Origin of the sequence: Erwinia sp. STN24, assembly GCF_041320675.1 — a bacterium.
Lineage (GTDB): Bacteria > Pseudomonadota > Gammaproteobacteria > Enterobacterales > Enterobacteriaceae > Erwinia > Erwinia aeris.
In genome coordinates this window covers 171603-226807 of the sequence record NZ_JBGGPM010000004.1, presented here as the reverse complement: position 1 = coordinate 226807, position 55205 = coordinate 171603, and the positions used below count along the sequence as shown (strand labels likewise).

Sequence of the window (55205 nt, the reverse complement as noted above, 5' to 3'; positions counted from 1 at the left end):
CGGGCCGCGTAGATCTGCGCGATCTGCCGCTGGTCACCATTGACGGCGAAGACGCCCGCGACTTTGATGACGCCGTCTTCTGCGAAAGAAAACGCGGCGGCGGCTGGCGCTTATGGGTAGCTATCGCCGACGTCAGCTATTACGTTCGTCCGGGCACGCCGCTGGATGACGAAGCGGTTAACCGCGGCACCTCGGTCTATTTCCCGTCGCAGGTGGTACCAATGCTGCCGGAAGTGCTGTCCAACGGGCTTTGCTCGCTGAACCCGCAGGTGGATCGCCTCTGTATGGTCTGTGAAATGACCATCTCCGCCACCGGCAAGCTGACCGGCTACAAGCATTACGAAGCGGTCATGAACTCCTGGGCGCGCCTGACCTATAACAAGGTCTGGAGCATCCTGCAGGGCAATCAGGAGCTGCGCGAACAGTACCAGCCGCTGGTGAAGGATCTGGAAGAGCTGCACCGCATGTATCTGGTGCTGGAAAAAGCGCGCGAGCAGCGCGGCGGCATCTCCTTTGAAACCGACGAAGCCAAATTTATCTTCAACGCCGATCGCCGTATTGAGCGCGTGGAGCAGGTGGCGCGTAACGACGCCCACAAGCTGATCGAAGAGTGCATGATCCTGGCGAACATCGCTTCAGCGCGCTTTGTGGAGAAAAACCACGAGCCGGCGCTGTTCCGCGATCACGATCGTCCAAGTGAAGAAAACATCAAAAGCTTCCGTTCCGTGCTGAACGAGCTGGGCCTGACGCTGGGCGGCGGCAACAAGCCGCATCCGCTGGATTACGCCGAGCTGCTGACGCAGATCTCTTCGCGTCCCGATGCCGAAATGCTGCAAACCATGCTGCTGCGCTCGATGAAGCAGGCGGTATACGACCCGGAAAACCGCGGCCACTTCGGCCTGGCGCTGGCGTCCTATGCGCACTTTACGTCGCCGATCCGTCGTTATCCCGATCTGCTGCTGCATCGCGCTATCAAATATCTGCTGGCGAAAGAGAACAACACGCTACAGGGCAACACCACGCCAACCGGCGGCTACCACTACGAAATGCAGCAGATGCTGCAGTTTGGTCAGCACTGTTCAATGACCGAACGCCGTGCGGACGAGGCGACGCGTGACGTAGCCGACTGGCTGAAGTGCGACTTTATGCAGGATCAGGTGGGCGAAACCTTTACCGGCGTGATCTCCAGCGTTACCGGCTTCGGCTTCTTCGTTCGCTTAAACGATCTGTTTATCGACGGGCTGGTGCATGTTTCCACGCTGGACAACGACTACTACCGCTTTGACGCCATCGGGCAGCGCCTGGTTGGCGAGTCCGGCGGCAAATCCTATCGCCTGGGTGATACGGTTGAAGTGCGCGTGGACGCGGTACATATGGACGAGCGCAAAATTGACTTCGCGCTGATTTCAAGCGCGCGCAAACCGCGTGGCGAAGGCAAAACCGAGCGCGATCGGGCGAAGAAACCCGCCGCCCAGCACAGCGGCAAACGCCGTCGCGACCAGGGCAAAAAGGTGAACTTCGAGCCGGACAGCGCCTTCCGCAACGGCAAAAGCAAGGCCGGTGCGGCAGACGGCGCGAAAAGCGAGAAAAAACCGCGCAAACCGTCGGATAAAAGCCGTAAAATCGCCGCCGCGACGCGTTCCAAACGCGCCGCGAAAAAGACCGATACGCCCGCATCCTGAAGGCAGGCAGACGCATAACCTCGCCGCATCCCGGATGCGGCATGTAACGACCAGTTGAGTAACAGTGAATGAGTGAAATAGTTTTTGGACTCCATGCCGTGCAGGCGCTGCTTGACAGCGATCCGCAGCGCTTTCAGGAAGTGTTTATCCTTAAAGGCCGTGACGATCGCCGTCTGCAGCCGGTAGTGAAGGCGCTGGAAGCGCAGGGCATCGTGATCCAGGTCGCCAGCCGTCAGTGGCTGGACAGCCAGGTCGAGGGCGGCGTGCATCAGGGGATCGTGGCGCGCGTCAAAGCCGGCCGCCAGTATCAGGAAAACGATCTGCCGGATCTGCTGGAAAAGCTGGAGAAACCTTTCCTGCTGATCCTGGACGGCGTAACCGATCCGCATAACCTGGGCGCCTGCCTGCGCAGCGCCGATGCGGCTGGCGTTCATGCGGTGATCGTGCCGAAAGATCGCTCCGCTCAGCTGAACGCCACGGCGAAAAAAGTGGCCAGCGGCGCGGCGGAAAACGTCCCGCTGATCCGCGTCACCAACCTGGCGCGCACGATGCGTATGCTCCAGGAAGCCAACGTCTGGATCGTCGGCACGGCGGGTGAAGCCGATCATACGCTGTACCAGAGCAAAATGACCGGCCCGATGGCGCTGGTGATGGGCGCGGAAGGCGAAGGCATGCGTCGTCTGACCCGTGAACACTGCGACGAGCTAATCAGCATTCCTATGGCGGGCAGCGTTTCCTCGCTGAACGTATCGGTCGCTACCGGCATCTGCCTGTTTGAGGCCGTGCGTCAGCGCGCGAAATAATCACGCCGGGGCGTGATCCGCGCCCCGAAATCCCTCTCTGCTCCTCGCCTGCGCCGTCCTCTTTTGCATACTGAGTGTGTGCCTACAGAAGGAGGTCAGGATGAACCGTACCCACCACGTCTTTAATCAGCCCCGTCCGCTGACCAACAGCAATCTGTTTCTTTCCGATACGCCGCTGCGCGAGGCCGTGCTGCGCGAAGGCGCGGGCTGGGACAACGATCTGCTGGCGTCCGTCGGGCAGCAGCTGGGCAGCGCCGAGTCGTCAGAGCTGGGCAGGCTGGCCAACAGCTATCCGCCGGAGCTGCTGCGCTACGATGCTGTAGGCGAACGGCTGGACGATCTGCGCTTTCATCCCGCCTGGCATCTGCTGATGCAGGGGCTGTGCAGCAACCGCGTGCATAACCTGCCGTGGCAGGAGAATGCGCCGCCCGCAGCCTTCGTCGCGCGGGCCGCCCGCTTTATCCTGCATGCCCAGGTGGAGGCAGGCACGCTTTGCCCTGTCACCATGACTTTCGGCGCTATTCCGCTGCTGAAATCCCATCTACCTGCGCCTTTTCGCGGCTGGCTTACGCCGCTGCTTTCCGACCGTTACGATCCGCATTTGCAGCCGGGCGAGCACAAGCGCGGGCTGCTTATCGGCATGGGCATGACTGAAAAACAGGGCGGCACCGATGTGCTGAGCAACACCACACGCGCCGAACCCGTGGGCAACGGCGAATACCGGCTCACCGGCCATAAATGGTTTTTTTCAGTGCCGCAAAGCGATGCGCATCTGGTGCTGGCGCAGGCCAAAGGCGGGCTTTCCTGCTTTTTCCTGCCGCGCCTGCTGCCGGACGGCAGCCGTAATGCCGTGCATCTGGAGCGGCTGAAGGACAAGCTGGGCAATCGGTCCAATGCCAGCAGCGAAGCGGAGTTCTTTGCGGCCAGCGGCTGGCTGATTGGCGAAGAGGGTGAAGGCGTCCGGCAGATTTTAAAAATGGGCGGCTATACCCGTTTTGACTGCGCGCTGGCGAGCCATGCGATGATGCGCCGCGCGTTTTCCATTGCGCTTTATCATTGCCATCAGCGTCAGGTGCAGGGCAAAAGCCTGGTCGATCAGCCGCTGATGCGTCAGCAGCTCTGTTCGCAGGCCCTGCTACTGGAAGGGCAGACGGCGATGCTGCTGCGGCTGGCCGGCGCATGGTCGGCGGAAAGCGGTGAAGCGGGCAAACTCTTCAGCCGACTGTTTACGCCTGCGGCGAAATATGTGGTGTGCAGACGCGGCATCAGCTTTGTCGCGGAGGCGATGGAAATGCTGGGCGGTATCGGCTACTGCGAGGAGAGCGAGCTGCCGAGGCTCTATCGTGAAATGCCGGTTAACAGCATCTGGGAAGGTGCCGGTAACGTGATGTGCCTGGACGTATTGCGCGTGCTGAGTAAGCAGCCAGCCGCCATGGAGCTGCTGGCCAGAGAGTTTGAGGCGGTGAAAGGGCAAAGCCGCTACTTCGACGGTGCCTGGCGCCAGTTAAAGCTGCTGCTGCGCCATCCGCAGGAAGCCCAGGCGCGTGCAATCTGCGAAAGCCTGTTCAACCTGGCCTGCGGCGTGCAGGTCATGAGGCAGCTGGAACCCTGCATAGCCGACGCCTGGTGCCGACAGCTGCGCGGGCCGGCGCCGCTGTCGGAAAAAGTCTGTCAGCGTTTGCTACTGCGCGCCACCGGCATTAGCTGACGGCCCATAAAGCACCGCCGTTGAATACCAGCGGCCCGGCATGACCGTTTCGCTGACCATCTGGATGACGTAATACTTCGCGCCCGCCTCGTTGGCTTTAGCGGCAATAGCCCGCGCGGCATCGTCCGGCGAGCCGCGTACCGACACGCTGACGGTGCCGAGCCGCGTCAGCGTCATGCTCTGCGCGCGCGTGATCTCCTGCGCCTGCGCCTGTACCGGCGGGGGCGGCTGCGGCGTGGTTTGGGTCAGGCTACAGCCCGTAAGCAGCAGCACGAAAAACAGGGATAACCTGGACATAGGCACTCCTCTTGATGGACTGCCTGAAGTGTAAGCTATCCCGATGCTTTATGCCTTGACGCGGAAAACCTGCACCAGAGCGGTCAGGTGATGGCCTTTGCGGCTCAGCTCTTGCGCGGTCAGCTCTGAGGTGGCGACCAGCTCAGTGCTTTCGTGCGTCGCCTGGCCAATCTGGTTCATGGCAATATTGACCTGGCCAATGCCCGCCGACTGCTCTTTAGACGCAACGTTGATTTCGCTCATCAGCACTTTCACCTGCTCGATACGGCCAACGATATCCTCCATTGACTGGCGCGTCTGCTCGGACAGATTGTGGCCCTGTACCACTTTGCTGAGCGAGTTTTCAATCAGGCCGTCAATCTCTTTGGCCGCCGTGGCGCTGCGCTGCGCCAGCGCGCGGACTTCCGCCGCCACCACCGCAAAGCCTTTACCGTGCTCGCCCGCGCGCGCCGCTTCCACTGCGGCGTTCAGCGCCAGGATATTGGTCTGAAAAGCAATAGATTCAATCACCTGAGTAATATCGGCAATGCTCTGTGAAGCGCTCTTGATGTCGGTCATGGTCGTCACGGAACGCGTCACCGTTTCGCCGCCTTTACCGACCGCCGCCGCCGCTTCGCCTACCAGCGTCAATGCCTGGGAAACGTTAGCGGCGTTTTGCGCCACGGTAGCGCTCAGCTGCTCCATGCTGGCCGAGGTTTCTTCCACGCTGGCCGCCTGACGCGTGATCTGCTCGCTGATGTTTTCGCTGCTGGAGGCGATAGCATCCGTTCCGCTGCTGATCTCCTGAGCGGCTTCACGAACCTGAGACACGATGCGATCCAGGCCGTCGCCGATACCGTTGATCGCGACGATCAGCTTGCCCACTTCATCATGGCGCCGGGTTTCCAGCGTGGCCTGCAAATTACCGGCAGAGTAGTGCTCGGCCAGCTCGATGACCTGCTGTAGCGGCCTGCTTATCCAACGATGCGTGGTGGTGATAAAGCCCAGCGCGAACAGCGCAACCAGCGCGGCGCCCAGCGTCAGGAACAGATTGCGGGTATGTTGGATCGGCGCCAGCAGGCTGGCTTTATTGACTTCGCCCAGAATTATCCAGTGCCAGTCTGGCAGATGATGCCAGGCCATGATCTGCGTTTCGCCGTTGGCGTCTTTTACCTCTACCTTGCCGGAGGTCTGGCTCAGCAGCAGCTGGCGGGTGGCTTCCGGCCAGGCCGGCAGCTGGCCTTCGCGTTCAGGATGAAACACATACTGGCCACGGGTTTTGCCTGCGGCATCGCTCAGCACGGAGAAGTGGCCGCTTTCGCCCAGCTTTTTCACCAGCACTTTTTCTCTAATCAACGCGTACTGTTTGGTAATATCCACGCCGACAAACAGAATGCCGACCACCTGTCCGCTGGCGTCTTTTACCGGCTGATACTGTGTGATATAGCGTTTGCCAAACAGCATGGCGACGCCCTGGAAGATCTGGCCCTGCTGCGCCATTTTCCAGGCCGGGCTGGCGCGATCCAGCCGGGTGCCGATAGCACGCTCGCCATTCTCTTTGCGTAGCGAGGTCGACACGCGCAGGAAATCGTCGCCGGTACGCACGAAAACGGTCGAGATAGCGCCGGTGCGCGCCAGAAAATCATCCACCAGGCTTTCGTCCAGATTCAGCGTTTTTAGCCCCGCACGCAGGACTGGCGCCTGTTCGGCACCAATCGTTACGCGTTCGCCAGGATCGATGGAGAACTGCTTCGGCAAAAAGCTTTGAAAAAGCGCGGTATAGTTAGCAACTTCTTCCCTCAGCGTACTGTTGAACATGGTGGCCATATCGCCGATGCCGTCGACCTGGTTTTCCATATTTTCCAGCGTTAACGCCTGCATTTGATTCGACGCGTTATTGGTCAGCGCCAGCGTTAAAACTAAAAATAGTGCGGCTACGCTTAGCGAGGTTATTACCGACAGCTTAACGCCGAGGCTCCAGCGCCCAAATGCGAGAAATTTCATAAAAAAGCCTGTATTAAAAGAGGGGGGTCATAACGGTTAACGGCTGGAAAAAGAAAATATTTAGTGAGCGCTTCAGCATGCAGATCAATTAAATAAGCAATAAACTCAAATAACAGCATGATTAGCTGGCTATTTGTATTTGTAGCCTGTAGCGCAACGACTTAAGGGGAAAGTGATGATTGAAGTCAGTACGGAATTTTTTGCGGGGATTGAATGCCTGCACGCCGCGCCGACAGGCAAAAGAGACGAGCCGCTGCCTACTATCCTTTTTTATCACGGGTTTACCTCGTCGAAAGAAGTCTATAGCTATTTCGGCGTGGCGCTGGCGCTGGCGGGCTTTCGCGTGATCCTGCCCGACGCGGATATGCACGGCGCGCGCTATAACGGCGATAGCGAATATCGCCTGTCCCACTTCTGGGAAATCCTGAAAAGCAATATTGATGAAGTACCGCAGCTTATAGCCTCGCTGCGGCAGCAGAATTTGATTGAGGGTACGCGCCTTGCGGCGGCGGGTGCCTCAATGGGCGGCATGACCGCGCTGGGCGCGATGGCGCGCTACCCCTGTTTTACCAGCGTCGCCTGCCTGATGGGGTCGGGCTATTATATGTCGCTGTCCCACACGCTGTTTCCGCCGCTGGCCGTGCATACGCCCGAGCAGGCGCAGGCTTTTGCTCAGCGAATGGCGCCGCTGGCGGATTATGATATCAGTCGGCAGCTGGAGAAAATTGCCGATCGGCCGCTGCTGATTTGGCATGGTGAAGCGGATGAGATGGTACCGGTGGCAGAGAGCGTGCGGCTGGAAAAAGCGTTAAGAGAAGCGAAGCTCGATGCCGGGCTGACGTTTCTCACGGAGCAGGGCATCGGGCATCGCATCACGCCGTCGGCGCTGGAAGCCACGACAGCATTTTTCAAACGTCATTTGTAGACGGGATCACAGCTGCTGCGCCAGTCGTTGCGCAGCGGGGATCGTCACCAAAGGCTTGTCCGTCATCTGTCCCGTTGGCGAATCGATACGGTTTACATAGACGTAGCTGTTCGCCGCCTGGCTGGCTACGCTCTGCCCACAGTCGGTATCGGCAAGGGCGGGGGTGGAAAGGGCGAGTCCGAGTAAGGTGGCGATTGCGATGGTTTTCATGATTCAACTCCACAATCAGGTAACAAATCTGACGCCGGGCGTCAGGGTCTTGTCTTCACCCTGTAAGTTTAGCGCCGTTCGCGATAAAGTGTATTAGTAATTCTTGCTTTTTACCGTCGCGCTTTAGGGGCGAAAAAACAGGCTAATTGCCTGATCCCTTTCGCTTCCCACCGCAGCCTGGCTCAGGCTGACAAATAATTTACATCAGGCCGCGACTTTACCTTGAGTTTCCCCCCCGCCGCCAGTATGATTACGCGTCAATTTTTCAGCCGCATTCTCAGGTTGTGACCCGATAGTTGTCAGGTCACGGCTTATAACGTTCCTTGCTTCCATGGGCCGCGGTTGACCCCGACAGGAGGCTGAATAATCCGTAAGGAGCAAATTCGATGCGTCATTACGAAATCGTATTTATGGTTCACCCTGACCAGAGCGAACAGGTTCCTGGCATGATCGAGCGCTACTCTGCGACCATCACTGGTGCAGAAGGTACGATCCACCGCCTGGAAGACTGGGGCCGCCGTCAGCTGGCTTACCCGATCAACAAACTGCACAAAGCTCACTACGTTCTGCTGAACGTTGAAGCGCCGCAGGAAGCGATCGATGAGCTGGAAACTAACTTCCGCTTCAACGACGCCGTTATCCGCAGCATGGTTATGCGCGTTAAGCACGCGGTAACTGAAGCTTCTCCGATGGTTAAAGCGAAAGACGAGCGCCGTGAGCGTCGTGAAGATTTTGCTAACGAAACCTCTGATGAAGCAGATGCTGGGGATTCTGAAGAGTAATTGACCGTGGAGGCTAATCGGCTGACGCTGTCTGGCACCGTGTGCAAGACGCCGATGCGTAAAGTAAGCCCCTCAGGTATTCCACACTGCCAGTTCGTGCTTGAGCACAGATCGATGCAGGTGGAGGCCGGTTTTACCCGGCAAGCCTGGTGTCGCATGCCGGTGATTATCAGCGGCAAAGCCCATCAGGCCATTACTCAAAGTATAACGGTCGGCACGCCGGTCACCGTTTCAGGTTTCATTAGCAGCCATCAAGGGCGCAATGGGCTGAATAAGACGGTGCTGCATGCCGAGCAGATTGAATTGATAGATTCTGGAGACTAGCCAAATGGCACGTTATTTCCGTCGTCGCAAGTTCTGCCGTTTCACCGCGGAAGGCGTTCAAGAGATCGATTATAAAGATATCGCAACGCTGAAAAACTACATTACTGAAAGCGGTAAGATTGTACCAAGCCGTATCACTGGTACTCGCGCTAAATACCAGCGTCAGCTGGCTCGTGCTATCAAGCGCGCGCGTTACCTGTCTCTGCTGCCGTATACCGATCGTCATCAGTAACGGCTGTTGTCAATTAACGACTTTAAGAGGATAAGGTAATGCAAGTTATTCTGCTTGATAAAGTAGCAAACCTGGGCACCCTGGGCGACCAGGTAAACGTTAAAGCGGGCTACGCTCGTAACTTCCTGGTACCACAGGGCAAAGCTGTTCCTGCTACCAAGAAAAACGTTGAGTTCTTCGAAGCACGCCGTGCAGAGCTGGAAGCCAAACTGGCTGACGTTCTGTCCGCTGCTAACGCTCGCGCTGAGAAAATCAATGCACTGGGCACCGTTACCATCGCGTCTAAAGCAGGCGACGAAGGTAAACTGTTCGGTTCTATCGGTACTCGCGACATCGCTGACGCTGTAACTGCAGCCGGCGTTGAAGTAGCCAAGAGCGAAGTTCGCCTGCCGAACGGCGTTCTGCGCACTACCGGTGAGCACGAAGTGGACTTCCAGGTTCACAGCGAAGTCTTCGCTAAACTGACTGTAAACGTGGTTACTGAAGCTTAATCGCTTCTCTACCGCTTAAAAACGCCGGCCTTGTGCCGGCGTTTTTGTTTGTGAAAAGCGTTCTCTGAGCAGATTGATAATGTAAAAAGCCGACATCGCGTCGGCGTTTTTGTTTGGCTAATGAACCTGCAGAAACGCGCCGTCCGGCTGGCGGGTAAATAAAATTTCCCCCTGCTCCGTAGTTACGGCCAGTCCCGTCACCACGCCGTGCGAATTCTGGCGGATCCTGACCGCCTGACCGGCCTGCAAATTACTCAGCGGCTTGTCGTTGCCCTCCACGCGGGCCATTGCAAATACATCATTTACCGGCAGATTGTGGTCGCGGAACAGCTGCGCCAGCGTTTGCCCGTTGGCAATCTGGTAGTTTGTCCACTGTCCCTGAGCATCGCCTTTAGGCTGCTGACTGTTATCCACCCGACCGCTAAGCTCCGCCTGTAGCGGCACGTCTGTTGTGGTGCGCTCAACGTTAACGGGGCGTTCCGTCTGCTCCGGCTGTCGCGGCGAAGGCCACAAAAAAGCCAGCAAAACCAGCGCCCCGGCCAGGATAATGCCGCGACGGTGGAAAGACGGCAGCGGATCCATCCAGCGTGCGGAATCCGCCAGGTGCCAGAGCCAGTTGAACCACTTCGATGCTGGTGACGCTTTAGTGACGGGCATGGCGTCGTCCTCCTTGCGCGATCCTCGCGCGAATAAAATAAACCGCTTTAACAAAGCCGGCCGGCGTTTCCTTCGTCTGCGGGCAATATGGCCCATGTTAACCTCTACTGAAATATAGCTGATAGCGCACTCTCCGCGCGGCTTTTATAGCGTAAGCGGAGCAGCGTTATTGTTTCCTTTTACGCTGAAAATGTCACCTGAAGAAGATGGCGTTTTACCCCTGTTGCCTGCGCTGTTATGCTTCGTCCTCAGTTTTATTACCAGTAAAGGAAAATCCATGACTACCCCTTCTTTAGACAGCGTAGAAGCACAAGCAAGCTACGGTATCGGTTTACAGGTTGGCCAGCAGCTGCTGGAATCCGGGCTGCAGGGGCTGCAGCCAGAAGCGCTGCTGGCTGGCCTGCGCGACGCGCTGGAAGGGAACTCCCCGGCTGTGCCCGTTGACGTTGTTCACCGCGCGCTGCGTGAAGTGCACGAGCGTGCCGACGTGGTTCGTCGCGAGCGTCAGCAGGCGATGGCCGCCGAAGGCCAGAAATTCCTGGAAGAGTACGGTCAGCGTGACGGCGTGAGCAGCACCGAATCCGGCCTGCAGTTCAGCGTCATCAAGCAGGGCGACGGCGCTATTCCGTCTCGCCAGGATCGCGTTCGCGTTCACTATACCGGCAAACTGATCGACGGTAGCGTGTTTGACAGCTCCGTGGCGCGCGGCGAACCGGCTGAGTTCCCGGTCAGCGGCGTTATCCCAGGCTGGATCGAAGCGCTGACCCTGATGCCGGTCGGCTCAAAGTGGGAGCTGGTTATCCCACAGAACCTGGCCTACGGCGAGCGCGGCGCTGGCGCTTCCATTCCGCCATTCAGCACGCTGGTGTTTGAAGTTGAGCTGTTAGAAATTCTGTAACAGCCGATCCTGCCGGGATAACGATTGTTGTTGTTCCGGCAGGATACCTGTTATTCCTCAATATTGCCTGATATGAATTTTATTACGCGTTAAATAACGCGGATGCTTTAACTAATAGCCTTTTCTCACTCGTTGAAAATATATTCAGCCGATTCTGAAAATACCCTGCTGGATTATTTTGATCCTGAAGGAAGGTTTGACTACGCCGCTTTTTTGAAATAAGTTCTCGACGTGGCAATGAATGCCATAGTAATGCTGATGATATTATTATCAAGGAGAACTATAAATGCGCGAGTTGACCAACAATGAAATTGCCGCGGTTGCAGGCGCCGGGCTTTTTTCTGATATCGGCAAAGGTATTGGCTTTCTTATCGGTTCTGTGATCGACCAGGGCGCCTCTGCCGGTGGCTTAACAACTTCTTCCGTTGACGCTGTTTCCCAACTGGGCGGCGGAATTGGTAAAATACTGGAGTTAAACATTTCCGGTGCGATTAACGATATTGGTGCGGGCGTGGTTGGCCTGGTAAAATATGGTATTGACTCCATTAATAGCCTGAAATCCTCTACCGGCGCATAAGTTTATTACCTCTGGTAATAAATAAAGCCAGCCTTGTATGCCAGGCTGGCTTTTTTATGAAAGATTCGTCAGTTAAGGCCAATATGGTAAAGCGCAAAGCCGATATCGTCCTGGCCTGCTTGCTTCAGCGGATATTGGCCATGGTTTTTAATAAATTCAGCTGCTTTTGAAGATGGCGAGGTCTCAAAAAAGATATTCAGAGGGACCTTAGCGTTAATATTTTCCAGCCGCCAGTTATTATCCGCCTGCGGACTGACTTCGCCATGCGCCCGGGTCTGCGCCGTAATGTACGCCGCTACGACAGCGCGATTTTCATCCGGAGAAGCAAAAGCGACGTGATCCTCGCCGGTTCCGGCAAATTTGCCGCCGTAGGCGCGATAGTTATTGGTCGCCACCAGAAAAGTCGCCTCGGGATCGACTGGTTTTCCCTGGAAGGTTAAATCGCGGATACGGGAAGCCTTGTCATTAATCAACTGACATTCCGCATCGTAGCGGGCAGGCTGCGTGACGTCGATTCGGTAGCTCACACCGTCAATAACGTCGAAATTATAGGTACGAAAATCCCAGTTAATCAGCGGCTGCGGTTTAGTGCTGGCCGGATCGATCTGGTTAAACTGACCCGCCGAGCATTCCAGCCACTCTTTTACCTCTTTACCGCTGGCCTTTACGACCACCAGCGTATTGGGATAGAGGTAAAGATCCGCTGCGTTACGAAAGGTCAGCGGGCCTTTCTCCACTTCCACATAGCTGGCCGGATCGTTTTTACGGCCGCCGGCCTTGAACGGTGCGGCGGCGGAAAGCACGGGCAGGGCGGCCAGATCCGGATCGCCCTGAATAAAGCGCTCTGCATAATCGCGCTGCGCATTATTCACAATCTGCACGGTCGGATCGTCCTGAACCAGCGACAGATAGCTGTACATCACGTCTGCCGATTTTCCGATAGGCTGGCTGACAAATTCACGCGTGGCGTGATGATCGGGCGCCATCACCTTCAGCAGCGCCGGATCTTCCGCCGCCAGCGATTTTTTCGCCGCCGTATCGTAAATGGGCCGGGCCTGCGCGGTCGCTTCGCTTACCCGCCAGCGGCCTGCATCGTTATTAAGCACCAGATCGACCACGCCCAGATGATCGCCCCACATGCCCGGCATCACCGCCGGTATCCCGTTCAGCGTACCTTTAGCGATATCGGCACCTTTGATCGCGGCAAAATCTTTGCTGGGGAAAACGGCGTGCGCATGGCCAAACAGGATGGCGTCGATGCCGGGAACCTGGCTGAGGTAGTAAACGGAGTTTTCCGCCATCGCGTGCCACGGCTCGCTGGAGAGGCCGGAATGGGGGATAGCCACGATCAGATCCGCGCCCTGGCGGCGCATCTCCGGTACCCATTTACGGGTGGTTTCGGTAATATCCTCCACGGTAATTTTACCGCTGAGGTTTTTCTTGTCCCACACCATAATCTGCGGCGGCACAAAACCGATGTAGCCCACTTTGAGCTGATGCTTGTTGCCCTCGCGATCCGTCACTTCCGTCGCCTTAATCAAAAAAGGCGTGAACAGCGGCTTACCGCTGTGGATATCAATGATATTGGCATTGATGTAGGGGAATTTCGCGCCGCTGATGGCTTTTTGCAGGTAATCCAGGCCATAGTTGAATTCATGGTTGCCCAGGTTGCCTACCGTGTAATCCAGCGTGTTCAGCGCCTTGTAAACGGGATGGATTTCGCCCTGCTGTAAGCCCCTGGCCGCCACATAGTCACCGAGCGGGCTGCCCTGAATAATGTCGCCGTTATCCACCAGCACGCTGTTGGCGGCCTCTTTACGCGCCGCCTCAATTAACGTTGCGGTACGCACCAGCCCGAACTTTTCCGTTGGGGTATCCTTGTAGTAATCGAAATCCATCATATTGCTGTGCAGGTCGGTGGTTTCCAGCAGGCGGAAATCGACCGTGGCAGCGTGTAGCGCGCAGCTGACCAGCAGCGCAACGGGCGTCACAACGGACTTAATCATTGTTTCTCCTTAATAGCGTTTGTGTAATCCCTAACGTCGCAAAGTTTTATGAAACTAATACCTTCTTTCTCATAATTATGTGAGCAGCTACAAATATTTATCTCTTATGGCCCGGCCCGTCGGGAACGATTAAGGTCGTTGCGGGGTCAACCTGATGAAAAACAGCAGCCCCTGCGGCGTAAAATAATTTATGCTATTGATAATTAAGCGCTGGCGGATCGTTTGGCCTTCGATCTTTGCTATCGACTATGATCAACAGAGAGCGCTGGCGCTGGCAAAGTGATAGCCAGCGCCAGCCAGCAAATCAAGAGGTGGACAATGTTAGAGAATATATGCCAGCTGGCACGAGACGCGGGCGTTGCCATCATGCAGATATACGATGGTCAGGCGCCGCTTGATGTTGCCACAAAATCCGATGATTCGCCGGTCACCGCAGCGGATATCGCCGCACACAAGGTGATCCTGAAGGGGCTGACCACGCTGACGCCCGACGTGCCCGTTTTGTCTGAAGAAGATCCGCCGGGCTGGGAGATCCGCCAGCACTGGCAGCGCTACTGGCTGGTCGATCCGCTGGACGGCACCAAGGAGTTTATCAAGCGGAACGGCGAGTTCACCGTCAATATTGCGCTGATTGAAAACGGCAAGCCCGTGCTGGGCGTGGTCTACGCGCCGGTGATGGACGTGATGTATTCGGCCGCCGAGGGGAAAGCCTGGAAGGAAGAGGGCGGTGTAAAAACGCAGATCCACGTGCGCGAGGCGCGCCCGCCGCTGGTGGTGGTCAGCCGTTCGCATTCCGACAGCGAGCTGGAGGATTACCTTAGCCAGCTGGGCGAGCATCAGACCATTGCTATTGGCTCCTCGCTGAAGTTCTGTCTGGTCGCGGAAGGCAAGGCGCAGCTCTATCCCCGCTTTGGGCCAACGAATATCTGGGATACCGGTGCAGGCCACGCCGTAGCCATTGCCGCAGGCGCGCACGTGCATGACTGGCAGGGGAAAACGCTGGACTATGCGCCGCGCGAAGCCTTTTTGAATCCGGGCTTCCGCGTCTCGATCTTTTAATCGGCCAGGGGAGGCGGCACCGGCGCCTCCCTCTGTCCGTCAGCGTAACAGCTGACGCACCAGCATAATCACCTGCTGGACTTCCTGCTGCGTCAGCGCGCCATCCTTGACGAAACGCACCTTTCCTCCGCTATCCAGCACAATAATCGCCGACCCTTCATCCTGCAGCTGCCAGGCCCGTTTGGCCGTGCCGTCGCTGTCGACGATAAACTGCGACCAGGGATACTGTTTCTTATTGCTCTGAATGCTGCTGCGGACAAACATGCCGGTGCCGGGGATAGCATCGTCGGTATTCACCAGCGTGGTGGTCTGATAGCGATCGTGGGGAAACCGGGCCGATTTAATCGCCTCGATCAGCGCCGCATTTTTCTCTTTGGCCGAGGCGCGTCCGGCGATGTGCTGAAGAACGCGCACTTTGCCCGGCAGCGCGGCGCTGTTCCAGACTCGATAGCTGAACTGCTCCTGCTGATAACGCAGCTCGCCTTGATCGGTAATGCCGACAGGCGGCACGCGCTGGCCTGTAACCAGGTTATGGGCGCTGGCGGCGCACGACAGCAACGTTAACAGCAGCAGTAAAAGACGAAAAATCATGATTGAACTCATTAGTCATGTTTCTGCAATAATAAACGTGGATGATGCGTCTGTCGCAGCGATACAACATCTTTGCAACACAACGCACAATTCCGTAAAGGTCGAAGGTTTATACTGCGTTCATGCAGCCGGGTGAAAGAGCCTACTGTCATGATGTGTAAAAACAGTAAAAAAACTCGGTTTTAGGAATTTTAGAAGTGAAACCTGGTCTATAGTGTATCCACTTTGTGCTGCAAAGATTCGTACCGAACTTGGAAACGACGCAGCACGCATCATCTTTCAGGAGTTGTAACATGAAGATTTTCCAGCGCTATAATCCGCTGCAGGTGGCCAAATATGTCAAAACACTATTCCGTGGCCGGATCTACATCAAAGATGTAGGCGCATTTGAGTTCGATAAAGGTAAGATCCTGATCCCACGCATTAAAGATAAGCAGCACTATAGCGTGATGTCAGAAGTGAACCGTCAGGTGCTGCGTTTGCAGACCGAGTTCAACTAGCAACCGGCAGGCCGGTTCAAAAGAAAGAAGGCGCGAAATTCGCGCCTTTTCTGTTTTTATTCTTCGACCATTTTGTTCAGCACGGCGGCACCCTGTCGGGTTTCATCAATCCTCGTCACCAGAAGCTGATCGATACGGTAGCTGTCGATATCCACTACCTCGAACTTATAGCCGTGAAACTTCACGAAGTCGGTGCGTTTAGGGATTTTTCTCAGCATATACATCATAAAGCCGCCGATAGTCTCGTAGTTGCCGGACTGCGGGAACTCGTCGATATCCAGTACGCGCATCACGTCGTCGATTGGCGTGCCGCCTTCCACCAGCCAGGAATTCTCGTCGCGCGCCACGATCTGCTCTTCCATTCCCTGGCCAACCAGATCGCCCATCAGCGTGGTCATCACATCGTTCAGGGTAATGATCCCCACTACCAGCGCATATTCGTTCATGATCACCGCAAAATCTTCCCCTGCGGTTTTAAAGCTTTCCAGCGCCTCGGAGAGCGTCAGCGTATCCGGCACGATCAACGCCGAACGGATCTGCACGCCGCTGTTAAGCGCCATGCTCTGGTTGCCCAGCACGCGCAGCAGCAGCTCTTTGGAATCGACATAGCCGACGATATGGTCGATATCGTCATTACAGACCAGAAACTTGGAGTGCGGATGATTGGCAATCTTCTCCTTCAGGCTCGACTCATCCTCATGCAGATTGAACCACACCACGTTCTCGCGCGAGGTCATGGAGGAGGGCACGGTGCGCGACTCCAGCTCAAACACGTTTTCAATCAGCTCGTGCTCCTGCTTGCGCAGTACGCCAGCGAGCGCGCCCGCTTCTACCACCGCGTAGATATCGTCCGAGGTGATATCGTCCTTGCGCACCAGCGGGATCTTAAACAGGCGGAAAATAATATTGGCGCCGCCGTTAAAGAACCACACCAGCGGCCGAAAGATAAACAGGCACATCCGCATTGGATTGATGATTTTCAGCGCGACGGTTTCCGGCGCGATCATCCCCAGACGTTTTGGGAAAAGATCGGCGAACAGGATAAACAGGCTGGTCACCACGGTAAAAGAGGCGATAAAGCTCAGCTGCTCCGCCAGTACCGGGCCGGTGATGCGATCGAAAAGCGAGCGGAACACGGGCGAAAACGCGGAATCGCCCACGATACCGCCCAGAATAGCCACGGCGTTCAGGCCTATCTGCACCACGGTAAAAAACATCCCCGGCGTTTCCTGCATCTTCAGCACGCGCTGGGCGTTGATGTTGCCGTCGTCCGCCAGCAGCTTCAGCTTGATTTTGCGCGAGGCGGCCAGAGAGATTTCCGAAAGTGAAAAAAATGAGCTGATGGCGATCAGCATTAAGATGACAAGCAAGCTGTCTAACATAAAACATCCATTAAATGGCCGCTTCAGGCGCTTTCAGAGGAAAATGCGCTAAAGCAGGCCTTAAGTTGATTACCTGTCATTTTTGGCCTGGGCAGCAGATGAGGAGCAGCTGACCTTCTGTACCTGTGAGCGGCACCGGGCTATCCGTGCCAAAAATGTCTGCGCCATTTGGCTTGGGCAGAAAGACGTTAACTGGCCGCAGCGCGGCCTCTGCCAGAGATTATAGCTGTGGTGAGGATTGCTTACAATTACGGCGCTGCAGGCGAACCGGCGGTGAGATTTATCCGAGTCTGCATTGCAGGCTGATATAGCGTAACATTCCCTCACGATCCATGGTTGTAACCTGGCGATTCTTTGCACACAATAACGCAAATTTCGGCCTTTCAGTGAAAAAGAGCCTCTGAACCCGTAAAAAGTTGCCATGCTTAAGCGGGCTATTTTCAAGATTCAGCAGTTGCGCCCATCTGGAATCCGGGCCGGCAATAAATTCAGGAGTTAGCGTGCCACGAATCCATGTCTATTGCATGTTAGGTCTGATCGCAGCCGTGCCTGCCGCTCAGGCGGCTACGGTGCGTTTGCAGGTCACTGGCCTGTCTGGGGAATTACAAAAAAACGTGCGCGCAAGATTGTCGACCATCGCAAGCGAGGAAGTGACCTCCGATGGGCGTTTCCGCGCGCGCGTCAGCGAAGCGGTTAAGGAAGGACTTAAGGCGCTGGGCTACTACGAGCCGGAAATTGAATTTGAACTGCAGCCGCCGCCTGCGGGCGGCAGACGTCCGGTGCTGCTGACGAAAGTCACGCCCGGCCCGCCGGTGAAGCTGGCGGGCGAAACGGTGATTATTCGCGGTGGCGCGCGCACCGACGAGGATTACCAGACGCTGGTACGCACCGGCAAAGCCAAAATCGGCGGCGTGCTTAACCACAGCGACTACGACAGCTTTAAAAGCTCGCTCAGCAATCTGGCGCTGCGCAAAGGCTATTTTGACGGCGACTACCGCAAAAGCCAGCTGGGCGTTTCCGTCGAGCGGCACGAAGCTTTCTGGGATATCGATTACGACAGCGGTCAGCGCTACCGCTTTGGCGACGTCACCTTTGAAGGGTCGCAGATCCGCGAGGAATACCTGCAAAACCTGGTGCCGTTTAAAAAGGGCGACTACTACAGCTCGCGCGATTTGGCCGAGCTGAACCGCCGCCTTTCCTCTACCGGCTGGTTTAATTCCGTGGTGGTCGCGCCGCAGTTCGATCAATCCCGCAAAAATAAAATATTACCGCTGCACGGCGTGGTCAGTCCGCGTACGGAAAACACCATCGAAACGGGCGTGGGCTATTCCACCGACGTCGGCCCGCGCGTTAAAGCGACCTGGAAAAGGCCCTGGGTAAACTCCTACGGCCACAGCTTTACCACCAGCGCCAATATCTCTGCGCCGGAGCAGCAGCTCGACTTCAGCTATAAAATCCCGCTGCTGAAAAACCCGGTCGAGCAGTATTACCTGCTGCAGGGCGGCCTGAAAAGAACCGACCTGAACGACACCAAATCCGACTCCACCACGCTGGCCGCGTCCCGCTACTGGGAATCCTCTACGGGCTGGCAGCGCGCCATTAATCTGCACTGGAGCCTGGATCACTTTACCCAGGGTAACGTCACCAACACCACCATGCTGATCTATCCCGGCGTCAGCGTTAACCGCACCCGTTCGCGCGGCGGCCTGATGCCCGTGTGGGGCGACTCGCAGCGCTACTCGCTGGATGTCTCCGATACGACCTGGGCCTCGGATATCGATTTCGCCGTGGTGCAGGCGCAAAACGTCTGGATCCGCACGCTGGCGGATAAACATCGCTTCGTGCTGCGCGGCAATCTCGGCTGGATTGAAACCAACGATTTTGAACGCGTGCCGCCTGATTTGCGCTTTTTCGCCGGTGGCGACCGCAGCATTCGCGGCTACAAGTACAAAGGCATTTCGCCGCGCGACGACGATGGCAAGCTGACCGGCGCCTCGAAGCTGGCGACCGGATCGGTGGAATATCAGTACAACGTAACCGGTAAATGGTGGGGCGCGGTGTTTGTGGATTCCGGCGAAGCGGTCAACGACATCAAGCAGAGCAATGTCAAAACCGGCGCCGGTTTCGGCGTGCGCTGGCAGTCGCCGGTTGGGCCGATCAAGCTGGATATCGCCCGTCCGGTCGGCGACAGCGAAGATCGGGACATACAGTTTTATATCGGATTGGGGCCTGAATTATGAGTCGCTGGAAAAAGGTCCTTATTGGCATCCTGATTTTCCTGGTTGTGCTGCTCGGCAGCGTGGCATTTTTAATTGGCACCACCACCGGATTACATCTGGTGCTGAACGGCGCGGCGCGCTGGGTGCCGGGGCTGGACATCAAACAGGTCAGCGGCGGCTGGCGTAACCTGACGTTAAAAGGCGTGCAGTATGAGATGCCTGGCGTGACGGTTAATGCCGGCGAGTTTCATCTGGCCCTGCAGCTGGGCTGCCTGAAAAACAGCGCGTTCTGCGTCAATGACCTTGCACTGCGCGACGTCAGCGTGGTGGTGGACAGCAAAAAGCTGGGGCCGCCCGCGCCGGAAGCGAAAGAGGATGAAGCCTCTTCCGGCGATCTCAGCACGCCGTACCCGATTACGCTGCGCCAGCTGGCGCTGCATAACGTCACGGTAAAAGTAGACGACACGGCGATCTCGCTGGCGGACTTTACCTCTGGCCTCAGCTGGCAGCAGCGCGCGCTGACCTTAACGCCGACCCATATTCAGGGCCTGCTGATTGCGCTGCCGAAGGCGGCCAAAGTGGCCGACGAGCAGGTGGTGCAGCCAAAAGTGCAGCAGCCGCAGGCTAACGAGCCGCCGCTGGGCGAAACGCTGAAGGCGATGTTCGCCAAACCGCTGCTGCCGGATCTGCCTGATTTCAAAATGCCGCTGGATGTAAACGTCCAGCAGATCCTCGGCGAGCAGCTGCGCATTACCGGCGATACCGATATCGCCATCACGCGTCTGCTGGTGAAGGCGCAAACGCAGGATCGCCTGCTGCGTCTGGAAACGCTGGATGTAGATTCGCCGCAGGGTCAGCTCAACGCCAGCGGTCAGGCACAGCTGGCGGATGCCTGGCCAGTGAATTTCAACCTCACCAGCTCGCTTAACGTCGATCCGATCAAAGGCGAGAAGATCAAAATGACCGTCGGCGGCGGCCTGCGTGAGCAGCTGGATCTGGCACTGAACCTTTCCGGCCCCGTGCGGATGCAGCTGAACGCGCAAACGAAGCTGGCCGAAGCGGGCCTGCCGCTGGCGATGACGATGCAAAGCGCGCAGCTGCGCTGGCCGCTGACCGGCGAAACGCAGTATCAGGCCGATAACCTGAACTTCAGCATAAAAGGCAAAGCGACGGACTATGTTATGTCGCTGAAAGCCGCGCTGCGCGGCCAGGCCATTCCGCCCGCCACGCTTACGCTGGACGGCAAGGGTAACGCGGAGCAGTTCTCGCTGGATAAGCTGCGGCTGGCCGCGCTGGAGGGCACCACCGACCTGACGGCGCTGGTGGACTGGAGCAAGGCGATCAGCTGGCGCAGCGAGCTTCAGCTTAACGGCATCAACACCGCCCGGCAGTATCCCGACTGGCCAGCGAAGCTGGAAGGTAAAATCACCACGCGCGGCAGCCTGTACGGCGGCAGCTGGCAAATGCGCGTACCTGAACTGAAGCTGCGCGGCAACGTGAAACAGAATGCGGTTAGCGCTGACGGCTCGCTTTACGGCAACAGCTACAACCAGTGGGATATTCCCGGCATCAAACTGGTGTTGGGCCGTAATAATGTCGATGTTAAAGGCTCGCTCGGCGACAAGCTGTCGCTGGACGCCAATATTGACGCTGAGCATCTGTATAACGCGCTGCCTGGCCTGGGCGGCGTGGCGAAGGGCACCATCAAAGCGCGCGGCGATTTGAAAACGCCGCAGCTGCTGGCTGATTTAACCGCTACCGGCCTCCGCTGGCAGGCGATGAGCATCGCCCGCGTCGCGCTACAGGGCGACGTGAAATCAGGCGAGCAGATCCAGGGCAAGCTGGCGCTGCGCGTGGATCGGCTGAAGCAGGACACGCTGACGGTTAACCGGCTGGATCTGGACGCCAGCGGCGATGAAAAAGCGCACCAGCTGAAGCTGACGGTCAATGGCGATCCGGTTTCCGGCCAGCTCCAGCTGAACGGCAGCTTCGATCGCAGCCAGCAGCGCTGGCGCGGCACGCTGAACAATACCCGCTTCGACACCCCGGTAGGGGAATGGCGCTTAACGCGCGCCATTGCGCTGGACTATCTCAACAGTAGCCAGACGGTCTCGGTTGGCCCGCACTGCTGGCAAAACCCCAACGCTGAACTGTGCGTGCCGCAAACCATCGAAGCCGGCCCGTCCGGCCATGCGAAGGTGACGCTCAACCGTTTCGATCTGGCGATGGTGAAACCTTTCCTGACGGATGAAACCAAACTCAGCGGTGTCTTCAGCGGCGATGCCGACGTCAGCTGGACAGCAGACGGCGGTTTGCCGCAGGGCCGCGTCTCGCTGAAAGGCAACGGCGTGAAGGTCGCGCAGGATGTGGACGGCAATACGCTGCCCGTAGCCTTTGATACGCTGAACCTGAACGCGGCGCTGCGTAACGGTCGTGCCCAGCTCGACTGGCTGATCCGCATCGCTAAAAACGGCCAGCTGGACGGCAATGTGCAGATCGCCGATCCGCAGAACAAACGCGGGCTTTCCGGCAACGTTAATATCAAAAACATCGATCTGACGCTGCTCAATCCGGCGCTGATGCAGGGCGAAAAAGTGGCCGGCGTGCTTAACAGCGCGCTGCGCCTGGGCGGCAGCCTGCAAAAACCGCAGGTCTTTGGTCAACTGGGGCTGAAAAACGTCGATGTTCAGGGCAGCTTTATGCCGGTCGATCTGACCTCAGCCAATCTGAACATGGTCTTTAACGGCATGAGTTCTACCCTACAGGGTCTGATCGAGACGTCTCAGGGGCAGCTGGCGCTCAGCGGCGACGCGGACTGGGCGCAGCTGGACGCCTGGCGGGCGCGTATTGCGGCGAAGGGCAGCAAAATCCGCGTGACGGTGCCGCCGATGATCCGCATGGACGTTTCGCCGGATCTGGAGTTTGAAGCCACGCCGCAGGCGTTTAACCTGAACGGCCGCGTCGATATTCCCTGGGCGCGCGTGACCGTCCAGGAAGTGCCGGAAAGCGCCGTTGGCGTCTCGTCGGATGAAGTGCTGCTGGATGAAAACCTCAAGCCGATTGCGCCGAAAAGCACCTCGATTCCGATCAACAGCAACCTGGTTATTCACGTCGGTAACGACGTGCGTCTGAGCGCCTTTGGGCTGAAAGCGAAGCTGAACGGCGATCTGAAGCTGGCGCAGGATAAACGCGGGCTGGGGCTGAACGGCCAGATCAACATTCCTTCCGGGCGTTTCCATGCCTACGGTCAGGATCTGATCGTGCGTAAAGGCGAGCTGCAATTCTCTGGCCCGGCCAACCAGCCTTACCTCAACATCGAGGCTATCCGCAACCCGGAAGCCACGGAAAATGACGTCACAGCAGGCGTGCGCGTTACCGGTCTGGCCGACGAGCCGAAGGCGGAAGTCTTCTCCGATCCGGCTATGTCGCAGCAGGAAGCGCTCTCTTATCTGCTGCGTGGACAGGGTCTGGACGCGACCGGCAGCGACAGCAGCGCATTAACCTCGGCGCTGGTGGGATTAGGGCTTGCACAAAGTGGGCAGGTTGTGGGTAAAATCGGGGAGACTTTCGGCGTAAGTAATCTCGCGCTGGACACGGCGGGCGTCGGCGACAGCCAGCAGGTTCAGGTCAGCGGTTACGTGCTGCCGGGTCTACAGGTAAAATATGGTGTTGGCATATTTGATTCACTGGCGACCTTAACCTTACGTTATCGCCTGATGCCCAAACTTTATTTGGAAGCGGTGTCTGGTGTAGACCAGGCGCTTGATGTGCTCTATCAGTTTGAGTTCTAGCAATGCGAATAATTGTCTACGGCAGCCTGAGACGCAAGCAAGGCAACAGTCACTGGATGACCAACGGGCAGTGGCTGGGCGATCATCAGATCGACGGCTACGAGCTATATAATCTGGGTCTTTACCCCGGCGTCGTCGCGGGTAGCGGGCAGGTTTACTGCGAGGTCTACCGGGTGGACGCCTCCACGCTGGGCGAGCTGGACGCGCTCAGAACCAAAGGCGGAGAGTATAAGCGCGAGCTGATGCCGACGCCTTACGGCAGCGCATGGCTGTACGTTTATCAGCGTTCGGTAGAGGGCAAGCAGCGGATAGCCAGCGGAGACTGGCTGCTGCGGGATAACCAGGATCCTGCCTGACACGCGTGACATAAATAAAAACACCGCTCACTGAGCGGTGTTTTTTTATCTACTGTCCGGGCGGCGGTTTACTTCTTCGCGCGCTCGAAAGAGGAGATGATTTCAGCTTTCGCCGCTTCAGCGTTGTCCCAGCCTTCCACTTTCACCCATTTGCCTTTCTCCAGCGCTTTATACTGCTCGAAGAAGTGGGTGATCTGCGCACGCAGCAGTTCCGGCAGGTCGTTCACATCTTTGATGTGATCGTACTCTTTGGTCAGCTTGGTGTGCGGAACCGCAACCAGCTTGGCGTCTTCGCCAGACTCGTCGGTCATTTTCAGCACGCCAACCGGACGGCAGCGGATCACTGAGCCTGGCTGCAGTGGGTATGGCGTCGGCACCAGCACGTCTACCGGGTCACCGTCCAGAGACAGCGTGTGGTTGATGTAACCGTAGTTGCACGGATAGAACATCGCGGTAGACATGAAACGGTCAACAAACAGCGTGCCGGAGTCTTTATCTACTTCATATTTGATCGGATCGGCATTGGCCGGGATTTCAATAACAACGTAGATATCTTCTGGCAGATCTTTACCCGCTGGAACCTGGTTTAAACTCATGGTGAATTCCTTTAATCGTCTTAAATCAAGTGACGCTCATTATAGCCAACTGGATATGAAAGTATGCCCCCTTTTTGGGCTTTCAGATTGCTCCAGTACGCTGGCCGATTATTTAACGTGCTGGCAAAGCGCACGCAAAAAAAACAGGGCGATCCGAAGATCGCCCTGTCTGCATAGCCGTCGGCCTTAAGCGTCCGGATATTCGCGCAGGAAACGCTCGGTGTCGTCAACCATATCGGTGTTGCCGACAAAGAACGGCGAGCGCTGATGCAGGGTTTCCGGCACCAGATCCAGAATGCGGTTTTTGCCGTCGCTGGCCTTGCCGCCGGCCTGTTCGGCCAGAAACGCCATCGGGTTGCACTCATACAGCAGGCGCAGCTTGCCCTGTGGGTGGCTGGCGGTGCTTGGATAGAGATAGATGCCGCCTTTCAGCAGGTTGCGGTGGAAATCCGCCACCAGCGAGCCGATATAGCGCGAGGTATAAGGGCGATGGGTCAGCTGATCTTCTTCCTGGCAGAACTTCAGGTATTTCTTCACGCCCTGCGGGAAACGGATGTAGTTGCCTTCGTTAATGGAATAGGTGTAGCCCTTTTCCGGGAAAGCCATTTTTTCCGCGCTCAGGCAGAAAACGCCCAGCGAAGGATCGTAGGTGAAAGCGTGTACGCCACAGCCGGTGGTGTAAACCAGCATGGTAGAGGAACCGTAGACGACATAGCCCGCGGCAACCTGCTGACTGCCCGGCTGCAGGAAATCTTCTTCCGTTACCGGCGTGCCTGGCGGCGTGATGCGGCGGTAGATAGAGAAAATTGTGCCGACGGAAACGTTAACGTCGATGTTGGAAGAGCCGTCCAGCGGATCCATCAACACCACGTATTTACCGTTCTCAACGCCTTCGAAAATAACGATTTCATCTTCTTCTTCAGAAGCGATACCGGCTACGATACCGCGTGCTTTCAGCGCGGCCTTGAGTTTTTCGTTGGCAAACAGATCGAGCTTCATCTGCTGTTCGCCCTGCACGTTTTCCACGCCGCTGGCGCCCAGAATATCGACCAGCCCCGCTTTGTTGATGTCACGGTGAATGATTTTTGCGCCCAGCTTGATAGCTGAAATCAGCGCCGTCAGTTCACCTGTGGCGTGAGGAAAGTCGTGTTGCTTCTCGACGATAAATTCGCCTAACGTTTTCATAACACAATCCCTGAATCTGCGGTTGAACAGCAGCCTGCGATACAAACTGCCAACGTATGTCGAGGCAGTTTAGCCGAATGAGGGCTAAAGAACATAGGGCAAATTCCGTTTCTTCCGCACGATGAGGACGCTACACTGTGCACCGACCCTTTCAGTAAACGGACCTTTTATGCGTATTCACATCCTCGGTATCTGCGGCACATTCATGGGCGGTCTGGCAATGCTGGCCCGATCGCTGGGTCATGAAGTGACCGGTTCCGATGCCAACGTTTATCCGCCGATGAGCACGCTTTTAGAAAAGCAAGGCATTGATTTAATTCAGGGATATGATGCTTCCCAGCTCGATCCCGCGCCCGACTTAGTGATCATCGGCAACGCCATGACGCGCGGCAACGCCTGTGTGGAAGCGGTGCTGGAACGGAATATTCCTTACCTCTCCGGCCCGCAATGGCTGCACGATTTCGTCCTGCGCGACCGCTGGGTGATTGCGGTTGCCGGAACGCACGGAAAAACCACTACGGCGGGCATGACCGCGTGGATCCTGCAGGCGTGCGGGCTGGAGCCGGGCTTTGTCATCGGCGGCGTGCCGGGTAACTTCGACGTTTCCGCAACTTTAGGAAAAAGCCCATTCTTCGTGATTGAGGCGGATGAATATGACTGCGCGTTCTTCGATAAGCGCTCAAAGTTCGTGCATTACTGCCCGCGCACGCTGATCCTGAATAACCTTGAGTTCGACCATGCGGATATTTTCGATGATTTAAAAGCGATCCAGCGGCAGTTCCATCATCTGGTGCGCATCGTGCCGGGTCAGGGACGGATTATCGTGCCGGAGCAGGACAGCAACCTGAAGCAGGTGATAGCGATGGGCTGCTGGAGCGAGCAGGAAAGCACCGGCGAAAACGGCCGCTGGCAGGCGAAAAAGCTGACGCCGGACGCCTCGCATTGGGAAGTCTGGCTGGACGGCGAGCGCGTGGCGGAAGTGAACTGGTCGCTGGTGGGCGAGCACAACATGCATAACGGCCTGATGGCCATTGCCGCTGCACGCCACGTAGGCGTGAAGCCGGAAGATGCCGGTAAGGCGCTGGACGACTTTATCAACGCCCGCCGTCGCCTGGAACTGCGCGGCGAAGCCAATGGCATTAAGGTTTACGATGATTTTGCGCATCATCCTACCGCCATTCTGGCGACCATGACCGCGCTGCGCAGCAAGGTAGGCGGCAGAGCGCGTATCCTGGCGGTGCTGGAGCCACGCTCCAACACCATGAAAATGGGCATCAGCAAAGACGATTTAGCGCCTGCGCTGGGCCGGGCCGATGAAGTGTTTTTGCTGCAGCCGCACCATATTCCGTGGCAGGTCGCCGAAGTGGCAGAGGCGTGCGTACAGCCCGCTCACTGGAGCGCGGACGTGGATACGCTGGTAGAGATGATTGCTAAAACGGCGCAGCCGGGCGACTACATCCTGGTGATGAGCAACGGGGGATTTGGCGGCATTCATCAGAAGCTGCTGGATCGGCTGGCGTAACGGGCCAGCCAGTCGGCGCTGCGGGCAAGCAAACCCGCAGCGTTTTCAGGAGGCTTCGGCCAGCTCGCGCAGATACTGGAAGATCTGGCGGGAAGCTTTCGGCGGCTTATTGGCCGCTTTTTCTTTCTGGGCGTTGCGGATCATCGAGCGCAGCTGCTGACGATCGGCGTTCGGATAAAGCTGTAAAACGTCCGCCATCGCGTCATCGCCTTCGGCAACCAGACGATCGCGCAGCATCTCCAGCTTATGGAACAGCGCAACCTGCTGGTTGTGACGGTTCTTCAGCTTGTCCAGCGCCTGCCGGATAGGATCTTCGTCGCGCGAGCGCAGCATTTTGCCAATCAGCTGCAGCTGACGGCGGCGTCCCTCTTTCTTGATCTTCTGAGCCAGCTCGATGGCGGCGCGCAGATCTTCATCCAGCGGGATTTTATCCAGCGAGTTACCGCTCAGTTCTACCAGCTCGGCGCCCAGGCGCTTCAGCTCTTCGGCATCACGTTTAATTTCACTTTTACTGACCCAGATAATTTCATCATCTTCTTCTTCGTTATCTGGTACATCATCGAGCCAGTCGTCAGGCTGTTTGGTCATGGGAGGCTCCCTAAAAAAGAGGCTAATGCTATCAGGAAACTCAGGCTACTGCGAAATTGTTCGCTGAGTCTGTTAGACTCAGGTAAACCTGAAACCCTGAAGAGTCCGGAAATCTGGTGGCGTATACCCAGAAAAGCCCTCTGTTAATTATATGGTAGGTCGATGAAATTACTCTCCCAAGTTGCAGAACAGCGTAAAACCCTCGAAGAGGCGGTCGCAACAGCACTCGAGCTGGCCAAAGCCAGCACCGATGGGGCGGAAGTCGCCGTCACCAGAACCACGGGGATCGGCGTCAGCACCCGCTACGGCGAAGTAGAAAACGTTGAATTTAACAGCGACGGCGCTTTAGGCATTACCGTTTATCATCAGAATCGCAAAGGCAGCGCGTCTTCGACCGATCTCAGCCCGGACGCCATCGCGCGTACCGTGCAGGCGGCTGTCGATATCGCCCGCTATACCTCCGCCGATCCTTATGCGGGCGTGGCGGATCGCGATCTACTGGCTTTTGATGCGCCGGATCTGGATCTTTTCCATCCCACCGATCTTGATCCTGACAGAGCGATCGAGATGGCGGCGCGGGCCGAGCAGGCTGCGCTCAAAGCCGACAAGCGTATTACCAATACCGAAGGCGGCAGCTTCAACAGCCATATCGGCATGAAGGTCTTCGGCAACAGCCACGGCATGATCCAGGGCTACTCATCCAGCCGCCATTCGATTTCAGCCAGCGTTATTGCCGAAGCTAACGGCGATATGGAGCGCGATTACGCCTACACCATCGGCCGCGCTATCGAAGACCTGAAGTCGCCGGAGTGGGTCGGCGAAGAGTGCGCCCGCCGCACGCTGTCGCGCCTCTCGCCGCGCAAGCTCGCCACCATGAAAGCGCCGGTTATTTTTGCGGCGGAAGTGGCGACCGGCCTGTTTGGCCATCTGGTCGGCGCGATCAGCGGCGGCAGCGTCTACCGCAAATCCACTTTCCTGCTGGATGCGATGGGCAAACAGATCCTGCCGGAATGGCTGACCATCCAGGAGCAGCCACACCTGCGTAAAGGCCTGGCCTCTACGCCGTTCGACAGCGAAGGCGTGCGTACCGAACAGCGCGACATCATCAAAGACGGCGTGCTGCAAACCTGGCTGCTGACCAGCTACTCGGCGCGCAAGCTGGGCCTGAAAAGCACCGGCCATGCGGGCGGCATCCATAACTGGCGCATCAACGGTCAGGGCGACAGCTTCGACCAGCTGCTGAAAAAAATGGGCACCGGTCTGGTAGTAACGGAACTGATGGGCCAGGGCGTTAGCGGCATCACCGGCGACTACTCGCGCGGCGCGGCCGGTTTCTGGGTCGAAAACGGCGAAATTCAGTATCCGGTAAGCGAAATCACTATCGCAGGCAACCTGAAGGACATGTGGCGCAATATGGTCACGGTGGGCAGCGATATCGAAACCCGCAGCAATATTCAGTGCGGCTCCGTGCTGATCCCAGAAATGAAAATCGCCGGACAATAATTCTGGTGGCTTATGTAAGGGAGGCGCAGACTGCGCCTCCCTTTACTTCCCAGCCTGCTACTGATGGTGATGAGTTCTGCCCTGTAAAACCTTAAAATGAAAAGATCTCCGCCACAGTGAGATTTCTGCATGGATTAATATTTGCTTTGGAGGGCTTTAATGAATTTTGATGCTGAAACCGTAAATAAATGCACAAAAAGTGATAGCTATCGTAACTATCAATTTAGAAATCCCGCCAGGCAAAGAATACCAACCATAAAAACCTACACTAGCGCCGCTATATAAATATAGAGGCGATGAAATCGCCGGTAAAATAGAAAAAATTAGATAACCTTCCTCATATAGCCTTCACAACCCCGTCGGTTGCCAGGGTTCATGATGCGTAAGTGGCATGCGTAGAAATCCCACCTTGAATCGATAATACGCCAGGTTTATGCAAAATCAATTCTTTTTTGATTGAGGTTATAAGAGGCCTAAATTTTTTGCTGCCGCTATAGAAACGCTTAAGCGATATCTGTTAAGTAATCTTGCTAAGAGGCTTTATAACATGTGAGGTAAACAAGGAGAGTAACAATGGCATGGACGTATAATGTAATGATGAAGACCTTTAAGCGTAACGGGGAATACAAGTTCAGCGCGCTTTATGCTGGTGCTCCGGGCTATAAAGATAATCCTGAGTATGAATGTCTGCGCGATAGAGGCCCGTTGCCCAGAGGTAAATACCGGATCGCAGGCGTTCCATTCACACATAAAAAAGCGGGTCGATTCACGCTTCGCCTTGAGCCAGATAAAGGCAACAATATGTGTAATCGGAGTGGTTTTCTAATTCATGGAGAAAGTCAAACGCATCCAGGCGAAGCCTCAAATGGCTGCATCATACTGGATCCAAGGTTCCGTAAAGCAATTTGGGATTCAAAGGATAAGGAGATTATTGTTGAATGAGATATTTTCTTCTCCCCTTAATTATTTGCAGCACCTGTACGCTTGCCGCGCCGGTGCTTGATAATAATTGTAAGTCGCCCATATCAGGTACTGCCATAAGAATGATGGATAAAATGCATGAGGAAATGCATATTGACATTAAGAGCATACCGCCCGATGGGGTAACCACGGAATTGCTATTCAACGAACCTGTCTCTGATTTGTTATCACAATACTATGCCGAAAAAACCTATAAAACCGATACCCTTTTATCGATAAGCGATAACAAAGAAATATATTCACAGGATAATCCTGTTAACCTCATAATTAAGTTTACTGTTAAAGATAAGGAGGGAAAAGAGGATATTTTCCTTGTCTCTACCATTGCGAATGATTATGAGTGTAATATAGAATTTAACGGTTATTTGATTGTCAAGCGTGAATTCTGATTTTGCCCCTGTGTCAGCGCGCAGGGGCTTCTCACTATCTGGGAATTTACTTTATGTCTGTTTTATTTCTTAAATAGAGCTAATCTTTCTTTTTTTTATTTAAATAATGATTTCGTTCTCCACTACCATAAGCAATTCCTATGGTTTCCATCAGGATAGCCGCTGCGATCGCCGTTATCGGCCGATCAGGCAGACATTTTTTCTGTCGTACTGTGATTTACCTTCCACTTTTGCTCTTCTGTTAAGTGAAATAACCATTTTGTGAAGGATTTCCCTGGCTTCGCGCTTATTTCCACTTTGAAACGGAAAAATGCGGTCTACAAAATCGCTACCTCCGGCGCTACTTTATTTCTCTCGCGAATAAATTCGGTTTACAGCCGAACCAAAACGGAAAATAAGGGGCGTTGCGTGAAAGACGGAGCAGTGGCGGTAAAAGAAACCGACGAGCAACAGGCGGTTCAGGCGCTTGCCGACAAAGTGATGATGCAAATCAGCGAGCTGTTTGCTGCCAAAAATATTTATCCTGATGCCGTTCAGCAAAAAATGCTGGCTTCGCACGTGCGGGCAATGGCTTCGCGCTCGCTAACGGGCGAACCGCTGCCGGAAGTCGAGGCTGAACTGTTTGACGAGATCTCGCCGGGATCCATGTTGCTGGCCCAGCAGGTGGTGGATCTCTTTGGCAACTTGCCCCAGGAAGAAGCCTGGCTGCTTTCCGTTCACGTTGAAGTCGCAAAAGAAAACCAACCGTAAATTTACCAGCCGGAGAAAATGCTTATGTCACAAGTCATTGTTGTTATTGGCGATCGTTTAGGGAAAGGCCAGAAAGTCGCGGCAGGCGTCGAGAAAGCGGGCGGGAAGGCCGTGGTGGTGCCGGGCGTGGCGGCGGACATGAAGCTCGGCGACGTCATGAAAGCGGAAAATGCCACTTTCGGCATCTCTTTTTGCGGCAGCGGCGGCGCAGGCGCTATTACCGCGCAAACCAAACACGGCTACAAAGCGAAATATGGCATGCGCTCTGTAGAAGAGGGCGTAACCGCCATCAACGAGGGCGCGAACGTGCTCGGCTTTGGCTTTATGGACAAAGAAGAGCTGGGCGAACGCCTGGTGCAGGCCTGGAACAAGAAGCACGGTGCCTGACCGATGAAGGAGCAATTTACCACAGCGGTAAAGGTCAGCGGCAAAGGCGACAGCAAAGAGAAAGCGTTCGCCGATGCGCTGAGCCGTGTGCAGAGCACGCTGCTAAAGACGACCGGTAAGGTGCTGCTGCGCATTGAGCCGCAGGAGGTCAGGGTGGTGCTGGCGCGGGAAAGCGTCAGGAAAGAACGCTTTTTGTTTTTCTTTCTGGCGAGGGAGCGGCGGAGTTACAGCATCGAACTGGAAATTACCGTCAGCGTGAACGCTATCGATGTCGACAAAATCGATTTCCTCACGCGCTAGCCGGGCAAACATAACTTAAAAACGTTGGCGCAAGCCTGCAAGGAAAGTGTGATGTTTTTAATTATCCTTTTTAAATCTCTTATTATCGGCGGCCTGGTCGGAGTAGGCGTTGGCGCTGGCGCCGCGCGTATGTTTCATGCGCCGGCGACTCAGGGCATGGGCGCCTTTCGCACGCTGGGTGAACTCAACTCCTGTGAAGGCGATCCCGCCTCTCACTTCTCGTTTGGTCTGGGCTTCTTCTTTAACGCCTGGGCTTCTTCCGTTGCCGCAGGCTCGTTTACCCAGGACGTCGACCACCGCATTATCCCGAACTGGGGCGCGGCGGCGCTGATGATCCGAAACCGCAACCTGGCAGAAACGCTGCACGATCCGAAAAAAATGGCCATCGCCTGCGGCCTGATCGGCATGGTGGTGGTCGCCTTTCTGAATTCTACCGCTTCGGCCGTGCCGGCGGCGCTCCAGATCACCGCCGTTAAGGTGCTGGTGCCTGCGGCTAACCTGCTGGTCAATACCGTGATGCCAGTGATCTTCTGGCTGGCGGCAATCGATGCCGGTAAAAAATCGGGTTTCTGGGCCACCATCTTCGGCGGCCTGGCGCAGCTGATTATGGGCAATGCGGTGCCGGGACTGGTGCTGGGCATTTTGATCGGCAAGGGCGTTGAGGAGAGCGGCTGGCATCGCGTCACCAAAGTGATGATGTTCGCCATCGTGCTGCTGTTTGTCCTGAGTGGCTTCTTCCGCGGCTTCGATATGAAAATGCTGGAATCTTTCCGGCTGGGCGTGCCGGACTGGCTGTCGATGTTCCATAACGCGCTGAGCGGAAAATAAGGAGAGGAAAATGGAAGCAAAAAGCGGTTTCTGGTATGCCGACTGGTCTTTCCCGATCTTTGTCGGCCTGCTTTCCGCCGGCGTGTTCGCCGGAACGCATATGTATTACGTCTATGGGCTGGGCGCGTTTAACGAGGTCGCCTTTGTCTCTATGCTGCGCGCGGGTATGGAAACCGGCGTCTATGGCGCGGTGGCGGCCTTTGGCGCGAGCTTTCTGTTCGCCCGTATTATCGAAGGGTCGCTGGTGGGCATTCTGGATATCGGCGGCGCCATCCAGACGGGCGTCGGCCTTGGCGTGCCGGCGCTGCTGTTGGGCGCCGGATTTATCTTCCCCGTGGCCAACTTTGCCGCCTCGCTGCTGACCGGCCTGATCCTGGGCCTGGCGATCGGCTACCTCATTATTCTGGCGCGCAGGTTCACCATCAATAACAGCGATTCAACCTATGGCGCCGACGTCATGATGGGCGCGGGCAACGCGTCCGGGCGTTTCCTCGGGCCGCTAATTATTCTCTCGGCTATGGCCGCCTCAATTCCCATCGGTCTGGGTTCGCTCATCGGCGCGCTGCTGTTTTATCTCTGGAACAAGCCTATTACCGGCGGCGCCATTCTGGGCGCAATGCTGCTGGGCGCATTTTTCCCGGTGGCGCTCTAGCCCGATCGCCAGGGCTCAGCGGCGCTGGCGGCCGCTTTTGCAGACGGAGGAGTTTGCCATGTTTGATTTTATTGTGCGCCGGGCGCGCCTTGTGAACGGCGGGCTGACCGATATCGCCGTCCATAACGGAAAAATTGCCGCGCTGGGCGAGGTCAGCGGCCAGGCAACCCGCGAGTACGATTTGGCCGGGCTTTTTTACCTGAGCGCCGGGTGGATCGATTCGCACGTGCACTGCTATCCCAACTCGCCGATTTATCACGACGAGGCGGACTGTATCGGCGTCGCGACCGGCGTGACGACCGTAGTGGATGCGGGCAGCACCGGCGCGGACGACGTTGACGAGTTTTATCGTTTAACCCGCAGCGCCCGCACGCAGGTTTACGCGCTGCTGAATATCGCGCGCACCGGCATCGTGACGCAAAACGAGCTGGCGGATATGACGCAAATCGACCGCGTCGGCGTGCGTGACGCGGTGCAGCGGCTGCCGGGGTTTATTCTCGGCATTAAGGCGCGCATCAGCAGCAGCGTGGTTGGTAAAAACGGCGTGCAGCCGCTGATCCGCGCCAAAGCGATCCAGCAGGAAAACGGCGGGCTGCCGCTGATGGTGCATATTGGCAATAACCCGCCCGATCTGGATGAAATAGCCGATCTGTTGGACAGCGGCGACATCATCACCCACTGCTATAACGGCAAGCCCAACCGCATCCTGACGCCTGCCGGTCAGCTGCGCGCCTCCGTTCATCGTGCCCTGGAGCGCGGCGTGCGGCTGGATGTGGGGCACGGCACGGCCAGCTTCAGCTTCGACGTGGCGCGCGTGGCTATCGCGCAGGGCATTCTGCCGCAAACCATCAGCTCGGATATTTACTGTCGCAACCGCCTTAACGGGCCGGTGCATTCGCTGGCGCACGTGATGGCGAAATTCTTCAGCGTAGGCATGACCCTGCCGCAAATTATTGACTGCGTGACCGCCAACGCGGCTGACGGCCTGCGGCTATCGCAGAAGGGACGGCTGGAGGTGGGCTATGACGCCGATCTGACTGTTTTCGACGTGCAGGATGCGTCCTGCGTGTTTACCGATTCCGAAGGCCAGTCGGCCACGGGCGAAAAGCAGCTGGTGCCGCTGGCCGCCGTGGTGGCTGGCCGCTGGTTTGTTACCGAAGAAGGGAAAAAGCATCATGTCTTCGATTTATGAGAAATATGGCTTAAAACAGGTCATTAACGCCTCGGGCCGCATGACCATTCTGGGCGTCTCTACCCCTGCCGCCGACGTGGTGGACACGGTAAAGTACGGCCTTAACCACTATTTTGAAATGAACGATCTGGTTGATAAAACCGGCGCTTATATCGCCAGCCTGCTCGGCTGTGAGGATGCGGTGGTGGTTTCCTGCGCGTCGGCGGGCATCGCGCAATCCGTGGCGGCGGTCATCGTCAAAGATAACGACTGGCTGCTGGAAAACCTACACGCCGCGCCGCTGATTGTTCCTCACCATATCGTGGTGCCGAAAGGCCATAACGTTAATTACGGCGCGCCCGTCGGCACTATGGTCGCGCTGGGCGGCGGGCGTCTGGTAGAAGCAGGCTACGCCAACGAATGCTCCGCCGCGCAGCTTTCCGCCGCCGTGACGCCGCAAACGGCGGCCATTCTTTATATCAAATCGCATCACTGCGTGCAGAAAAGCCACCTCAGCGTCGAACAGGCGGCCGCCGTTGCGCGCCAGCATAATCTGCCGCTGATTGTCGATGCGGCGGCGGAAGAAGATTTACAGCGCTACTACCAGGGCGGCGCGGATCTGGTGATCTACAGCGGCGCGAAGGCTATCGAAGGCCCTACGAGCGGGCTGGTGATGGGGCGCAAAAAATACGTTGAGTGGGTGAAGCGCCAGTCGCAGGGCATCGGCCGGGCAATGAAGGTCGGCAAGGAAGGCATCCTTGGCCTGACGCAGGCTATCGAAAACTATCTGCAACAGCCGAAAATGTCCGGCGCACAGATGGTCGAGAAGATGACGCCGTTTATCGACAACCTGAACGCGCTGGACGGCATCAGCGCGCGCGTGGTTTGGGATGCCGCCGGACGAGATATCGCCAGGGCAGAAATCCATTTCGACGAGCTTAAGATCGGTCTGACCACGGGCGACGTCGTGCAGAGGTTAAAAACAGGCGAGATAGCGATCTATTTTCGCGGCTATAAAGCCAATGAAGGCATTGTCGAGGTCGACGTGCGCAGCGTCTCGCCAGAGCAGCTGAATACTATTTACGTTTCCGTCAGAGCATTATTATCAGAAGGGAAAACAGCATGACGCTTATGCCAAATTTCTATCGCGATCGCGTTTGTCTGAACGTGCTGGCAGGATCGAAAGAGAACGCCCGCGAGATCTGGCAGGCGGCTGAAGGCCACGTGCTGGTTGGCGTGCTGTCGAAAAACTATGACAGCGTGGCAAGCGCCGTTGCCGATATGCGTGACTACGCGGCGCTGATCGACAATGCGCTCTCCGTTGGGCTGGGGGCGGGCGATCCGAACCAGTCGGCGATGGTCAGCGCTATTGCAGGCCAGCTGCAACCGCAGCACGTGAACCAGGTGTTTACCGGCGTGGCGACCAGCCGCGCGCTGTTGGGCCAGCGCCAGACGGTGGTTAACGGCCTGATTTCGCCGACGGGCAGGCCAGGCATGGTCAAAATTTCCACCGGGCCGCTCAGCTCGCAGGCGCCAGAGGGGATAGTACCGATAGCGACCGCGATTGCGCTGCTGAAAGATATGGGCGGCAGCTCGGTGAAATATTTCCCGATGGGCGGACTAAAGGCTGTCGAGGAGTTTCGCACGGTGGCGAAAGCCTGCGCCGAGCAGGATTTCTGGCTGGAGCCGACGGGCGGCATCGACCTGGATAACTATGCCGCCATTCTGCAAATCGCGCTGGAGGCGGGCGTCAGCAAAATCATCCCGCACATTTACAGCTCGATTATTGATAAGGCTTCCGGCAATACTCGTCCGGACGACGTCCGCGCGCTGCTGGCCATGACAAAAAAATTGGTGGGGTAAGCGCGATCAAGGCCGGGCGATCCCGGCCCGTTTCGTTAACGGAGAGCAACCAAGACAACCACAGGAAACCCGGTGAGATTCCCTAACCAACGCCTTGCAAGACTTTTCGATACGCTGCAAAACGAAACGCTGCCTCAGGACGAGCTGGCGCGCCGTTTTGCGGTATCTACCCGCACCGTACGTACGGACATTACCGCGCTGAATGAGCTGCTGGCCGATCACGGCATCCGCTTTGTGCTGAATCGGGGCGAGGGCTATCGGTTAAAAATTGAAGATGCGCAACGCTACAGCCAGCTGCGGCACCAGTCGCCTTCGTCTTTACGCATTCCCCGCACCTCGGCGGCGCGAGTGCATTACCTGTTAACCCGATTTCTCACCTCAGCCTATTCCCTTAAGCTGGAAGATCTGGCCGATGAATGGTTTGTCAGCCGCGCCACGCTGCAAAGCGATATGGCTGAAGTGAGAGAGTGGCTGGCGCGCTATCAGCTGGTGATTGAAACCCGGCCGCGCTACGGCATGAAGCTGTTCGGCAGCGAAATGGCCGTGCGCACCTGCCTGACCGATCTGCTCTACCAGATTGCGCAGGAGGATGCCGACGATCCGCTACTGCATCTGGAGGTGCTGAACAGCGGCATTCTGGCTACGCTACAGCCGCTGCTGAGCCAGTCGCTGGGGCGTTTTGCCGTCAGGATGACGGATGAGGGCGAGTTTTATCTGCGCCTCTACTGTGCGGTGTCCGTAAGGCGCATCAGCGAAGGCTATCCGCTTTCTGATTTCACGGCTGACGACGTGGATGACGACGTGCGAGGCGCGGCGCGCCATCTGATTGCGCTACTACAGCCACTCACTGGCAAAGCGTTCTCAGCCGCAGAGGAAGCCTACCTGCGCGTTAATATCGCGGCACGGCGCGTTGAGGCGATTGCGCCGGATGCTATCAGCCCGGACGACGGCGAATCGCTGGTCAATTACATCCTTAGCTACATCAATACTCACTACAACTTTAATTTGCAAAGCGACGGGCAGCTGCGGGCGGATTTGCTGACCCATATTAAAACCATGATCACCCGTGTGCGTTACCAGATCGCTATTCCTAACCCACTGCTGGCGAACATCAAGCAGCACTATCCGATGGCGTGGGACGTGACGCTGGCCGCCGTATCCAGCTGGGGAAAATACACCCCTTATACCATCAGTGAAAACGAGATGGGATTTCTGGTGCTGCATATCGGCGTCGGCCTGGAGCGGCACTATGACGTCGGCTACCGGCGCCATCCGCAGGTGCTGCTGGTGTGCGATACCGGCAATTCCACCGTGCGCATGATCCAGGCGATGCTGATGCGGAAATATCCGCAGATCGTGGTCAACAATATTATTTCGCAGCGCGAGTATGAGCAGCAGCCGGGTATTGAAGAAGATTTTGTTATCTCCACTACGCGCCTGGTCGAGAAACAGAAGCCGGTGGTGGTGATGTCGCCTTTTCCCACGGAGTACCAGCTGGAGCAGATTGGCAAACTGGTGCTGGTGGATCGCACCCGGCCTTATATGCTGGAAAAGTTCTTTGACGCCGGCCATTTTCTTGTTATCGACCAGCCCGTAACTCAGGCGGAGCTGTTCCGTATGCTCTGCGATCGGCTGGAAAAAGAGGGCGCGGTCGACCAGACGTTTCACGATTCCGTCGTGGAGCGCGAAGCCATTGTCAGCACGATGTTTGGCGAAGGCATTGCGCTACCTCACTCGCTGGGCCTGCTGGCGAAGAAAAGCGTGGTCTATACCGTGCTGGCGCCGCAGGGCATCGCATGGGGAGACGAAACGGCCTCGGTGATCTTTCTGCTGGCGATCAGCAAAAGCGATTATGAAGAGGCGATGGCGATTTACGATCTGTTCGTGACGTTCCTGCGCGAGCGGGCGATGGCGCGGCTGCGCGACAGCAAGGATTTTGTCAGCTTCAAGGCGGTAGCGATGGATTGCCTGAGTCGGCTATAGCGGGCGACGCGGTATGATAAAAGTGAAAGCCCGGCGCTGGCCGGGCTTTTGCTGCTTATTGCAGAATAGTGAACGCGGTGGTGACGTGCTTCACGCCGCTGACCCGGCTGGCGATATCGGCCGCCGCTTTGGCTTCTGCGGTAGTGACCAGACCTAACAGGAACACCTCGCCGTTTTCGGTGGTGACCTTCACGTTAGAAGATTTGACCTGGTCGCTGGAAAGCAGGTTGGAACGCACTTTGGTGGTGATCCAGGTATCGGAAGAGGCCGTGCCAAAGCTGGCCTTCTCGCTGGTGCGGATTTCGTTATAGACCTCGGTTGCGCCATCCACGCCGACGGCGATCTGTTTGGCGCGGTTAGCGACATCGGCGCTCGGCGCCTGGCCGGTCAGCAGCACTTTGCCCTGATAGGCCGTTGCCACGATGTGGGCTTCTTTTTTGATCTGGTCGTCTTTCGCCAGCGCGTTGCTGACGCGTAACTCCAGCGTGCCGTCATCAACCTGGGTGCCCACGGTACGCGGGTCGGTGGCCGTTTTGGTGGCGACCGCCGCGCTGCCGATCACGGCGGCGACGCAGCCCTGTAGCATCAGCGCGGACAGCACGATGGCGGTTGCGGAAATCAGCTTCATCATAGCTCCTTAAACGTCCTGGTGGGGAAACAAGGTGTTATCGATCAAATCGCACAGGCAATTCACGGTTAACATATGCATTTCCTGAATCCTCGCGCTCCGGTGCGAGGGAATACGAATTTCCACGTCCTGTGGACCCAGCAAACCGGCGAGTTCGCCGCCGTCATAGCCGGTCAGCGCGACAATCGTCATATCGCGCGTTACCGCTGCCTCAACGGCCTTCACAATATCACGGCTGTTGCCGCGCGTTGAAATGGCCAGCAGAATATCGCCAGCATGGCCCAGCGCGCGGACCTGCTTGGCGTAGATTTCGTCGTGCAGGCGATCGTTGCCGATTGCCGTCAGCAGCACGTTATCCGCGCTCAGCGCTACCGCAGGCAGGCTGGGGCGCTCGGTTTCGTAACGGTTGATCATACTGGCCGCAAAGTGCTGGGCGTTGGCGCTGGAGGTGCCGTTGCCACAGCTCAGCACTTTATTGCCGTTCAGCAACGACTGGACAATCGTCATCGCCGCGCGCGAAATAGCATCCGGCAGCGCTTCCGCTGCGGCTATCTGCGTCTGAATACTTTCGGTAAAACAAACTTTGATTCTTTCCAGCACGTTTTTCACCTGGCAAGTGGTTGGCGAAATTACTCCGCCGTAAAAGCATCGGACAACCAGTCCGTTCGTGCGCCGGTTATCGCTACCACATCAAAGCGGCAGCGGGCGCTCTCAAGGCTGCTCTGGCGACCGTTCAGCCATAAGGCTGCGGCTTTCAGCAGCTTTTGCTGCTTGCTGCGGGTTACGCTGGCGGCGGCGCCGCCGAACCGATCGTTACGGCGATAGCGCACCTCTACGAAAACCCACGTCTCGCCATCGCGCATAATCAGGTCGATCTCTCCGACGCGAAAGCGGACGTTAGCCGCGATAAAAGTTAATCCTGCACCTTCCAGCAGGCGGCGGGCCTGTAGCTCATAGCCCGCCCCCGTTTGCTGACGGCTCAGGATGCCGGAACGATTTGTCCCTGGCGATACTGGCTCCATACCAACTTCCTGTTGATGACGCAGTCCTGGGTGGCGCTCAGGTTGCCGGTTTCCCCCTGCAGCCGGAAGCCCGGCAGCTGGCGCACTTCATTGAAGTGATTGGCCAGGGTCCAGGCGTCCACGCCCATGGCATAGAGACGAACCTGAGAGTAATCGTTGTTAAAGTTTTTAGCCGCCTGCTGCATCAGCGCGGGATTAGCGCCCGACAGCAGCGGGATATCGCTGAACTGCACGCCTTCCATCTCCAGACGATAGTCTGGGCCGCTGCCTGCCTGATAGCTGCGCGAGCTGGCATAAATCTGTGCCATATTGCGGCTGCTGACGCGCATGGAGAGGGAAGGCTTGATAAGCGCCATCTCGTCCTGCGTCGCCACGACATACAGCGAATCCACGCTGCCGTCGCCTGCCGCTGGCGTATCCGCCTGCGGCGCCGGAATGGTCAGGCCCGCAATAGTTACGCCCTGCGGCTGCTGCGGCTGAGCAACGATCGGCGTACCGGTCAGACGCAAGCCCGCACCGCTATTAATGCCCTGCTTCAGCTCGCCCTGTGAACCGAACTGCTGTTGTAGCACGGTCGCGCCGCCCAGCTGCTGCCATTCTGCAGCAAATGCTTTGCTGACGCGATCGCCCAACGAGCTGCGCGGCACCAGCAGCAGTGGTGAACGCTTGCCCTGATCCCACATATGATGCGCGGCGTCACGCGCTTCGTCTTCAGGAGAAAGCGCAAAGTAACAAAGATTCGGATGGTTCTGTACCGACTCCGGCTCGTTAAGCGCCAGGATATTCAACGGCGTTTGTAAGGCAGCTAAACGCTCGACGTTGCTTTTCAGCAGCGGGCCGACCACCAGCGTGGCACCGTCTTTCTGCGCCTGCGCCAGCACCTGATCTATCGGCTGGCTGCTGGTATCGTAGACCTGAACCTGCGCCGAACTGGATGGCGGTGCGGTTTGCGCCACGCTGCCGTTCTGCACGGCGGGCTGAGCGGCGCTATCGCTGTTTTGCGCAGTCGGCTGAGCGGCAGCGCTATCGGTGGCCGGACTGGCTGCTGCTGGCGCGGCGTTGGCATCGACAGACGTGGCGGTATTGGCGTCACCAGACGCGGTGCTGGCGGCGGCCTGCGGCTGTGCGGTCGGCTGGGCCAGCGCACCGTTGCGGGCGTCGTCAAACCCCTTCTGAATCGCTTTAGCGAAAATCTGCGCCTGGCCGCTTAACGGCAGCAGCAGCGCAATTTTACCGGTCGATGACTGCTGGAAGTTCTGCACCTGGCTCAGCGCCGTTGGCAGCATTTTCGCCGCCGGGTTGTTAGGATAGCGCGTCTGCCAGTCGCTGATGCCCGCTTTCAGCATCGTGGGATCGCTGACGTTGGCCTTATAGACGTTGAGCAGATCCAGCCAGCCCTGTAGCGTGTTTTCATCGGCGTTGATCACCAGGCCGTTGGCCTGCTCTGGCGTCATCTGGCTCAGCGCCAGCCAGGTTGCATCAATATTTTTCTGCTTATCGGCTGGCGAGCTCAGCAGCGGTTCCTGCGCAATATAAGCGCGCAGCTGCGTTAATCCCTGGCTGCCGGCAATTTGCAGCTGGTAGTAACGGGCCTGCTGCTCCTTCGACAGGGAGGCGGCATCAATCTGCTGCAAAAGCTGCGCCGCGCCGGCCGCATCCTTCTGCATCACCTTGAGCTGCGCCTGTAGCAGCAGCGATTCCTGATGCTGGACATCATTCAGCTGCTGCGGCAGGTTGGCCAGCTGGTCGCTGGCCTGAGGAATTTTTCCTTCGTTCAGCAGCGCCCGGATTGCGAGTAATTGCCAGTCAACCTTGTTATCATCTGAACTTTGCTGCATTTGCTGCAAATAAGAGTCGGAAGTGCCTGTCGCGGTGCCCTGCACGTTGACCGTCGGCGCCTGTGGGCCCTGGCCGGAACAACCGGCAAAAATTAGGGCCGCCAGCAGCAGAGGCACGCAGCGTCCTGCTTTGTTATGAATGACTTTCGAAGGAAGCATACTGTATCCAGTTATGTTTTTTTCAAGATGCTCAATATTAAATCGGCAATTCGGATCAAACAATGAAACAACGCGAAGAGATTTCGGCCAGCACGCTCTACATCGTTCCCACACCGATTGGTAACCTGGGCGATATTACCCAGCGTGCGCTCTCGGTGCTTGCCAGCGTCGACCTGATCGCAGCGGAAGATACACGTCATACCGGGCTGTTGCTACAACATTTCGCCATCAATGCGCGCCTGTTCGCATTACACGATCACAACGAGCAGCAGAAGGCGGAAACGCTGTTGGCAAAGCTTCGGGACGGGCAAAGCATAGCGCTGGTTTCCGATGCCGGCACGCCGTTGATTAACGATCCCGGCTATCATTTGGTTCGTCTTTGCCGGGAAGCGGGTGTCAACGTGGTGCCGTTGCCTGGCGCCTGCGCGGCGATTACAGCATTAAGCGCGGCGGGGTTGCCGTCCGATCGATTCTGTTACGAAGGGTTTCTGCCCGCCAAAAGCAAAGGCCGTTGCGACACGCTGCGCGCGCTGGAGCAGGAATCCCGCACGCTGATTTTTTATGAATCCACCCATCGCCTGCTGGAAAGCTTACAGGATATGGTCAGCGTATGGGGAAGCGAGCGCTACATAGTCCTGGCGCGGGAAATCACCAAAACCTGGGAATCGATTCACGGCGCGCCGGTGGGCGAGCTGCTGGCCTGGGTTAAAGAAGACGAAAATCGCCGCAAAGGCGAAATGGTGCTGATTGTGGAAGGCTATCAGGCCGTGGAAGACGCGCTGCCGCCGGAAGCGCTGCGCACGCTGGCGCTGTTGCAGCAGGAGCTGCCGCTGAAAAAAGCCGCCGCGCTGACCGCCGAAATTCACGGCGTAAAAAAGAATGCGCTCTATAAGTATGCGCTGGAGCAGCAAGAGGGGTGACAAACCGCGCGGAATGCCCTATTATCCGCGCCGAAGCTGACCAGACAGTCGCCGCTTTGTTGCCGTCCTCCTTCGGGGGAGACAGACAAAGGGGAGGAAAGTCCGGGCTCCATAGGGCAGGGTGCCAGGTAACGCCTGGGGGGCGCAAGCCCACGACCAGTGCAACAGAGAGCAAACCGCCGATGGCCCACTTGTGGGATCAGGTAAGGGTGAAAGGGTGCGGTAAGAGCGCACCGCGCGGCTGGCAACAGTTCGTGGCACGGTAAACTCCACCCGGAGCAAGGCCAAATAGGGGTTCACAAGGTACGGCCCGTACTGAACCCGGGTAGGCTGCTTGAGCCAGTGAGCGATTGCTGGCCTAGATGAATGACTGTCCACGACAGAACCCGGCTTACCGGTCAGCTTCAACATCTTCAGTAAGAAACCCGCTTCGGCGGGTTTTTTGCTTTCTTTTAAGGGCATCAGGTCGCTATCGGGCTGGTGAACAGCCGCAGAGGCAGATCGGAACACGGACACGCCGTAAATACGTCCCTGTATGCTCGTTTGGCGCGTCCATGCGCCAAAACGGTCCGCTTATCCGCTCAGCCTCTGCCGCCGTGAAACAGCTGGGCTGCTGTAAGAAACACCAGGATGCATCCGCTATTTAGGTTTGTCAGCAGTAAGAAACCCGCTTCGGCGGGTTTTTTGCTTTCTACGGTGCGGCCTGTTCACAACGCTTTTTGTGAAAGCAAAAGCTTAAAAGCGCGAGTCTTTGCAGCGCGCCGCCATGGCGGAAACCGCCGCGCTGACATCAGGCTCCTTAGCATAATAGAAGGTCACGCTGGATTGTTGACGGCCTGCTGCCGCAATTTCAATCCAGGCCACGTTGTCGTAATTTCTGTCCGTCAGATTATACTTTTCAATACCTTGAGTCAGGCGGCCGTCCCGCTCCAGCCGAAGGTGCTGACTCTGCGCCGCAGCAAAAAGACAGTCGGCAACATTGTGTGGATATCCCTTCAGGTAGACCTGTTTCATGTCAGGATGCGTCCCAATGCGCCCTAAATCGACACAGCCAACCAGTAAAAGCACAAACATCACAGCCAGCTTTTTCATTCCCTGCTCCTCGTGTTATCGCTCACCTCTGACAATAGGCCAGAGAAAATCAACGTGCGATTAACGAACGAAATTTACCTGAGGATATAAAATAACTACGGCGCTTTGAAAATTTTAACCGTAAGCGTTAACGCTGAGGAGATAAACGATGAAAAGATCGATACTGGCCACCCATTTAGGGCTGTCTGAAGAAGAGCTGGACGAGATGGATCTGGACCCTGAAGATTTAGACGAGGGAAAAGTAGAAGAAGAGAGCAACACCTTCTTTTTTACCGTGCCGGAAAACACGCCTCAGCATATTTTAGGCAAAAAAGGCTGGTCAATCGGCGAGAGGGTCGCCGTGCCCATCAGCTTATTTGACGTATCAGGCAGCTAAACCCGTCATGCATCGCTGGCGAGTTTTACAGGAGTAGGCAACGGCGACTACTCGGCTAAATCAATCACCAGCGCGCGCGTTGGCGTGGTTGCCGTTATCGTCACGCTCTGCTCTTTTTCGATAAATGCGCCGTCGCCGCAGGCAAGCGTCTGCCGATCCGCTGAAGATGCGGTCACGATAAAGCCGCCGTGAATCGATTGCAGATAGGCGCGCGAACCACGTAACGGCAGCGTCACATCTTCGCCCGGTTGCAGTCTCAGATGATAAATCCAGGCCTGTTGGCGAAGCTGCAGGCTCTGTTGTGCACCGTCCGGCGAGGCCAGCAGTATGGCGCTCGCGTTAGTCGGGATCGACAGGCATTGAATCGCCGCGTTTTCCCTGTCGGGACAGGCGTCCAGCCAAAGCTGCATACGCGTCAATGGCTTCTCGCCACTGATATTATGCTCGCTGTAGCTGATCCCCGGTTGGGCAGCCAGCAGCAAAGCTTCGCCCGCGCGCGCCACGACATGGTTGCCGTCGCTGTCGCGGTACTCCGCTTCGCCCTGCAGGATCAGATTAACAACATCGACCTTTGGCCAGGTTCTGGGTTGGAAGGAAGCCCCTGGTGTCAGCACTTCCTGATTGAGCACGCGTAAAGAGGCGTAGCCCAGCAGTTGAGGATCAAAATAGTGGCCGAAGGAAAACGTGTATCGCGCCTGGAGCCAGCCGTAATCGGCTTGACCACACTGTTGTACGGTGCGACTGGTAATCATATTTTCCTCCTTATTAACCGGCAAACCGCGTCGGTCATTTATTATGCCGCTATAGTAAGGCGCTGGACGCCAGATTGTTAGCCAGTTAATCTGCTTGCCATATTCAAAAATCCTGAAAGAGAACCGCTATGGCAAAAGATCGCGCTCTGACGCTGGAGGCGCTGCGAGTAATGGATGCTATCGATCGACGCGGCAGCTTTGCGGCGGCGGCAGATGAGCTGGGCCGCGTCCCTTCAGCGCTCAGCTACACCATGCAAAAGCTGGAAGAGGAGCTGGACGTGGTGCTGTTTGACCGCTCCGGACACCGAACTAAGTTTACCAACGTAGGACGCATGCTGCTGGAGCGGGGCCGGATTTTGCTGGAAGCGGCCGATAAGCTGACCACCGATGCGGAAGCGCTGGCGCGGGGCTGGGAAACACAGTTGACTATCGTTACCGAAGCGCTGGTTCCTTGCGAATATCTCTTTCCTTTGATTGATAAACTTGCCGAAAAAGCCAATACGCAAATCGCGCTGGTGACGGAAGTGCTGGCGGGCGCCTGGGAAAGGCTGGAGCAGGGCCGCGCGGATATCGTTATCGCGCCGGATATGCATTTTCGCGCCTCTTCAGAGATCAACACCCGCAAACTGTACAGCATTATGAGCGTGATCGTCGCCAGCCCGGATCATCCTATCCATCAGGAACCGGAACCGTTATCGGAACCATCACGGGTGAAATATCGGGGTATTGCCGTAGCGGATACGGCGCGCGAGCGCCCGGTACTGACCGTACAGCTACTGGATAAGCAGCAGCGGCTGACCGTCAGTTCAATCGAAGATAAGCGCCGTGCGCTGCTGGCCGGGCTGGGCGTGGCGTCCATGCCGTACCCGATGGTGGAAAAAGATATTGCCGAAGGGCGTCTGCGTGTTGTCAGCCCTGAATACAGCAAAGAGGTCGATATCATTATGGCCTGGCGCCGCGACAGCATGGGCGAAGCCAAATCATGGTGCCTGCGGGAGATCCCTAAGCTGCTGGCGAAGCGTCACGCGCCGCTCAGGGGATAACGCCGGCTAGCGGAAGCGTTCATCGCGCCCGTGCGGCTCGTCCCAGTCGAAAGCCGGGCCGGTCGAGATAACGCCGTAGGGATTGATCGTTTTATGGCTACGGTAATAATGGTGGCGGATATGCGCCAGATCGACCGTTTCAGCGATGCCCGGCAGCTGATAAATTTCTCGTAAAAAGCCGCTCAGGTTCAGATAGTCGCCAATACGGTAGCGATCGCATTTGAAATGCGTCACATAAACCGGATCGAAGCGAACTAAGGTCGTCCACAGACGCAGGTCCGCCTCGGTCAGCCGGTCGCCGGTCAGATAGCGATGCTGCCCCAGCATTTGTTCAAGCCTGTCCAGTGACTGGAAAAGGGCGGTGACCGCCTCGTCATAGGCCGCCTGAGAAGTAGCGAACCCCGCTTTATAGACGCCGTTGTTAACGGTGTCGTAAACCCAGCCGTTCACCTCATCGATTTTGGCGCGTAAGTCCGCCGGATAGTAATCGCCGGCGCGGGCGCCTGCCGCGTCGAATGCGCTGTTAAACATTCGCAAAATATCGGCTGATTCATTACTGACGATAGTCTGCTGCTGCTTGTCCCAAAGTACCGGGACGGTGACCCGGCCGGTATAGTCCTTATCAGCGTGCAAATAAAGTTGATACAGGAATTCGTTCTGATAAAGGCTGTCGCCCGTCGCGCCCGCAAAATCTTCATCAAACGTCCAGCCGTTTTCCAGCATCAGCGGATGGACTACCGACACGGAAATAAGCTTTTCCAGCCCTTTTAGCTGACGCATCAACAGCGTTCGATGCGCCCAGGGGCAGGCAAGCGAAACATAGAGGTGATAGCGATCCGCCTCGGCACGAAAACCGGCTTTGCCGTCTGCGCCAGCAGAGCCGTCGGGCGTTACCCAACTGCGCCAGGCAGAATCAGAACGTTTAAAGCGCCCGCCCGTGGATTTTGTGTCGTACCAGTTATCGTGCCAGACGCCGTCAATAAGCTGTCCCATGTAAACTCCCTGATAATTAAATGATAATAAAAGAATATAACCTGTTATCAGAAAAAAGCTCGTTACTTTCTCCTAAAAATAATTATGCGATAAAATAGAGGGTATCAGGTTGGTTTTTTTAACTTTACTGGATGTAATGCCCCGGATTTATAATTAGAAGCGCTAATTACATTCTGGTTTTCACCATTAATACAATGCCTGTTTTAAGGCTGCCTTTATTCTGTATTGATTTGGGCCTGTAGATATTTGACTTTTTTTGCTGGCTGTCATTAAAATAGTTCCTCGCCTGTTTTATGGCGTGGGGTTATTAATAAAAAAGGAGAATTTTATGCGTGAATTAAACAGCCAGGAAGTTGACGTCGTCTCAGGTGCCGGCTTCTTTGCCGATTTAGGTAAAAGCATTGGCGCAGCAATTGGAGGCGTGGTAGATCTGGGCACCTCTGCTGGCGGCCTGACAACGGATGCAACCTCGGCGGCGGGTACGCTGGGATCCGGTATCGGCAGCATTCTGGAACTGGATTTCATTAGCGCTATTACGAATATCGGTTCCGGCATCGTCGGTATCGTTAATTTTGGTATCAGCGCTATCTCACAGATCAAAAATAAATCGGCTTAATTAGCGGTCTGGTTCGGAGAGTCACATCTCCTGGTATTATTTTTATACCATACAGAAAAATTAACGTTATAGTCGTCTGGTTAAGAAATTGGTTAATCTTTTAATCAGATACGCTGGCGCTTATTGAAAGCAGGGCATAAAGCCCTGCTTTCATCATTTTTTATTTTTTTCTTTTAATTAAGCGGTCGAGGCTGTATGCGCCAGGGCCGGTAATAAACAGCAGCAGATAACCACCAGAGATACTCATATTTTTCATAAAGTTAATAGAGTTACCGTCCACGCTGAAATTACTGTGAAACACAAATGCGGTAATCAGCGTAAAAATAGCGGTGGAGATAGCGGTAAAGCGCGTCAGGAAGCCAAACAGGATAGCCAGACCGCCGCCGAACTCCAGCAAAATGGTCAGCGGCAGTAAAAAGCCCGGTACGCCCATTGCTTCCATATACTGTTGCGTGCCCGCATAACCGGTAATTTTTCCCCAGCCCGCCACGATAAACAGGACAGGCATCAAAATACGCGCGACCAGAAAGCCGATATCTTCTAATTTTTTCATGTTAAACCCCGATAAATTTTATCTGGCCGGAAAAGCTCCTGGCCGCATGAAGCCCGGTCGTGACGCTGAATACGCGTTAATTCCCGGTCGTTGCAGAAGATAATATTCGTCAGGAGAGAGGATTGTAAGCGAGTTAAACTGTCAAAGTTCTTCAGAAAAATTGAGTATTCAGGTTCAGCGAGGCCGAACCTGAAAAAGAACAGAAAGCATCAGCGGCCCGGCAGGAAGTTGCGTACCATACGCACCGTACTCCAGATACCCAGGCCGCGCTTGGCCCAGCGGGTAATACGGCGTGGATTACGCACCGACCAGATAGCCGCCAGGCCGCTGCCGACCGCAATATAACGCTTCAGGCTGAGCAGCGTTAGCCAGCCGCGATCGTAACGGGCGGTACTTTCCAGCCAGAATTTCTTTTGAATGCTGAGATCGAGCCGCTGCTGTTGGATCTGACGCAGCAGTTCGGCCTTACGCTCGTCACGCTCGCGGCTCATTAATCGTTCTCCAGTAGCTTACGATCGGATTTCAGTTCTTTACGGGTAGCGCCCAGAAGGGTGGAACGACGAGATTTGGCCAGCGTCCAGAGTCCAAAGAACAGCGCTAATGCAAAAAGCACCGCCGTGGTAATGCCGATAGCCATCAGGCGATACTGTGCATCCACCGCCCAGATAATGAGCACCATCAGGCTCATCAGGCCAAAAGCGGTAAAGAGCATGGTCAGCCCGACCATGATCAACAGCTGGATCAGGTTCGCCTTCTCTTCTTCCAGCTCCACGACGGCCAGCCTGACGCGGGTTTCTACAATCCCGACCAGAGTGGTGACGAGGCGCTGCCCGATGTTGATGACCCCTTTGCCTGGGCCCTGGCTTTGCTGGGAATCTTTCATTGTTATCGACGCGTCAGCAGCACGCCCAGCACTACGCCGATAGCGGCACCGATGCCCACGCTGGTCCATGGATTTTCGCGCACGTAAACGTCCGCATTATCGGCAACTTCACGCGAAGTTTTGGCGAGGCGATCGCCGGAGTCGCCTAAACGTGCGCGCGTATCTTTCAGCGCGCTCTGTGCTTTGCTACGCAGCTTGTCCAGCTCGTTTTTTGATTTGTCAGTGGTGTTGCTCAGCACTTCTTCCAGCGTATCCGCCAGATTCTTTAATTCCGCACGCAGATGATCGGAAGTGATATCTTTTGACATAACAAACTCCTTTATAATCAGTAATGAGAATCCTGCCTGCCTCAGTAAGGGGCGGCCTGGACTTCCTTCAGTTCACGTTTTGCTTCTGCCAGCTTGCGTTCACGTTTAGCGATTTTCTCTTTATCATCGCCATCCGCTCTCTCCTGGTTCAGCTCTTTTTGCCGCTCTTCCACTTTCTGCTGCAGCTCATCGATCTTTTCCTGATGGCTCGCCTTCAGTTTGTCGTCCGTACAGCCCGCGCGAGCCTCCGTCAACGCCCGCTCCAGACCAGTAACGCGGCGCTGGTTGTCGTGCTGACGGGCTAAATCGATCTCGTGCTGAATGTCCTGCTCTTTTTGCAGGCACAGCGAGTCTGCCGCCTGAGCGAAAGTGGTCAGGGATAAAAGGCTGAGGCCAAGGATCGTGCGGTATTTCATAAAGTGACCTTCCATTGTTTGGGTTCGCTGATACAACCCCGTTAATCCTGTCATGCTTGCCGCTTACGCCGGCCAGTTAAGCATAGTCAGGAAATGCGGAAAGCTCAAAAAGAGAGAAGATTCTTAAGGATAGAGGCCCGGAAGTGGCACTGCCGGGCACGTTTCTTAGCCAATGCTCTGCTTATGCGGGCTGATGCGGCTGAGCCACTCAGAAGATTGTTCGAGCTGAGCGATATCAAAGCCTTCCGGCAGCAGGCGGCGCAGCACTTTCTCGGCGGCGGTACTTTGCTCCTGTGAATCAAATTTAATCACCAGCGTGTTTTTATCCGGCGTGATGCTTTTAATATGGATGCCTTCCGCGTTCAGCCGCTGATAGACATAGAAGCCGTCCGGCACCGTAATACCCTGGCGAGAGGCCCGAATTTGCAGCGCCGTTTCACCGCCAAACAGGGCAGGCAAAAGCGCAATCATTGTCAGCGCAACCGATGCCAGCGCCACCAGGCCCAGTATTCGTTTGCGGGAAGCGTAATTTTTCATCATGAGTTTCCTTTCTCATTCATAGTGCGTTTCTTTTTCCATAAAACATAAAGCGACCCAAACAGGCCGACAACCAATAAAATCAGCGGCAGCATCATCAGGCAAGCCATCAGCTGATCTTCATACCGCTGAAAAAGAGGCGTTCTGCCCAGCGCAAAGCCCAGCACCGTCAGGATCAGTACCCAAAGCAGCCCGCTCACCCAGTTGAAGAACTGAAAGCGCGCGTTGTTTAAGCCCGACAGCCCGGCAATGGTCGGCAGCAGCGTGCGGACAAAAGCGATAAAGCGGCCAATCAACAGGGCCGAAAGCCCGTGGCGATGGAACAAAGCGTGCGCGCGCTGATGGTACTGCGCGGGTAGATGGGCGAGCCAGCGCTGCACCGTGGCCGTATTGCCCAGCCAGCGCCCCTGAATATAGCCTACCCAGCAGCCCAGGCTGGCGGCGGTAGTCAATACCAGCAGCGTAAGCGGAAAATTCATCGTGCCTTTGGCAATCAGCACGCCGACCAGGATCAGCAGGCTGTCGCCCGGCAGGAAAGCGGCAGGAAGCAGGCCATTTTCCAGAAATAAGATCATAAACAGCACTAAATAGATTGCCCAGACCAAGGAGGGATCGGCCAGCATGACATAATCCTGGTGCCAGAGGGCATGGACCAGCGCTTTTAAAATATCCATAAAGTGTCCCTGAATAGCATTTTCGCCATGTTCCGGCAAAGTTCATCACAAATGGTTGTAGTTAGTATGCGTGCGGAACCTGGTCTTAACACGAAAAAAAGAAACATAGGTGAAAATAAACGGCCTGTCGGGCTTGATACACCGGGCCGTCAAATCGTTATGAATGCGGTCTGATCAGCCTGGGCAAAGCCAGCATTACCGTTGTTGTACAGGCGCAATCAGGAGGTGCAAAGGAGTTTTACACAGGCTGACATAATTAGAGGGTTAACTGCAATAATTTCGCCGCCTGGCGGCGGCAAAACCCTTACTTATCGGTCACAGAGATGCCTTTGATGGCGACAACGGGATTTTCAGTAAACATGTAACGATCGATGCTGGGTTCAAAATCGTCTGAAGTGGCTTTAAACAGCATCTGGCGGGTATGTTCAAGGTGCTGCCACATGGCCAGCTTGCTGCCGGCCGGATCTTTACGCATCAAGGCGTTAAGTATGCGATCGTGATCGTCACACCAGCTTTCCATAGCGCTGTCGTCAATGTGTTCATGCAGTTTCAGCCAGTAGGGGTTGTGCAAACGGTGCAGCCACATTTTTTCTACAATAGCGGCCAGCGCGCCGTTTTGCGTGGCGCGGGCAATCTGCACATGGAATTTTAAATCCCATTCTGAATCACGGAAGCGATCTTCTTTTCTGGCCTGCTGCTGGATTTCCATTAACTGCTGAATATCCTGCCGGGTTACCTGAGTGGCGGCAAACTCTGCCACATTGCTTTCAATCAGCTGGCGAGCCTGTAGCTGTTCAAACGGGCCAAAGCTGGCAAATTCTGACTGTTCGTCCGGAACGACGCTGTTTCTCTGGTGTTGTGAGATCACATGGATACCTGAGCCTTTGCGTACCTCAACGTATCCTTCTACTTCCAGCATGATGATCGCTTCACGCACCACAGTGCGGCTGACGCCCATTTCTTCTGCAATAAAGCGTTCAGCCGGTAATTTCTCGCCAACGGCATAAACCCCTTCCTCCAGACGACGTTTAAATTCCGCAGCGAGCTGCTGGTAAAGACGTCGGGATTCGGCCAACACCATAATCTTTCTCCTGCCGCACAATGATGGAATTTGTTATACCACTTCCGCCGGGCGGGAGAAACCCGGACTAGCGCGCGGCGGCCCCGGCCGACCTGACGCTCTGCTGCTTCTGATCGACTGCGGGTTGGTTGCTTAATAATGTCCAGATAGCTACTGCGCCAAGCACATCCATCAGCGCCAGCACGGCGAACAGCGGACTGAATCCCAGCGTGTCCGCCAGGGCGCCGACGATCAACGCAAACAGCGTGCTGGCGCTCCAGGCCGCCATCCCCGTCAGGCCATTGGCGGTCGCCACTTCATTGCGGCCAAACACATCGGAGGAAAGGGTTATTAACGCGCCCGACAGCGCCTGATGAGCAAAGCCGCCTACGCAAAGCAGGGCAATCGCGGTGTAGGGACTGCTAAATAAGCCAATGGTGCCGGGAGCAATCATCAGGAGCGCGCCCATAGTAACCACCAGCTTACGCGAGACGATAAGATTGACACCGAACCAGCGCTGGAACAGCGGCGGTAGATAGCCACCGATGATGCAACCAAGATCGGCGAACAGCATCGGCATCCAGGCGAACAGCGCAATTTCTTTCAGATTGAAGCCGTAGGCCCGAAACATAAACAGGGGGATCCAGGCGTTGAACGTTCCCCATGCGGGCTCAGCCAGAAAGCGCGGTAGCGCGATCCCCCAGAATTGCCTGCTGCGAACAATTTGCCAGGCGCTCATTTTGGTCGCATTGCTGACCTGATGGTGCGCTTCCTGGCCTGAAAGAATGTACCGACGCTCGGTTTCATGCAGTTTTTTATGATCTTTTGGATGCTGATAAAAAATCAGCCAGCATAACGCCCAGATAAAGCTAAGGATGGCGGTAACAATAAAGGCCATCTGCCAGCTGTGCGCCACGATAGCCCAGACAACCAGAGGCGGTGCCAGCATGGCGCCAATGGACGAGCCGACATTAAAATAGCCTACCGCGATAGATCGTTCTTTGGCCGGAAACCATTCGCTGCTGGCTTTTAATCCGGCGGGGATCATCGCTGCCTCTGCCGCGCCTACGGCGGCACGAGCCAGCGCCAGTCCCGTCCAGCTATTGGCCAACGCCGTGGCTCCGCAAAAAATCGCCCAAAGAATGGCAAACAGAGCGTAACCCACTTTCGTTCCCAGCACGTCAAGGATATAACCCGCGACGGGTTGCATCACGGTATAGCAGGCCGAATAGGCGGCGACGATATAGGAGTACTGCTGGGTCGTGATATGCAGCTGTGATTCCAGCGTAGGCGCGGCAACGGCAATCGTATTGCGTGTCAGGTAGCCCAGCACGGTGCCCAGCGTGACCAGACCTATCATATACCAACGCAGTCCTTTGATTTTACGCATAAAATTCTCCCGCTTTTTCTAATCCCTATTGATTTATGGCTTCCTTTTCAACGCGGGACGGCTTGCTGGTTGGCACCCGCACGTTAACTCTCCAACCGCCGTAGTGTCAGGAGGCTGAATGCCGCAACAATAACTTGTCATACAGATTCTAAAGGAGAGAAACGTCACAATTGCAGCCCAGGCGGCTAATGTTTTTTTAATATCATATTAATCAATAGGTTATTTTTTATCCCGGCAACGCCGTCAGGCGTAAATGGCATTTTTGTGATCGGGGTTGCACAAAATTACGCCGTATCTCAATAATTGGTATGATAACTTTGCAGCAAAGGATGTTGACCACAGGAGAAGGGTATGTCGGGTTTTATGCAGGAAGATTTTTTGCTGTCGGGGGAGTTTGCGCGCCGCTTGTACCATGAGTTTGCGGCCGGGCAGCCCATTTTTGACTACCACTGCCATCTGCCGCCGCAGCAGATTGCCGAGGATTATCGATTCAAAAATCTGTATGACATCTGGCTAAAAGGCGATCATTACAAATGGCGAGCGATGCGGGCGAATGGCGTACCGGAAGCGCTGATTACCGGTAACGGCAGCGATCGTGAGAAGTTTGCCGCCTGGGCCAGCACGGTGCCCGATACTATTGGCAATCCTCTTTACCACTGGACGCATCTTGAGCTGCGTCGACCTTTTGGCATTACGGACACGCTGCTGTCGTCGGAAACGGCGGAAGAAATATGGTCGCGGTGCAACGCGCTGTTGGCACAGGATGCGTTCAGCGCCCGCGGTATCATGCAGCAGATGAATGTGAAAATGGCGGGCACGACCGACGATCCGGTCGACGACCTGCGCTACCATCGCCTGCTCGCTGAAGATGCCAGCTTCACTGTCAAAATATTGCCAGGCTGGCGTCCTGATAAGGCGTTAAATCTGGAGGCTGGCGGCTTCTGTGACTATCTGCAAAAACTGGCTGCGGTTAGCGATACGGATATTGTCCGCTTCGACGATCTCCGTCAGGCACTCAGCCGCCGGCTTGACCATTTTGCCGCTCACGGCTGTAAAATTGCCGACCATGCGCTGGATGTTGTGCTGTATGCCGATGCGGACGAAGCCACGCTGGACGGCATCCTGGCGCGGCGTCTTGCCGGAAAAAGCCCGAACGAGCTGGAGATTGCGCAATTTAAAACGGCGGTGCTGGTATGGCTTGGTGCGCAGTATGCTCAGCGCGGCTGGGTTCAGCAGTATCATATCGGCGCATTGCGTAACGCCAACAGTCGTCAGTTTGCGCGGCTGGGGCCGGACGTGGGCTATGACTCTGTTAACGACGCTCCGATCGCCGTACCGCTGGCGCGTTTGCTGGATGCCCAGCACCGAAAGGATGCGCTGCCAAAAACCATTCTCTACTGCCTGAACCCACGGGATAACGAAGTTATCGCCACGATGGCCGGCAATTTTCAAGGCGAAGGAGCGCCGGGCAAAATGCAGTTCGGTTCCGCGTGGTGGTTCAACGATCAGAAAGACGGCATGACGCGACAGCTGACGCAGCTGGCGCAAATGGGCATGCTCAGCCGTTTCGTTGGCATGTTAACCGACAGCCGCAGCTTTCTCTCCTACACGCGGCATGAATATTTCCGTCGCCTGCTGTGTGAAACCATCGGTGGCTGGGTGGATAACGGTGAAGCACCGGCCGATCTCAATCTGCTGGGCAAAATGGTGGAAAACATCTGTTTTAACAATGCGCGCGACTATTTTGCCGTTGAGCTGTAACCGCCGTCCTGAA

59 protein-coding genes and 1 other RNA gene (1 of these 60 only partly in view) are annotated in these 55205 nt (G+C 56.2%); 34 read left to right on the top strand and 26 right to left on the bottom strand.

Going from position 1 to position 55205, the window contains the following annotated elements; all coding sequences use genetic code 11:
• From rnr to ACA373_RS15725, 3 genes are all read left to right on the top strand, one after another.
• A protein-coding gene (gene rnr / locus ACA373_RS15735; protein WP_253455866.1) for a ribonuclease R crosses the window boundary here: on the top strand, window positions 1–1682 show its 3' portion. Its footprint begins 772 nt before the window's first position; 1682 of the gene's 2454 nt are visible here — the last part of the coding sequence; the start codon falls outside the window, past its left edge; it ends in the stop codon at window positions 1680–1682.
• A gap of 68 nt (window positions 1683–1750) precedes the next feature.
• Window positions 1751–2485: a 23S rRNA (guanosine(2251)-2'-O)-methyltransferase RlmB gene (gene rlmB, locus ACA373_RS15730; RefSeq protein WP_253455864.1), complete on the top strand. Its 735-nt coding sequence runs from the start codon at window positions 1751–1753 to the stop codon at window positions 2483–2485.
• Between the two features lie 100 nt (window positions 2486–2585).
• Window positions 2586–4193, top strand: a complete 1608-nt coding sequence (locus ACA373_RS15725; protein ID WP_370734786.1) for an isovaleryl-CoA dehydrogenase — start codon at window positions 2586–2588, stop codon at window positions 4191–4193.
• Here the strand turns inward: ACA373_RS15725 and bsmA are convergent.
• Both bsmA and ACA373_RS15715 read right to left on the bottom strand, forming a co-directional pair.
• On the bottom strand, window positions 4167–4490 hold the full coding sequence (gene bsmA / locus ACA373_RS15720) for a biofilm peroxide resistance protein BsmA (protein ID WP_301252902.1): 324 nt from the start codon (window positions 4488–4490) through the stop codon (window positions 4167–4169). The two genes, ACA373_RS15725 and bsmA, sit on opposite strands and share 27 nt — an antisense overlap.
• A 48-nt stretch (window positions 4491–4538) precedes the next feature.
• The gene (locus ACA373_RS15715) at window positions 4539–6473 is read right to left on the bottom strand and encodes a methyl-accepting chemotaxis protein (protein ID WP_301730300.1); all 1935 of its coding nucleotides are present in this window, start codon (window positions 6471–6473) and stop codon (window positions 4539–4541) included.
• A gap of 175 nt (window positions 6474–6648) precedes the next feature.
• On the opposite strand from ACA373_RS15715, the gene yjfP reads away from it, so the two are divergent.
• Window positions 6649–7398 carry an esterase gene (gene yjfP / locus ACA373_RS15710; protein WP_253455855.1) on the top strand — a complete coding sequence of 250 codons (750 nt, stop codon included), beginning with the start codon at window positions 6649–6651 and terminating at the stop codon, window positions 7396–7398.
• A gap of 6 nt (window positions 7399–7404) precedes the next feature.
• Here the strand turns inward: yjfP and ACA373_RS15705 are convergent, their stop codons facing one another.
• On the bottom strand, window positions 7405–7608 hold the full coding sequence (locus ACA373_RS15705) for a hypothetical protein (protein ID WP_253455853.1): 204 nt from the start codon (window positions 7606–7608) through the stop codon (window positions 7405–7407).
• 386 nt (window positions 7609–7994) lie between these two features.
• On the opposite strand from ACA373_RS15705, the gene rpsF reads away from it, so the two are divergent.
• The 4 genes from rpsF to rplI are packed head-to-tail and all read left to right on the top strand — an operon-like array spanning window position 7995 to window position 9437.
• Entirely contained in the window at window positions 7995–8390 is a 396-nt protein-coding gene (rpsF, locus tag ACA373_RS15700; protein ID WP_125290324.1) for a 30S ribosomal protein S6, read from the top strand.
• A 6-nt stretch (window positions 8391–8396) separates the two neighbouring features.
• Window positions 8397–8714 (top strand): primosomal replication protein N, encoded by a 318-nt coding sequence (gene priB / locus ACA373_RS15695; protein ID WP_125290423.1) that lies wholly within the window; start codon window positions 8397–8399, stop codon window positions 8712–8714.
• A 4-nt stretch (window positions 8715–8718) separates the two neighbouring features.
• Window positions 8719–8946, top strand: a complete 228-nt coding sequence (gene rpsR, locus ACA373_RS15690; protein ID WP_000135199.1) for a 30S ribosomal protein S18 — start codon at window positions 8719–8721, stop codon at window positions 8944–8946.
• Window positions 8947–8984: 38 nt separating this feature from the next.
• Complete coding sequence (gene rplI, locus ACA373_RS15685) at window positions 8985–9437, top strand: 50S ribosomal protein L9 (RefSeq protein ID WP_125290325.1); 453 nt, start codon at window positions 8985–8987, stop codon at window positions 9435–9437.
• A 117-nt stretch (window positions 9438–9554) separates the two neighbouring features.
• On the opposite strand, the gene ACA373_RS15680 is transcribed toward rplI, so the two are convergent.
• On the bottom strand, window positions 9555–10094 hold the full coding sequence (locus ACA373_RS15680) for an OapA family protein (RefSeq protein ID WP_253455851.1): 540 nt from the start codon (window positions 10092–10094) through the stop codon (window positions 9555–9557).
• A gap of 277 nt (window positions 10095–10371) precedes the next feature.
• Here ACA373_RS15680 and fklB point away from each other — a divergent pair, with 277 nt between their 5' ends.
• Together fklB and ACA373_RS15670 are read left to right on the top strand one after the other, a co-directional pair.
• Window positions 10372–10992 carry an FKBP-type peptidyl-prolyl cis-trans isomerase gene (gene fklB / locus ACA373_RS15675; RefSeq protein ID WP_125290327.1) on the top strand — a complete coding sequence of 207 codons (621 nt, stop codon included), beginning with the start codon at window positions 10372–10374 and terminating at the stop codon, window positions 10990–10992.
• Window positions 10993–11278: 286 nt separating this feature from the next.
• On the top strand, window positions 11279–11569 hold the full coding sequence (locus tag ACA373_RS15670) for a hypothetical protein (protein WP_253455849.1): 291 nt from the start codon (window positions 11279–11281) through the stop codon (window positions 11567–11569).
• Between the two features lie 68 nt (window positions 11570–11637).
• Here ACA373_RS15670 and ACA373_RS15665 read toward each other — a convergent pair whose 3' ends face one another.
• Entirely contained in the window at window positions 11638–13575 is a 1938-nt protein-coding gene (locus ACA373_RS15665) for a bifunctional 2',3'-cyclic-nucleotide 2'-phosphodiesterase/3'-nucleotidase (protein WP_370734785.1), read from the bottom strand.
• A gap of 318 nt (window positions 13576–13893) precedes the next feature.
• Here ACA373_RS15665 and cysQ point away from each other — a divergent pair, with 318 nt between their 5' ends.
• On the top strand, window positions 13894–14634 hold the full coding sequence (gene cysQ, locus ACA373_RS15660) for a 3'(2'),5'-bisphosphate nucleotidase CysQ (protein WP_253455845.1): 741 nt from the start codon (window positions 13894–13896) through the stop codon (window positions 14632–14634).
• A gap of 39 nt (window positions 14635–14673) precedes the next feature.
• On the opposite strand, the gene ACA373_RS15655 is transcribed toward cysQ, so the two are convergent.
• Window positions 14674–15228, bottom strand: a complete 555-nt coding sequence (locus ACA373_RS15655) for a YtfJ family protein (protein WP_369895295.1) — start codon at window positions 15226–15228, stop codon at window positions 14674–14676.
• A 290-nt stretch (window positions 15229–15518) separates the two neighbouring features.
• On the opposite strand from ACA373_RS15655, the gene ACA373_RS15650 reads away from it, so the two are divergent.
• Window positions 15519–15725: a DUF1107 domain-containing protein gene (locus ACA373_RS15650; RefSeq protein ID WP_246760837.1), complete on the top strand. Its 207-nt coding sequence runs from the start codon at window positions 15519–15521 to the stop codon at window positions 15723–15725.
• A 56-nt stretch (window positions 15726–15781) separates the two neighbouring features.
• Here the strand turns inward: ACA373_RS15650 and ACA373_RS15645 are convergent, their stop codons facing one another.
• On the bottom strand, window positions 15782–17107 hold the full coding sequence (locus tag ACA373_RS15645) for a hemolysin family protein (protein WP_253455841.1): 1326 nt from the start codon (window positions 17105–17107) through the stop codon (window positions 15782–15784).
• A gap of 524 nt (window positions 17108–17631) precedes the next feature.
• On the opposite strand from ACA373_RS15645, the gene ACA373_RS15640 reads away from it, so the two are divergent.
• The 3 genes from ACA373_RS15640 to ACA373_RS15630 are packed head-to-tail and all read left to right on the top strand — an operon-like array spanning window position 17632 to window position 23473.
• Window positions 17632–19347 carry an autotransporter assembly complex family protein gene (locus tag ACA373_RS15640; RefSeq protein WP_370734835.1) on the top strand — a complete coding sequence of 572 codons (1716 nt, stop codon included), beginning with the start codon at window positions 17632–17634 and terminating at the stop codon, window positions 19345–19347.
• Window positions 19344–23117 carry a translocation/assembly module TamB domain-containing protein gene (locus ACA373_RS15635; RefSeq protein WP_370734784.1) on the top strand — a complete coding sequence of 1258 codons (3774 nt, stop codon included), beginning with the start codon at window positions 19344–19346 and terminating at the stop codon, window positions 23115–23117. The genes ACA373_RS15640 and ACA373_RS15635 overlap by 4 nt, the downstream gene beginning before the upstream one ends.
• 2 nt (window positions 23118–23119) lie before the next feature.
• Entirely contained in the window at window positions 23120–23473 is a 354-nt protein-coding gene (locus ACA373_RS15630) for a gamma-glutamylcyclotransferase (RefSeq protein WP_125290334.1), read from the top strand.
• A 68-nt stretch (window positions 23474–23541) separates the two neighbouring features.
• Here the strand turns inward: ACA373_RS15630 and ppa are convergent, their stop codons facing one another.
• Window positions 23542–24069, bottom strand: a complete 528-nt coding sequence (gene ppa, locus ACA373_RS15625) for an inorganic diphosphatase (protein ID WP_125290335.1) — start codon at window positions 24067–24069, stop codon at window positions 23542–23544.
• 186 nt (window positions 24070–24255) lie between these two features.
• Window positions 24256–25254, bottom strand: a complete 999-nt coding sequence (fbp, locus tag ACA373_RS15620; RefSeq protein ID WP_253455834.1) for a class 1 fructose-bisphosphatase — start codon at window positions 25252–25254, stop codon at window positions 24256–24258.
• Between the two features lie 169 nt (window positions 25255–25423).
• On the opposite strand from fbp, the gene mpl reads away from it, so the two are divergent.
• Window positions 25424–26776, top strand: a complete 1353-nt coding sequence (mpl, locus tag ACA373_RS15615) for a UDP-N-acetylmuramate:L-alanyl-gamma-D-glutamyl-meso-diaminopimelate ligase (protein WP_125290337.1) — start codon at window positions 25424–25426, stop codon at window positions 26774–26776.
• A gap of 45 nt (window positions 26777–26821) precedes the next feature.
• Here the strand turns inward: mpl and yjgA are convergent, their stop codons facing one another.
• Window positions 26822–27364 carry a ribosome biogenesis factor YjgA gene (gene yjgA, locus ACA373_RS15610; RefSeq protein ID WP_253455830.1) on the bottom strand — a complete coding sequence of 181 codons (543 nt, stop codon included), beginning with the start codon at window positions 27362–27364 and terminating at the stop codon, window positions 26822–26824.
• Between the two features lie 162 nt (window positions 27365–27526).
• On the opposite strand from yjgA, the gene pmbA reads away from it, so the two are divergent.
• From pmbA to ACA373_RS15550, 12 genes are all read left to right on the top strand, one after another.
• Window positions 27527–28867 carry a metalloprotease PmbA gene (gene pmbA / locus ACA373_RS15605; RefSeq protein ID WP_125290339.1) on the top strand — a complete coding sequence of 447 codons (1341 nt, stop codon included), beginning with the start codon at window positions 27527–27529 and terminating at the stop codon, window positions 28865–28867.
• A gap of 573 nt (window positions 28868–29440) precedes the next feature.
• The gene (locus ACA373_RS15600; RefSeq protein ID WP_370734783.1) at window positions 29441–29809 is read left to right on the top strand and encodes a tlde1 domain-containing protein; all 369 of its coding nucleotides are present in this window, start codon (window positions 29441–29443) and stop codon (window positions 29807–29809) included.
• Complete coding sequence (locus ACA373_RS15595; RefSeq protein ID WP_301730295.1) at window positions 29806–30237, top strand: hypothetical protein; 432 nt, start codon at window positions 29806–29808, stop codon at window positions 30235–30237. Before ACA373_RS15600 ends, ACA373_RS15595 begins: the two co-directional genes overlap by 4 nt.
• A gap of 408 nt (window positions 30238–30645) precedes the next feature.
• The gene (locus tag ACA373_RS15590; protein ID WP_301730294.1) at window positions 30646–30987 is read left to right on the top strand and encodes a glycine dehydrogenase; all 342 of its coding nucleotides are present in this window, start codon (window positions 30646–30648) and stop codon (window positions 30985–30987) included.
• 24 nt (window positions 30988–31011) lie between these two features.
• Window positions 31012–31374: a glycine-rich SFCGS family protein gene (locus ACA373_RS15585; RefSeq protein WP_253455817.1), complete on the top strand. Its 363-nt coding sequence runs from the start codon at window positions 31012–31014 to the stop codon at window positions 31372–31374.
• A gap of 3 nt (window positions 31375–31377) precedes the next feature.
• Window positions 31378–31674, top strand: coding sequence for a DUF4312 family protein (locus ACA373_RS15580; protein WP_301252918.1), 297 nt, complete (start codon window positions 31378–31380; stop codon window positions 31672–31674).
• A 51-nt stretch (window positions 31675–31725) separates the two neighbouring features.
• Window positions 31726–32502 (top strand): DUF4311 domain-containing protein, encoded by a 777-nt coding sequence (locus ACA373_RS15575; protein WP_253455811.1) that lies wholly within the window; start codon window positions 31726–31728, stop codon window positions 32500–32502.
• Window positions 32503–32512: 10 nt separating this feature from the next.
• Complete coding sequence (locus ACA373_RS15570) at window positions 32513–33154, top strand: DUF4310 family protein (RefSeq protein WP_125290346.1); 642 nt, start codon at window positions 32513–32515, stop codon at window positions 33152–33154.
• 58 nt (window positions 33155–33212) lie between these two features.
• Complete coding sequence (locus ACA373_RS15565; protein WP_370734781.1) at window positions 33213–34346, top strand: amidohydrolase/deacetylase family metallohydrolase; 1134 nt, start codon at window positions 33213–33215, stop codon at window positions 34344–34346.
• Window positions 34330–35451 carry a DgaE family pyridoxal phosphate-dependent ammonia lyase gene (locus tag ACA373_RS15560; protein WP_370734780.1) on the top strand — a complete coding sequence of 374 codons (1122 nt, stop codon included), beginning with the start codon at window positions 34330–34332 and terminating at the stop codon, window positions 35449–35451. Before ACA373_RS15565 ends, ACA373_RS15560 begins: the two co-directional genes overlap by 17 nt.
• Window positions 35448–36188, top strand: a complete 741-nt coding sequence (locus ACA373_RS15555) for a KDGP aldolase family protein (RefSeq protein WP_370734779.1) — start codon at window positions 35448–35450, stop codon at window positions 36186–36188. Before ACA373_RS15560 ends, ACA373_RS15555 begins: the two co-directional genes overlap by 4 nt.
• 72 nt (window positions 36189–36260) lie before the next feature.
• Window positions 36261–38171, top strand: a complete 1911-nt coding sequence (locus ACA373_RS15550) for a transcription antiterminator (RefSeq protein ID WP_253455800.1) — start codon at window positions 36261–36263, stop codon at window positions 38169–38171.
• A 55-nt stretch (window positions 38172–38226) separates the two neighbouring features.
• Here ACA373_RS15550 and dolP read toward each other — a convergent pair whose 3' ends face one another.
• The 4 genes from dolP to ACA373_RS15530 are packed head-to-tail and all read right to left on the bottom strand — an operon-like array spanning window position 38227 to window position 41818.
• A complete protein-coding gene (dolP, locus tag ACA373_RS15545) occupies window positions 38227–38799 on the bottom strand; it encodes a division/outer membrane stress-associated lipid-binding lipoprotein (RefSeq protein WP_301730289.1) in 573 nt (190 codons plus the stop codon).
• 9 nt (window positions 38800–38808) lie between these two features.
• Window positions 38809–39399: a DnaA initiator-associating protein DiaA gene (gene diaA, locus ACA373_RS15540; RefSeq protein ID WP_125290352.1), complete on the bottom strand. Its 591-nt coding sequence runs from the start codon at window positions 39397–39399 to the stop codon at window positions 38809–38811.
• Between the two features lie 29 nt (window positions 39400–39428).
• Window positions 39429–39821 (bottom strand): YraN family protein, encoded by a 393-nt coding sequence (locus ACA373_RS15535; RefSeq protein ID WP_253455794.1) that lies wholly within the window; start codon window positions 39819–39821, stop codon window positions 39429–39431.
• Entirely contained in the window at window positions 39779–41818 is a 2040-nt protein-coding gene (locus ACA373_RS15530; RefSeq protein ID WP_370734778.1) for a penicillin-binding protein activator, read from the bottom strand. Before ACA373_RS15530 ends, ACA373_RS15535 begins: the two co-directional genes overlap by 43 nt.
• Before the next feature lie 62 nt (window positions 41819–41880).
• Between ACA373_RS15530 and rsmI the strand changes: the two genes are divergently transcribed.
• Both rsmI and rnpB read left to right on the top strand, forming a co-directional pair.
• Window positions 41881–42738, top strand: coding sequence for a 16S rRNA (cytidine(1402)-2'-O)-methyltransferase (rsmI, locus tag ACA373_RS15525; RefSeq protein WP_370734777.1), 858 nt, complete (start codon window positions 41881–41883; stop codon window positions 42736–42738).
• A 32-nt stretch (window positions 42739–42770) separates the two neighbouring features.
• Window positions 42771–43148: RNase P RNA component class A (rnpB, locus tag ACA373_RS15520), an RNA gene on the top strand.
• Between the two features lie 325 nt (window positions 43149–43473).
• Here rnpB and ACA373_RS15515 read toward each other — a convergent pair.
• Window positions 43474–43830 carry a hypothetical protein gene (locus tag ACA373_RS15515; RefSeq protein ID WP_253455787.1) on the bottom strand — a complete coding sequence of 119 codons (357 nt, stop codon included), beginning with the start codon at window positions 43828–43830 and terminating at the stop codon, window positions 43474–43476.
• 148 nt (window positions 43831–43978) lie between these two features.
• Here ACA373_RS15515 and ACA373_RS15510 point away from each other — a divergent pair, with 148 nt between their 5' ends.
• On the top strand, window positions 43979–44206 hold the full coding sequence (locus tag ACA373_RS15510; RefSeq protein ID WP_253455785.1) for a hypothetical protein: 228 nt from the start codon (window positions 43979–43981) through the stop codon (window positions 44204–44206).
• Window positions 44207–44253: 47 nt separating this feature from the next.
• Here ACA373_RS15510 and ACA373_RS15505 read toward each other — a convergent pair whose 3' ends face one another.
• Window positions 44254–44958: a pirin family protein gene (locus tag ACA373_RS15505; RefSeq protein ID WP_370734776.1), complete on the bottom strand. Its 705-nt coding sequence runs from the start codon at window positions 44956–44958 to the stop codon at window positions 44254–44256.
• A 128-nt stretch (window positions 44959–45086) separates the two neighbouring features.
• Between ACA373_RS15505 and ACA373_RS15500 the strand changes: the two genes are divergently transcribed.
• Window positions 45087–46001 (top strand): LysR family transcriptional regulator, encoded by a 915-nt coding sequence (locus ACA373_RS15500; RefSeq protein ID WP_125290359.1) that lies wholly within the window; start codon window positions 45087–45089, stop codon window positions 45999–46001.
• A 6-nt stretch (window positions 46002–46007) separates the two neighbouring features.
• Here the strand turns inward: ACA373_RS15500 and ACA373_RS15495 are convergent, their stop codons facing one another.
• Window positions 46008–46994 carry a glutathione S-transferase family protein gene (locus tag ACA373_RS15495; RefSeq protein ID WP_301730287.1) on the bottom strand — a complete coding sequence of 329 codons (987 nt, stop codon included), beginning with the start codon at window positions 46992–46994 and terminating at the stop codon, window positions 46008–46010.
• A gap of 328 nt (window positions 46995–47322) precedes the next feature.
• On the opposite strand from ACA373_RS15495, the gene ACA373_RS15490 reads away from it, so the two are divergent.
• Window positions 47323–47610 (top strand): hypothetical protein, encoded by a 288-nt coding sequence (locus ACA373_RS15490; protein WP_301252936.1) that lies wholly within the window; start codon window positions 47323–47325, stop codon window positions 47608–47610.
• 160 nt (window positions 47611–47770) lie between these two features.
• Here ACA373_RS15490 and ACA373_RS15485 read toward each other — a convergent pair whose 3' ends face one another.
• From ACA373_RS15485 to ACA373_RS15445, 9 genes are all read right to left on the bottom strand, one after another.
• Window positions 47771–48163: a DoxX family protein gene (locus tag ACA373_RS15485; protein ID WP_125290362.1), complete on the bottom strand. Its 393-nt coding sequence runs from the start codon at window positions 48161–48163 to the stop codon at window positions 47771–47773.
• Window positions 48164–48372: 209 nt separating this feature from the next.
• A complete protein-coding gene (locus ACA373_RS15480; protein ID WP_253455775.1) occupies window positions 48373–48654 on the bottom strand; it encodes a YqjK-like family protein in 282 nt (93 codons plus the stop codon).
• The gene (locus tag ACA373_RS15475) at window positions 48654–49046 is read right to left on the bottom strand and encodes a phage holin family protein (RefSeq protein WP_125290364.1); all 393 of its coding nucleotides are present in this window, start codon (window positions 49044–49046) and stop codon (window positions 48654–48656) included. The genes ACA373_RS15480 and ACA373_RS15475 overlap by 1 nt, the downstream gene beginning before the upstream one ends.
• A gap of 2 nt (window positions 49047–49048) precedes the next feature.
• Entirely contained in the window at window positions 49049–49354 is a 306-nt protein-coding gene (locus ACA373_RS15470; RefSeq protein ID WP_125290365.1) for a YqjD family protein, read from the bottom strand.
• A 41-nt stretch (window positions 49355–49395) separates the two neighbouring features.
• The gene (locus ACA373_RS15465) at window positions 49396–49770 is read right to left on the bottom strand and encodes a DUF1090 domain-containing protein (protein ID WP_148101255.1); all 375 of its coding nucleotides are present in this window, start codon (window positions 49768–49770) and stop codon (window positions 49396–49398) included.
• A gap of 165 nt (window positions 49771–49935) precedes the next feature.
• The gene (mzrA, locus tag ACA373_RS15460) at window positions 49936–50310 is read right to left on the bottom strand and encodes an EnvZ/OmpR regulon moderator MzrA (RefSeq protein WP_253455772.1); all 375 of its coding nucleotides are present in this window, start codon (window positions 50308–50310) and stop codon (window positions 49936–49938) included.
• Window positions 50307–50981 carry a DedA family protein gene (locus ACA373_RS15455; protein ID WP_253455768.1) on the bottom strand — a complete coding sequence of 225 codons (675 nt, stop codon included), beginning with the start codon at window positions 50979–50981 and terminating at the stop codon, window positions 50307–50309. Before ACA373_RS15455 ends, mzrA begins: the two co-directional genes overlap by 4 nt.
• Before the next feature lie 304 nt (window positions 50982–51285).
• Entirely contained in the window at window positions 51286–52062 is a 777-nt protein-coding gene (gene exuR, locus ACA373_RS15450) for a transcriptional regulator ExuR (protein WP_370734775.1), read from the bottom strand.
• Window positions 52063–52129: 67 nt separating this feature from the next.
• Window positions 52130–53431: an MFS transporter gene (locus ACA373_RS15445; RefSeq protein ID WP_253455761.1), complete on the bottom strand. Its 1302-nt coding sequence runs from the start codon at window positions 53429–53431 to the stop codon at window positions 52130–52132.
• Window positions 53432–53782: 351 nt separating this feature from the next.
• On the opposite strand from ACA373_RS15445, the gene uxaC reads away from it, so the two are divergent.
• Window positions 53783–55192 carry a glucuronate isomerase gene (uxaC, locus tag ACA373_RS15440; RefSeq protein ID WP_253455758.1) on the top strand — a complete coding sequence of 470 codons (1410 nt, stop codon included), beginning with the start codon at window positions 53783–53785 and terminating at the stop codon, window positions 55190–55192.
• The last annotated feature ends 13 nt before the right edge of the window (window positions 55193–55205 follow it).

Excerpts from the sequence above, each read along its gene's own strand:
- uxaC (WP_253455758.1), top strand. The coding sequence starts at position 53,783 with ATGTCGGGTTTTATGCAGGAAGATTTTTTGCTGTCGGGGGAGTTTGCG.
- ACA373_RS15595 (WP_301730295.1), top strand. The coding sequence starts at position 29,806 with ATGAGATATTTTCTTCTCCCCTTAATTATTTGCAGCACCTGTACGCTT.
- ACA373_RS15455 (WP_253455768.1), bottom strand. The coding sequence starts at position 50,981 with ATGGATATTTTAAAAGCGCTGGTCCATGCCCTCTGGCACCAGGATTAT.
- ACA373_RS15705 (WP_253455853.1), bottom strand. The coding sequence starts at position 7,608 with ATGAAAACCATCGCAATCGCCACCTTACTCGGACTCGCCCTTTCCACC.
- fklB (WP_125290327.1), top strand. The coding sequence starts at position 10,372 with ATGACTACCCCTTCTTTAGACAGCGTAGAAGCACAAGCAAGCTACGGT.
- rlmB (WP_253455864.1), top strand. The coding sequence starts at position 1,751 with ATGAGTGAAATAGTTTTTGGACTCCATGCCGTGCAGGCGCTGCTTGAC.
- ACA373_RS15725 (WP_370734786.1), top strand. The coding sequence starts at position 2,586 with ATGAACCGTACCCACCACGTCTTTAATCAGCCCCGTCCGCTGACCAAC.
- ACA373_RS15475 (WP_125290364.1), bottom strand. The coding sequence starts at position 49,046 with ATGAAAGATTCCCAGCAAAGCCAGGGCCCAGGCAAAGGGGTCATCAAC.
- ACA373_RS15495 (WP_301730287.1), bottom strand. The coding sequence starts at position 46,994 with ATGGGACAGCTTATTGACGGCGTCTGGCACGATAACTGGTACGACACA.
- ACA373_RS15715 (WP_301730300.1), bottom strand. The coding sequence starts at position 6,473 with ATGAAATTTCTCGCATTTGGGCGCTGGAGCCTCGGCGTTAAGCTGTCG.
- ACA373_RS15530 (WP_370734778.1), bottom strand. The coding sequence starts at position 41,818 with ATGCTTCCTTCGAAAGTCATTCATAACAAAGCAGGACGCTGCGTGCCT.
- rpsF (WP_125290324.1), top strand. The coding sequence starts at position 7,995 with ATGCGTCATTACGAAATCGTATTTATGGTTCACCCTGACCAGAGCGAA.
- rsmI (WP_370734777.1), top strand. The coding sequence starts at position 41,881 with ATGAAACAACGCGAAGAGATTTCGGCCAGCACGCTCTACATCGTTCCC.
- yjgA (WP_253455830.1), bottom strand. The coding sequence starts at position 27,364 with ATGACCAAACAGCCTGACGACTGGCTCGATGATGTACCAGATAACGAA.
- ACA373_RS15560 (WP_370734780.1), top strand. The coding sequence starts at position 34,330 with ATGTCTTCGATTTATGAGAAATATGGCTTAAAACAGGTCATTAACGCC.
- ACA373_RS15515 (WP_253455787.1), bottom strand. The coding sequence starts at position 43,830 with ATGAAAAAGCTGGCTGTGATGTTTGTGCTTTTACTGGTTGGCTGTGTC.
- ACA373_RS15680 (WP_253455851.1), bottom strand. The coding sequence starts at position 10,094 with ATGCCCGTCACTAAAGCGTCACCAGCATCGAAGTGGTTCAACTGGCTC.
- fbp (WP_253455834.1), bottom strand. The coding sequence starts at position 25,254 with ATGAAAACGTTAGGCGAATTTATCGTCGAGAAGCAACACGACTTTCCT.
- ACA373_RS15555 (WP_370734779.1), top strand. The coding sequence starts at position 35,448 with ATGACGCTTATGCCAAATTTCTATCGCGATCGCGTTTGTCTGAACGTG.
- ACA373_RS15500 (WP_125290359.1), top strand. The coding sequence starts at position 45,087 with ATGGCAAAAGATCGCGCTCTGACGCTGGAGGCGCTGCGAGTAATGGAT.
- ACA373_RS15480 (WP_253455775.1), bottom strand. The coding sequence starts at position 48,654 with ATGAGCCGCGAGCGTGACGAGCGTAAGGCCGAACTGCTGCGTCAGATC.
- bsmA (WP_301252902.1), bottom strand. The coding sequence starts at position 4,490 with ATGTCCAGGTTATCCCTGTTTTTCGTGCTGCTGCTTACGGGCTGTAGC.
- ACA373_RS15465 (WP_148101255.1), bottom strand. The coding sequence starts at position 49,770 with ATGAAATACCGCACGATCCTTGGCCTCAGCCTTTTATCCCTGACCACT.
- ACA373_RS15585 (WP_253455817.1), top strand. The coding sequence starts at position 31,012 with ATGTCACAAGTCATTGTTGTTATTGGCGATCGTTTAGGGAAAGGCCAG.
- ACA373_RS15645 (WP_253455841.1), bottom strand. The coding sequence starts at position 17,107 with ATGTTAGACAGCTTGCTTGTCATCTTAATGCTGATCGCCATCAGCTCA.
- mpl (WP_125290337.1), top strand. The coding sequence starts at position 25,424 with ATGCGTATTCACATCCTCGGTATCTGCGGCACATTCATGGGCGGTCTG.
- ACA373_RS15635 (WP_370734784.1), top strand. The coding sequence starts at position 19,344 with ATGAGTCGCTGGAAAAAGGTCCTTATTGGCATCCTGATTTTCCTGGTT.
- cysQ (WP_253455845.1), top strand. The coding sequence starts at position 13,894 with ATGTTAGAGAATATATGCCAGCTGGCACGAGACGCGGGCGTTGCCATC.
- ACA373_RS15445 (WP_253455761.1), bottom strand. The coding sequence starts at position 53,431 with ATGCGTAAAATCAAAGGACTGCGTTGGTATATGATAGGTCTGGTCACG.
- ppa (WP_125290335.1), bottom strand. The coding sequence starts at position 24,069 with ATGAGTTTAAACCAGGTTCCAGCGGGTAAAGATCTGCCAGAAGATATC.
- dolP (WP_301730289.1), bottom strand. The coding sequence starts at position 38,799 with ATGAAGCTGATTTCCGCAACCGCCATCGTGCTGTCCGCGCTGATGCTA.
- ACA373_RS15565 (WP_370734781.1), top strand. The coding sequence starts at position 33,213 with ATGTTTGATTTTATTGTGCGCCGGGCGCGCCTTGTGAACGGCGGGCTG.
- ACA373_RS15575 (WP_253455811.1), top strand. The coding sequence starts at position 31,726 with ATGTTTTTAATTATCCTTTTTAAATCTCTTATTATCGGCGGCCTGGTC.
- ACA373_RS15650 (WP_246760837.1), top strand. The coding sequence starts at position 15,519 with ATGAAGATTTTCCAGCGCTATAATCCGCTGCAGGTGGCCAAATATGTC.
- rpsR (WP_000135199.1), top strand. The coding sequence starts at position 8,719 with ATGGCACGTTATTTCCGTCGTCGCAAGTTCTGCCGTTTCACCGCGGAA.
- ACA373_RS15665 (WP_370734785.1), bottom strand. The coding sequence starts at position 13,575 with ATGATTAAGTCCGTTGTGACGCCCGTTGCGCTGCTGGTCAGCTGCGCG.
- ACA373_RS15670 (WP_253455849.1), top strand. The coding sequence starts at position 11,279 with ATGCGCGAGTTGACCAACAATGAAATTGCCGCGGTTGCAGGCGCCGGG.
- ACA373_RS15570 (WP_125290346.1), top strand. The coding sequence starts at position 32,513 with ATGGAAGCAAAAAGCGGTTTCTGGTATGCCGACTGGTCTTTCCCGATC.
- ACA373_RS15640 (WP_370734835.1), top strand. The coding sequence starts at position 17,632 with ATGTTAGGTCTGATCGCAGCCGTGCCTGCCGCTCAGGCGGCTACGGTG.
- rplI (WP_125290325.1), top strand. The coding sequence starts at position 8,985 with ATGCAAGTTATTCTGCTTGATAAAGTAGCAAACCTGGGCACCCTGGGC.
- ACA373_RS15470 (WP_125290365.1), bottom strand. The coding sequence starts at position 49,354 with ATGTCAAAAGATATCACTTCCGATCATCTGCGTGCGGAATTAAAGAAT.
- ACA373_RS15630 (WP_125290334.1), top strand. The coding sequence starts at position 23,120 with ATGCGAATAATTGTCTACGGCAGCCTGAGACGCAAGCAAGGCAACAGT.
- pmbA (WP_125290339.1), top strand. The coding sequence starts at position 27,527 with ATGAAATTACTCTCCCAAGTTGCAGAACAGCGTAAAACCCTCGAAGAG.
- mzrA (WP_253455772.1), bottom strand. The coding sequence starts at position 50,310 with ATGATGAAAAATTACGCTTCCCGCAAACGAATACTGGGCCTGGTGGCG.
- ACA373_RS15485 (WP_125290362.1), bottom strand. The coding sequence starts at position 48,163 with ATGAAAAAATTAGAAGATATCGGCTTTCTGGTCGCGCGTATTTTGATG.
- ACA373_RS15505 (WP_370734776.1), bottom strand. The coding sequence starts at position 44,958 with ATGATTACCAGTCGCACCGTACAACAGTGTGGTCAAGCCGATTACGGC.
- ACA373_RS15600 (WP_370734783.1), top strand. The coding sequence starts at position 29,441 with ATGGCATGGACGTATAATGTAATGATGAAGACCTTTAAGCGTAACGGG.
- ACA373_RS15535 (WP_253455794.1), bottom strand. The coding sequence starts at position 39,821 with ATGGAGCCAGTATCGCCAGGGACAAATCGTTCCGGCATCCTGAGCCGT.
- yjfP (WP_253455855.1), top strand. The coding sequence starts at position 6,649 with ATGATTGAAGTCAGTACGGAATTTTTTGCGGGGATTGAATGCCTGCAC.
- exuR (WP_370734775.1), bottom strand. The coding sequence starts at position 52,062 with ATGGTGTTGGCCGAATCCCGACGTCTTTACCAGCAGCTCGCTGCGGAA.
- ACA373_RS15510 (WP_253455785.1), top strand. The coding sequence starts at position 43,979 with ATGAAAAGATCGATACTGGCCACCCATTTAGGGCTGTCTGAAGAAGAG.
- ACA373_RS15490 (WP_301252936.1), top strand. The coding sequence starts at position 47,323 with ATGCGTGAATTAAACAGCCAGGAAGTTGACGTCGTCTCAGGTGCCGGC.
- ACA373_RS15580 (WP_301252918.1), top strand. The coding sequence starts at position 31,378 with ATGAAGGAGCAATTTACCACAGCGGTAAAGGTCAGCGGCAAAGGCGAC.